Source organism: Pseudomonas sp. 2FE (assembly GCF_005503735.1).
Lineage (GTDB): Bacteria > Pseudomonadota > Gammaproteobacteria > Pseudomonadales > Pseudomonadaceae > Aquipseudomonas.
Genome location: NZ_SCMO01000011.1, coordinates 57,672 through 112,271, shown reverse-complemented (window position 1 = coordinate 112,271; position 54,600 = coordinate 57,672). Strand labels below are relative to the sequence as shown.

General features: G+C 61.3%; 58 protein-coding genes and 3 pseudogenes (2 of these 61 running past the window's edge). 44 read left to right on the top strand and 17 right to left on the bottom strand.

The features are described 5' to 3' along the window. The 5 genes from FFS12_RS15985 to FFS12_RS15965 all read right to left on the bottom strand — a co-directional run. A protein-coding gene (locus FFS12_RS15985) for a Spy/CpxP family protein refolding chaperone (RefSeq protein WP_137888184.1) crosses the window boundary here: on the bottom strand, positions 1–68 show its 5' portion. 343 nt of this gene lie to the left of the window's left edge; the window shows 68 of its 411 coding nt (coding positions 1–68); its start codon is at positions 66–68; the stop codon falls past the left edge of the window. 116 nt (positions 69–184) lie between these two features. Then, positions 185–862, bottom strand: a complete 678-nt coding sequence (locus FFS12_RS15980) for a response regulator transcription factor (RefSeq protein WP_137888182.1) — start codon at positions 860–862, stop codon at positions 185–187. Positions 863–870: 8 nt separating this feature from the next. Further along, on the bottom strand, positions 871–1,290 hold the full coding sequence (locus FFS12_RS15975) for a translation initiation factor 2 (protein ID WP_137888180.1): 420 nt from the start codon (positions 1,288–1,290) through the stop codon (positions 871–873). Positions 1,291–1,338: 48 nt separating this feature from the next. Then, positions 1,339–1,638 carry a YciI family protein gene (locus FFS12_RS15970; RefSeq protein ID WP_137888178.1) on the bottom strand — a complete coding sequence of 100 codons (300 nt, stop codon included), beginning with the start codon at positions 1,636–1,638 and terminating at the stop codon, positions 1,339–1,341. Position 1,639: 1 nt separating this feature from the next. Further along, positions 1,640–2,242 (bottom strand): septation protein A, encoded by a 603-nt coding sequence (locus FFS12_RS15965; RefSeq protein WP_137888176.1) that lies wholly within the window; start codon positions 2,240–2,242, stop codon positions 1,640–1,642. A 102-nt stretch (positions 2,243–2,344) separates the two neighbouring features. On the opposite strand from FFS12_RS15965, the gene FFS12_RS15960 reads away from it, so the two are divergent. Genes FFS12_RS15960 through FFS12_RS15950 form a run of 3 tightly spaced genes read left to right on the top strand, consistent with a single transcriptional unit; the run spans position 2,345 to position 5,113 of the window. Then, positions 2,345–3,208, top strand: a complete 864-nt coding sequence (locus FFS12_RS15960; RefSeq protein WP_137888174.1) for a PHP domain-containing protein — start codon at positions 2,345–2,347, stop codon at positions 3,206–3,208. Positions 3,209–3,221: 13 nt separating this feature from the next. Continuing rightward, complete coding sequence (locus FFS12_RS15955) at positions 3,222–3,851, top strand: L-threonylcarbamoyladenylate synthase (RefSeq protein ID WP_137888172.1); 630 nt, start codon at positions 3,222–3,224, stop codon at positions 3,849–3,851. A gap of 47 nt (positions 3,852–3,898) precedes the next feature. Beyond that, entirely contained in the window at positions 3,899–5,113 is a 1,215-nt protein-coding gene (locus FFS12_RS15950) for a tryptophan--tRNA ligase (protein ID WP_137888170.1), read from the top strand. 66 nt (positions 5,114–5,179) lie between these two features. Here FFS12_RS15950 and FFS12_RS15945 read toward each other — a convergent pair whose 3' ends face one another. After that, positions 5,180–5,536 (bottom strand): PA2779 family protein, encoded by a 357-nt coding sequence (locus tag FFS12_RS15945; protein ID WP_137888168.1) that lies wholly within the window; start codon positions 5,534–5,536, stop codon positions 5,180–5,182. A 267-nt stretch (positions 5,537–5,803) separates the two neighbouring features. On the opposite strand from FFS12_RS15945, the gene FFS12_RS15940 reads away from it, so the two are divergent. The 3 genes from FFS12_RS15940 to rluB all read left to right on the top strand — a co-directional run bounded on the left by FFS12_RS15940 (position 5,804) and on the right by rluB (position 8,864). Further along, entirely contained in the window at positions 5,804–6,502 is a 699-nt protein-coding gene (locus FFS12_RS15940; protein WP_171011904.1) for a ScpA family protein, read from the top strand. Positions 6,503–6,513: 11 nt separating this feature from the next. After that, positions 6,514–7,299 carry an SMC-Scp complex subunit ScpB gene (gene scpB, locus FFS12_RS15935; RefSeq protein ID WP_137888164.1) on the top strand — a complete coding sequence of 262 codons (786 nt, stop codon included), beginning with the start codon at positions 6,514–6,516 and terminating at the stop codon, positions 7,297–7,299. A gap of 203 nt (positions 7,300–7,502) precedes the next feature. Further along, the gene (rluB, locus tag FFS12_RS15930; protein WP_137888162.1) at positions 7,503–8,864 is read left to right on the top strand and encodes a 23S rRNA pseudouridine(2605) synthase RluB; all 1,362 of its coding nucleotides are present in this window, start codon (positions 7,503–7,505) and stop codon (positions 8,862–8,864) included. 38 nt (positions 8,865–8,902) lie between these two features. Here the strand turns inward: rluB and FFS12_RS19965 are convergent. The 5 genes and pseudogenes from FFS12_RS19965 to FFS12_RS15910 all read right to left on the bottom strand — a co-directional run. Further along, positions 8,903–9,094, bottom strand: a pseudogene (locus FFS12_RS19965) (hypothetical protein); the annotation flags it as partial. Positions 9,095–9,160: 66 nt separating this feature from the next. Next, a complete protein-coding gene (locus FFS12_RS15925) occupies positions 9,161–9,901 on the bottom strand; it encodes a YciK family oxidoreductase (protein ID WP_137888160.1) in 741 nt (246 codons plus the stop codon). A 135-nt stretch (positions 9,902–10,036) separates the two neighbouring features. Beyond that, positions 10,037–10,708 (bottom strand): N-acetylmuramic acid 6-phosphate phosphatase MupP, encoded by a 672-nt coding sequence (gene mupP / locus FFS12_RS15920; protein WP_137888158.1) that lies wholly within the window; start codon positions 10,706–10,708, stop codon positions 10,037–10,039. After that, positions 10,708–11,406, bottom strand: coding sequence for a bifunctional 2-polyprenyl-6-hydroxyphenol methylase/3-demethylubiquinol 3-O-methyltransferase UbiG (gene ubiG, locus FFS12_RS15915; protein ID WP_137888153.1), 699 nt, complete (start codon positions 11,404–11,406; stop codon positions 10,708–10,710). Before ubiG ends, mupP begins: the two co-directional genes overlap by 1 nt. Before the next feature lie 103 nt (positions 11,407–11,509). Next, positions 11,510–12,841 carry a TRZ/ATZ family hydrolase gene (locus FFS12_RS15910; protein WP_137888151.1) on the bottom strand — a complete coding sequence of 444 codons (1,332 nt, stop codon included), beginning with the start codon at positions 12,839–12,841 and terminating at the stop codon, positions 11,510–11,512. Positions 12,842–12,948: 107 nt separating this feature from the next. Here FFS12_RS15910 and mtnA point away from each other — a divergent pair, with 107 nt between their 5' ends. From mtnA to ihfB, 9 genes are all read left to right on the top strand, one after another. Then, positions 12,949–14,025, top strand: coding sequence for an S-methyl-5-thioribose-1-phosphate isomerase (mtnA, locus tag FFS12_RS15905; RefSeq protein ID WP_137888149.1), 1,077 nt, complete (start codon positions 12,949–12,951; stop codon positions 14,023–14,025). A gap of 246 nt (positions 14,026–14,271) precedes the next feature. Beyond that, entirely contained in the window at positions 14,272–16,881 is a 2,610-nt protein-coding gene (gene gyrA / locus FFS12_RS15900) for a DNA gyrase subunit A (protein ID WP_137888146.1), read from the top strand. A gap of 138 nt (positions 16,882–17,019) precedes the next feature. Beyond that, positions 17,020–18,105 (top strand): 3-phosphoserine/phosphohydroxythreonine transaminase, encoded by a 1,086-nt coding sequence (serC, locus tag FFS12_RS15895; protein WP_137888144.1) that lies wholly within the window; start codon positions 17,020–17,022, stop codon positions 18,103–18,105. After that, positions 18,105–19,199: a prephenate dehydratase gene (gene pheA, locus FFS12_RS15890; protein WP_137817992.1), complete on the top strand. Its 1,095-nt coding sequence runs from the start codon at positions 18,105–18,107 to the stop codon at positions 19,197–19,199. Before serC ends, pheA begins: the two co-directional genes overlap by 1 nt. Before the next feature lie 27 nt (positions 19,200–19,226). Beyond that, the gene (gene hisC / locus FFS12_RS15885) at positions 19,227–20,339 is read left to right on the top strand and encodes a histidinol-phosphate transaminase (protein ID WP_137888142.1); all 1,113 of its coding nucleotides are present in this window, start codon (positions 19,227–19,229) and stop codon (positions 20,337–20,339) included. A gap of 28 nt (positions 20,340–20,367) precedes the next feature. Further along, positions 20,368–22,575 carry a bifunctional prephenate dehydrogenase/3-phosphoshikimate 1-carboxyvinyltransferase gene (locus FFS12_RS15880; protein ID WP_256657400.1) on the top strand — a complete coding sequence of 736 codons (2,208 nt, stop codon included), beginning with the start codon at positions 20,368–20,370 and terminating at the stop codon, positions 22,573–22,575. After that, positions 22,572–23,261 carry a (d)CMP kinase gene (gene cmk / locus FFS12_RS15875; protein WP_137888138.1) on the top strand — a complete coding sequence of 230 codons (690 nt, stop codon included), beginning with the start codon at positions 22,572–22,574 and terminating at the stop codon, positions 23,259–23,261. Before FFS12_RS15880 ends, cmk begins: the two co-directional genes overlap by 4 nt. Before the next feature lie 122 nt (positions 23,262–23,383). Next, a complete protein-coding gene (gene rpsA, locus FFS12_RS15870; protein WP_137888135.1) occupies positions 23,384–25,063 on the top strand; it encodes a 30S ribosomal protein S1 in 1,680 nt (559 codons plus the stop codon). Between the two features lie 152 nt (positions 25,064–25,215). Further along, the gene (ihfB, locus tag FFS12_RS15865; protein WP_137817988.1) at positions 25,216–25,500 is read left to right on the top strand and encodes an integration host factor subunit beta; all 285 of its coding nucleotides are present in this window, start codon (positions 25,216–25,218) and stop codon (positions 25,498–25,500) included. Between the two features lie 264 nt (positions 25,501–25,764). Here the strand turns inward: ihfB and FFS12_RS15860 are convergent, their stop codons facing one another. Beyond that, complete coding sequence (locus FFS12_RS15860) at positions 25,765–25,974, bottom strand: hypothetical protein (RefSeq protein WP_256657402.1); 210 nt, start codon at positions 25,972–25,974, stop codon at positions 25,765–25,767. A gap of 361 nt (positions 25,975–26,335) precedes the next feature. Here FFS12_RS15860 and rfbB point away from each other — a divergent pair, with 361 nt between their 5' ends. The 5 genes from rfbB (at position 26,336) to FFS12_RS15835 (ending at position 30,416) form a co-directional block, all read left to right on the top strand. Continuing rightward, complete coding sequence (gene rfbB / locus FFS12_RS15855; protein ID WP_137888133.1) at positions 26,336–27,412, top strand: dTDP-glucose 4,6-dehydratase; 1,077 nt, start codon at positions 26,336–26,338, stop codon at positions 27,410–27,412. Further along, positions 27,409–28,287 (top strand): glucose-1-phosphate thymidylyltransferase RfbA, encoded by an 879-nt coding sequence (rfbA, locus tag FFS12_RS15850; RefSeq protein WP_137888131.1) that lies wholly within the window; start codon positions 27,409–27,411, stop codon positions 28,285–28,287. Before rfbB ends, rfbA begins: the two co-directional genes overlap by 4 nt. Continuing rightward, positions 28,284–28,826: a dTDP-4-dehydrorhamnose 3,5-epimerase gene (gene rfbC, locus FFS12_RS15845; protein ID WP_137888129.1), complete on the top strand. Its 543-nt coding sequence runs from the start codon at positions 28,284–28,286 to the stop codon at positions 28,824–28,826. Before rfbA ends, rfbC begins: the two co-directional genes overlap by 4 nt. 2 nt (positions 28,827–28,828) lie before the next feature. Next, the gene (gene rfbD, locus FFS12_RS15840; RefSeq protein WP_137888127.1) at positions 28,829–29,704 is read left to right on the top strand and encodes a dTDP-4-dehydrorhamnose reductase; all 876 of its coding nucleotides are present in this window, start codon (positions 28,829–28,831) and stop codon (positions 29,702–29,704) included. 379 nt (positions 29,705–30,083) lie between these two features. Further along, on the top strand, positions 30,084–30,416 hold the full coding sequence (locus FFS12_RS15835; protein ID WP_137888125.1) for a helix-hairpin-helix domain-containing protein: 333 nt from the start codon (positions 30,084–30,086) through the stop codon (positions 30,414–30,416). A 64-nt stretch (positions 30,417–30,480) separates the two neighbouring features. Here the strand turns inward: FFS12_RS15835 and FFS12_RS15830 are convergent, their stop codons facing one another. Together FFS12_RS15830 and FFS12_RS15825 are read right to left on the bottom strand one after the other, a co-directional pair. After that, a complete protein-coding gene (locus tag FFS12_RS15830) occupies positions 30,481–31,005 on the bottom strand; it encodes a hypothetical protein (protein WP_137888123.1) in 525 nt (174 codons plus the stop codon). A gap of 23 nt (positions 31,006–31,028) precedes the next feature. Then, the gene (locus FFS12_RS15825) at positions 31,029–31,448 is read right to left on the bottom strand and encodes a transposase domain-containing protein (protein ID WP_137888121.1); all 420 of its coding nucleotides are present in this window, start codon (positions 31,446–31,448) and stop codon (positions 31,029–31,031) included. Between the two features lie 77 nt (positions 31,449–31,525). Between FFS12_RS15825 and FFS12_RS15820 the strand changes: the two genes are divergently transcribed. Both FFS12_RS15820 and FFS12_RS15815 read left to right on the top strand, forming a co-directional pair. Further along, a complete protein-coding gene (locus tag FFS12_RS15820; RefSeq protein ID WP_137888119.1) occupies positions 31,526–31,924 on the top strand; it encodes a PA2779 family protein in 399 nt (132 codons plus the stop codon). Further along, on the top strand, positions 31,909–32,877 hold the full coding sequence (locus tag FFS12_RS15815; RefSeq protein WP_137888117.1) for a PA2778 family cysteine peptidase: 969 nt from the start codon (positions 31,909–31,911) through the stop codon (positions 32,875–32,877). The genes FFS12_RS15820 and FFS12_RS15815 overlap by 16 nt, the downstream gene beginning before the upstream one ends. A gap of 106 nt (positions 32,878–32,983) precedes the next feature. Here FFS12_RS15815 and FFS12_RS20285 read toward each other — a convergent pair whose 3' ends face one another. After that, on the bottom strand, positions 32,984–33,118 hold the full coding sequence (locus FFS12_RS20285; protein WP_256657399.1) for a hypothetical protein: 135 nt from the start codon (positions 33,116–33,118) through the stop codon (positions 32,984–32,986). A gap of 185 nt (positions 33,119–33,303) precedes the next feature. Here FFS12_RS20285 and FFS12_RS15810 point away from each other — a divergent pair, with 185 nt between their 5' ends. The 20 genes and pseudogenes from FFS12_RS15810 to FFS12_RS15720 all read left to right on the top strand — a co-directional run bounded on the left by FFS12_RS15810 (position 33,304) and on the right by FFS12_RS15720 (position 51,212). Next, the gene (locus FFS12_RS15810; RefSeq protein ID WP_171011903.1) at positions 33,304–34,545 is read left to right on the top strand and encodes a glutamine synthetase family protein; all 1,242 of its coding nucleotides are present in this window, start codon (positions 33,304–33,306) and stop codon (positions 34,543–34,545) included. Between the two features lie 71 nt (positions 34,546–34,616). Then, positions 34,617–35,933 (top strand): MFS transporter, encoded by a 1,317-nt coding sequence (locus FFS12_RS15805; RefSeq protein ID WP_137888112.1) that lies wholly within the window; start codon positions 34,617–34,619, stop codon positions 35,931–35,933. Further along, on the top strand, positions 35,930–36,625 hold the full coding sequence (locus FFS12_RS15800; protein WP_137888110.1) for a TIGR04283 family arsenosugar biosynthesis glycosyltransferase: 696 nt from the start codon (positions 35,930–35,932) through the stop codon (positions 36,623–36,625). The genes FFS12_RS15805 and FFS12_RS15800 overlap by 4 nt, the downstream gene beginning before the upstream one ends. Next, on the top strand, positions 36,622–37,242 hold the full coding sequence (locus tag FFS12_RS15795; RefSeq protein ID WP_137888108.1) for a TIGR04282 family arsenosugar biosynthesis glycosyltransferase: 621 nt from the start codon (positions 36,622–36,624) through the stop codon (positions 37,240–37,242). The genes FFS12_RS15800 and FFS12_RS15795 overlap by 4 nt, the downstream gene beginning before the upstream one ends. A 293-nt stretch (positions 37,243–37,535) precedes the next feature. Then, entirely contained in the window at positions 37,536–39,011 is a 1,476-nt protein-coding gene (locus FFS12_RS15790) for a sigma-54 dependent transcriptional regulator (RefSeq protein WP_137888106.1), read from the top strand. A 413-nt stretch (positions 39,012–39,424) separates the two neighbouring features. Further along, entirely contained in the window at positions 39,425–39,730 is a 306-nt protein-coding gene (locus FFS12_RS15785) for an STAS domain-containing protein (protein ID WP_137888104.1), read from the top strand. Positions 39,731–39,741: 11 nt separating this feature from the next. Beyond that, on the top strand, positions 39,742–41,439 hold the full coding sequence (locus FFS12_RS15780; protein ID WP_137888102.1) for a fused response regulator/phosphatase: 1,698 nt from the start codon (positions 39,742–39,744) through the stop codon (positions 41,437–41,439). A gap of 30 nt (positions 41,440–41,469) precedes the next feature. Next, positions 41,470–41,832 carry an Hpt domain-containing protein gene (locus FFS12_RS15775; protein ID WP_137888100.1) on the top strand — a complete coding sequence of 121 codons (363 nt, stop codon included), beginning with the start codon at positions 41,470–41,472 and terminating at the stop codon, positions 41,830–41,832. Positions 41,833–41,934: 102 nt separating this feature from the next. Further along, a pseudogene (locus tag FFS12_RS20280) lies at positions 41,935–42,427 on the top strand (FHIPEP family type III secretion protein); the annotation flags it as partial. Positions 42,428–42,592: 165 nt separating this feature from the next. Beyond that, a complete protein-coding gene (gene fleN / locus FFS12_RS15770) occupies positions 42,593–43,423 on the top strand; it encodes a flagellar synthesis regulator FleN (RefSeq protein ID WP_171011899.1) in 831 nt (276 codons plus the stop codon). Between the two features lie 404 nt (positions 43,424–43,827). Further along, complete coding sequence (gene ccmA, locus FFS12_RS15765) at positions 43,828–44,463, top strand: cytochrome c biogenesis heme-transporting ATPase CcmA (RefSeq protein ID WP_137888098.1); 636 nt, start codon at positions 43,828–43,830, stop codon at positions 44,461–44,463. Next, the gene (gene ccmB, locus FFS12_RS15760; RefSeq protein WP_137888096.1) at positions 44,460–45,131 is read left to right on the top strand and encodes a heme exporter protein CcmB; all 672 of its coding nucleotides are present in this window, start codon (positions 44,460–44,462) and stop codon (positions 45,129–45,131) included. Before ccmA ends, ccmB begins: the two co-directional genes overlap by 4 nt. 16 nt (positions 45,132–45,147) lie before the next feature. Beyond that, positions 45,148–45,912, top strand: coding sequence for a heme ABC transporter permease (locus tag FFS12_RS15755; protein WP_171011898.1), 765 nt, complete (start codon positions 45,148–45,150; stop codon positions 45,910–45,912). Beyond that, positions 45,909–46,085 carry a heme exporter protein CcmD gene (gene ccmD / locus FFS12_RS15750; protein ID WP_137888092.1) on the top strand — a complete coding sequence of 59 codons (177 nt, stop codon included), beginning with the start codon at positions 45,909–45,911 and terminating at the stop codon, positions 46,083–46,085. Before FFS12_RS15755 ends, ccmD begins: the two co-directional genes overlap by 4 nt. Next, the gene (gene ccmE / locus FFS12_RS15745; protein WP_137888090.1) at positions 46,082–46,558 is read left to right on the top strand and encodes a cytochrome c maturation protein CcmE; all 477 of its coding nucleotides are present in this window, start codon (positions 46,082–46,084) and stop codon (positions 46,556–46,558) included. Before ccmD ends, ccmE begins: the two co-directional genes overlap by 4 nt. Positions 46,559–46,581: 23 nt before the next feature. Continuing rightward, on the top strand, positions 46,582–48,555 hold the full coding sequence (locus FFS12_RS15740; protein ID WP_171011902.1) for a heme lyase CcmF/NrfE family subunit: 1,974 nt from the start codon (positions 46,582–46,584) through the stop codon (positions 48,553–48,555). Further along, complete coding sequence (locus FFS12_RS15735; protein WP_137888088.1) at positions 48,552–49,088, top strand: DsbE family thiol:disulfide interchange protein; 537 nt, start codon at positions 48,552–48,554, stop codon at positions 49,086–49,088. The genes FFS12_RS15740 and FFS12_RS15735 overlap by 4 nt, the downstream gene beginning before the upstream one ends. Continuing rightward, positions 49,085–49,582, top strand: coding sequence for a cytochrome c-type biogenesis protein (locus FFS12_RS15730; RefSeq protein ID WP_137888086.1), 498 nt, complete (start codon positions 49,085–49,087; stop codon positions 49,580–49,582). The genes FFS12_RS15735 and FFS12_RS15730 overlap by 4 nt, the downstream gene beginning before the upstream one ends. Then, a complete protein-coding gene (gene ccmI / locus FFS12_RS15725) occupies positions 49,579–50,787 on the top strand; it encodes a c-type cytochrome biogenesis protein CcmI (RefSeq protein WP_137888084.1) in 1,209 nt (402 codons plus the stop codon). Before FFS12_RS15730 ends, ccmI begins: the two co-directional genes overlap by 4 nt. Then, a complete protein-coding gene (locus FFS12_RS15720; protein ID WP_137888082.1) occupies positions 50,784–51,212 on the top strand; it encodes a hypothetical protein in 429 nt (142 codons plus the stop codon). The genes ccmI and FFS12_RS15720 overlap by 4 nt, the downstream gene beginning before the upstream one ends. A gap of 194 nt (positions 51,213–51,406) precedes the next feature. Here FFS12_RS15720 and FFS12_RS19960 read toward each other — a convergent pair whose 3' ends face one another. After that, entirely contained in the window at positions 51,407–51,550 is a 144-nt protein-coding gene (locus FFS12_RS19960; protein ID WP_171011894.1) for a hypothetical protein, read from the bottom strand. A gap of 29 nt (positions 51,551–51,579) precedes the next feature. Further along, positions 51,580–51,639: pseudogene (locus FFS12_RS20500) on the bottom strand (hypothetical protein); the annotation flags it as partial. A gap of 535 nt (positions 51,640–52,174) precedes the next feature. Between FFS12_RS20500 and FFS12_RS15710 the strand changes: the two are divergent. Together FFS12_RS15710 and FFS12_RS15705 are read left to right on the top strand one after the other, a co-directional pair. Beyond that, entirely contained in the window at positions 52,175–53,704 is a 1,530-nt protein-coding gene (locus FFS12_RS15710) for a glycosyltransferase (protein ID WP_137888079.1), read from the top strand. Next, positions 53,701–54,600 carry the 5' portion of a glycosyltransferase gene (locus FFS12_RS15705; RefSeq protein ID WP_137888077.1) on the top strand. Its footprint extends 666 nt past the window's final position, so the window shows 900 of its 1,566 coding nt (coding positions 1–900); the start codon lies at positions 53,701–53,703; its stop codon lies beyond the right edge, outside the window. Before FFS12_RS15710 ends, FFS12_RS15705 begins: the two co-directional genes overlap by 4 nt.

Genomic DNA, 54,600 nt, shown 5'->3' with positions numbered 1-54,600 from the left:
TCGGGCATGGCCATGGCGAATGTCGGCAGGGCTGCGGCGAACAGGACGGCGATGAGGGTCTTACGCATGAGGTGTCTCCTTGTCTCGATTCCGGCCAGTTGCCGGATGTGCCCAGTCTAGGGACGGCAAGGTCAAGGGCGGTCAGGCAAGGGTAAAGCTTAGGTAAAGGCTGGGGGCGCTGGGTTCAGGCGCTGTAGTAGTAGCCGCGGCTGCGCAGCGCGAGGATGCGCGGTCGGCCATCGAAGTGTGGGCCGATTTTTTTTCGCAGGTTGCTGACGTGCATGTCCAGGCTGCGGTCGTACAGGGTCAGTTTACGACCGAGGGCCAGTTGCGCCAGTTCTTGCTTATCCACCGGCTCGCCGGGTTGGTGCAGCAGGGCTTCGAGCAGGCGGCTTTCGGAGACGGTGAGGATGACCTCATGGCCGCCAATGTTGACCACGCCGCGGGCCGGGCTGAAGCACAAGTCGTCCAGCTCCAACTGGCTGGACACGGCCACTGGCAGGCTACGGCGCAGAACGGCGCGTAGACGGGCCGTCAGTTCGCGAGGATCACAAGGTTTGGCCAGGTAGTCGTCGGCGCCGAGTTCCAGGCCGAGGATGCGATCCAAGGGTTCGCCACGGGCCGAGAGCATCAGTACCGGCAGTTCGGGGTGGTCGCTGCGCAGCTGCTTGAGCAGCTCCAGACCGCTGCCGTCGGGCAGCATGACATCCAGCACGACGGCGGCGGGCGCCTGTGCGGCCAGTGCCGCACGGGCACTATGGCCGTCATGACAGGCGCTGACTTGAAAGCCTTCCTGGCTCAGCCAGTTGGCGAGCAGTTCGCACAGTTCACGGTCGTCGTCGATCAGCAGTAAGGTGGGCATGGCGGCGCTTAGTTGATCCATTCGCGGCGGGTTCTGCGGCGGCCACGCAGCATGGCGCCGCAGAGCAGGGCGACCAGTGCCACGCCCGCGCCAACCACAAACCACAGCTGTTGTTCGCTCAGCAGGCGTGCCGGCTGTTCGGCCTGGGCTTGCTTGAGTTGCAGCTTGAGCCGCTGGTTGTCCTGGCGCAGCCGCGTCAATTGAGCGTTCTCGCGCTCACCGTCAGTGCTTTGTAGTTGCGCGGCCAGTTCGGCGCGCCGCTGTTCACTTTCGGCCAGGCGCTGCTCCAGTGCGTCAATTTGCGTTTGCGTCGCAGTGGCGGCGGCCAACGGTGGGTTGCTGTCAGGTGCAGCCGATAGTTCCTCGGCGTGCAGTTGGCCAGTCACCAGCAACGCAGCGAACAGCAGGGACAGCGGACCTTGGCGCATCGGAACTCCTATTTCCTGGTTGTTAGCGGCCTGCGGTTTCGGTGGTTCTTAGGGGAGCACGAGCTTGAAGGGTTTCACCAGCACGCTGGCATAGACCCCGGCAGCCCGGTAGGGATCGGCGTCGGCCCAACTCTGGGCGGCGCTAAGGGATTCAAACTCGGCGACGATCAGGCTGCCGCTGAAGCCGGCGGCGCCAGGGTCATTGCTATCGACTGCCGGGTGCGGGCCGGCGAGCACCAGGCGGCCTTCATTTTTCAGCTGTTCCAGCCGAGCCAGGTGGGCGGGGCGGGCGGCCATGCGGTTTTCCAGCGAGTTGGCTAGATCGGTGGCAATGATCGCGTAGAGCATGTCAGTCCTTGGTTTTAGTAGCAGAAGGGGCGGGTTCGACGTCATGGATATGGCGAGCGAGGAACAGGCCTTGGCCGATCAAGAACAGCAGGGTCATGCCCAGGCTGCCGAATACCTTGAAGTCGACCCAGATGCTTTGGAAGGTGAACGCAACGAACAGGTTGGCGGCGCCACTGACGAGAAAGAACCCAATCCAGGCAATATTCAGACGGTTCCAGATCGGCTGGGGCAGGCTGATGGCATGGCCCATGATGCGTTGGATCAGCGGCTGTTCACCGATAAAGTGGCTGCCGGCAAAACCCAAGGCGAACAGCCAGCTGACCACTGGCGCCTTCCATTTGAGGAAGGTCTCACTGTGGAAGGCCAGCGTCAGGCTACCGAATACCAAGCAGGCGATCAGGGTCAACCACTGGCTTTTCTCCAGCTTGCGCTGCAACAGGAAAAAGATGCCGTAGACCACCACCGAACTGACGATCAACATCGCGGTGGCACTGAAAATACCGCCTAGCATGTAAGTATTGCCGGCTAGCTCAACCGCACGGGGTTCGAGCTTATAAACGATGAAGAACAGGATAAGCGGGATGAAGTCGATGAATTGTTTCACAGTGGCAGCCAGAAGCAGGATGTGCCGGCATAATAACAAACCAAACCAGTAGGGAAACTCCGAACGCGTCAGAGTTTCCTGCGGTAGAGAGAGAAACACCGAATGAACGTCGATCTGCACTGCCACAGCACAGCCTCCGATGGCGCTCTAGCGCCTGCCGTGGTTGTCGCGCGCGCCCATGAACGGGGGGTGCGCATGCTGGCGCTGACCGACCATGACACTTTGGAAGGCCTCGACGAGGCCCGTGTCGCCGCCACTGCGCTGGATATGCAGCTGATCAACGGCGTGGAACTGTCCTGTACCTGGGGTGGTGCGACCATTCATGTACTCGGCTACGGCTTTGCGGCCACTGCGCCGGCGCTGCTGCAGGCGATTGCCGAGTTGCGCGATGGCCGCTGGTTGCGCGCCGAAGAAATCGACAAACGCCTGGAAGCCAAGGGCATGCCTGGCGCACTCGAAGGCGCGCGGGCCATCCAGCAAGAGTTGGGGGATAGCGGTAATGCGCCGGCGCGGCCGCACTTTGCCGAGTTCCTGGTGCGAGCCGGGCATGTGCGTGACCGCGCCGAGGCGTTTCGCAAATGGTTGGGCTCCGGCAAGCTGGGCGATGTCAAGCAGCACTGGCCGACCCTCGAACAGGCGGTCGGTACCCTGCGCGAGGCGGGCGCCTGGGTCAGCCTGGCGCATGCCTGGCAGTACGACTTCACCCGCAGCAAGCGGCGTAAGTTGATCGCCGACTTCATCCAGGCCGGCGGTCATGCGCTGGAAGTGGTCAATGGCATGCAGCCGGCGGAGCAAGTCGGCAGCCTGGCCATTCTGGCCCGCGAATTTGGTCTGCTGGCGAGCGTCGGCAGTGATTTTCACGCCCCGGGAGACTGGTCCGAGCTGGGCATGTACCGCCCGTTGCCCGATGATCTTCCGCCGCTCTGGTTGCGTTTCGAGCATGTCCAGCAGCCTGCTGCCCTCTGAACAGGGAGTTCCCATGAGTCAATTCTTCCAGGTGCACCCGGAAAATCCGCAGGCGCGCCTGATTAAGCAGGCGGTGGAAATCATCAAGGCCGGCGGGGTGATCGTCTACCCGACGGATTCTTCCTACGCGCTGGGCTGTCATATCGGCGACAAGAGCGCGGTGGAGCGGATTCGCCGTCTGCGCCAGCTGGACGATAAGCACAACTTCACCCTGGTCTGCCGCGATTTGTCGCAATTGGGGCTGTTCGCCAAGGTCGATACCGGCGCGTTTCGTCTGCTCAAAGCTCATACGCCGGGGCCTTACACCTTCATTCTGAGTGCCACCCGCGAAGTGCCGCGCATGCTGCTGCATCCCAAACGCCGGACCATCGGCCTGCGAGTGCCAAGCCACCCGATCGCCCAGGCGCTGCTGGCGGAGCTCGGCGAGCCGCTGATGAGCGTCAGCCTGATTCTGCCTGGCGAGGATGTGCCGATGAGCGACCCTTACGAGATGCGCCAGATGCTGGAGCATCAGGTCGACCTGATCCTGGATGGCGGTTTTGGCGGCCTGGAAGCCTCGACCGTGATCAGCCTGGTCGACGATGAAGCCGAAATTATCCGTGTCGGTTGCGGTGATCCGTCGCCATTTGCGGGCGGCGGCTAGGTGCTGGCTATAATCGGCTTTCTGTCTGTTCGCTAAAGGAACTCTGCTTGAGCCTCGTTGACTCCCAGCGGCGCGTGCTTTCGGGCATGCGCCCCAGTGGCCGTTTGCACCTCGGTCATTATCACGGTGCGCTGAAGAACTGGGTCAAGCTGCAGCACGAATACGAGTGCTTCTTCTGCATCGTCGACTGGCATGCGCTGACCACCGATTACGACGAAGTCGGGCAGATCCCCCAGCACGTCATGGACATGGCGGTGGACTGGCTGGCCGCGGGCGTCAGCCCCAGTTCGGCGACCCTGTTCATCCAGTCGCAGGTGCCGGAACACGCCGAACTGCACCTGCTGTTGTCGATGATCTGCCCGCTCAGCTGGCTGGAACGGGTACCTTCCTATAAAGAGCAGCAGGATCAACTGCATCACAAAGACCTCAGCACCTATGGTTTTCTCGGCTACCCCTTGCTGCAGACGGCCGACATCCTGTTGTATCGCGCCGGCCTGGTGCCGGTCGGTTCCGACCAGGTGCAGCACATCGAGTTTGCCCGCGACGTCGCGCGGCGCTTCAACCATCTGTACGGCCGCGAACCGGGCTTCGAGGACAAGGCCGAAGCGGCGATCCTCAAACTCGGCAAGAAAACCGCCAAGCTCTACAACGGCCTGCGCAAAGCCTTTCAGGAACAGGGCGATGTCGAGGCGCTGGAGACCGCACGCGCGCTGCTCAAGGAGCTGCAGAGCGTCACCCTCGGGGATAAGGAGCGCTTGTTCGGCTATCTGGAGGGCGGCGGTAAGGTCTTGCTGCCGGAGCCGCAGGCGTTGCTCGGTGACGCGCCGAAGATGGCCGGGCTGGACGGCCGCAAGATGTCCAAGTCCAATGGCAATGCCATCTACCTGCGCGATACCACCGAGCAGGTGGAGGACAAGCTAAAACGCATGCCGACCGACCCCGCGCGGGTACATCGCGCCGATCCGGGTGATCCGGCGCGCTGCCCGGTGTGGCAGTGGCATGAGGTTTACTCCAATAACGAGACTCGGGCGTGGGTGCAGCAGGGCTGCAAAAGCGCCGGCATTGGCTGCCTGGACTGCAAGGCGCCGCTGATCGAGGCGGTTCAGGCTGAACTGAAACCCTTGCAGGCGCGCGCCATCGATTACCAGGACAGCCCGGAACTGGTGCGCAGCATTCTCGCTGAGGGTGCTGAGCGGGCCCGTGATGAAGCGCGAGAAACCCTCACCGAGGTTCGTTTGGCCTTGGGTTTGAATTACCGATAACTCGACTGAGTAAGCCGGGGGGATTAGGCGCCCCGGCTTATTTGCTTGGCTGTCATGACACCTAGGTCAGAGGGCTATCGCCACCAGAATGGCGACCAATAGGATGATCACAAAATCGGTACCACTCAGGGCGCCGCCGGCGGGAAGGGCATCGATCCGTTGCGCCAGCAGGGTGACTTCCTGCACCGTCAAGGCATCGACACGCTCTTTGGCAAAGGCCGCCTGGACGCCCAGAGCCTGCATTTTTTCCTGCACACTGGCGCGGCTCAGAAAGTCGCGGACTTTGTCGCGGTCGGCCTGAGCCTGTTGTGCGGCTACGACCTCTTGCGTCGAGAGCATCCCGGCTTGCACTGCAGAGGTTTGGACGAAAGCCAGGCATGCGAACAGCAAAACAACACCGAATGCCATCGTTAATGTTTTCATAGTGCACCTCCCAAGGGTCCTGTTAGAACCCATTGAAGTGAACGTTCCGAACTCATTAAGTTTGGCACAGCGTGTGGACGCGGCAACTTTCCGGCCTTGGCCGAGATTGCGCGACTTATGCCCGATCCAGAGGAATATATGCAGGACATACCGCCAATAGCGCCTTCAGACAGCCAAGCCGGCGCGCAGCAGGAGCTGCCGTTCGCCCTGGTGTACGGCAAGGCCGTCACCGAGCTGCCGCTGGATTTGTATATTCCGCCGGATGCGCTGGAGGTGTTCCTCGAAGCCTTCGAAGGCCCGCTCGACCTGCTGCTCTACCTGATCCGCAAACAGAACATCGACGTGCTGGATATCCCGGTGGCGGAAATTACCCGGCAGTACATGGGCTATGTCGAGTTGATGCAGTCCGTGCGCCTGGAGTTGGCCGCCGAGTATCTGGTGATGGCGGCGATGCTCGCCGAGATCAAGTCGCGCATGCTGCTGCCGCGCTCCAGCGCGGTGGAGAACGAGGAAGATGACCCGCGCGCCGAACTGATCCGGCGGTTGCAGGAGTACGAACGCTATAAGGCCGCAGCGGAAGGCATCGATCAACTGCCGCGGGTTGGCCGCGATCACACGGTGCCGTGCCTGGATGCGCCGCAAGCGCGGGCGCGCAAGTTGTTGCCCGACGTAAGCCTGGAAGAGCTGCTGCTGTCGATGGCCGAGGTGCTGCGCCGGGCCGATATGTTCGAGAGCCACCAGGTCACGCGGGAGGCACTGTCGACCCGCGAGCGGATGAGCGAGGTGCTAGAGCGCCTCAAGGGCGGGGCGTTTGTGCCGTTCGTGGCCTTGTTCCGCGCCGAGGAGGGCCGCCTCGGCGTGGTGGTGACCTTTATGGCGGTGCTCGAATTGATCAAGGAATCCCTGGTCGAGCTGGTGCAAAATGAGGCCTTTGGGCCTATCCATGTGCGTGCGCGAGCCGAATAAAGAGTCGAAAGATGAACCTGAGCGACCCCCGCGAGCTGGCCTCGCTACTCGAAGCTTTCCTCCTGGCGTCCGGCAAACCGCAGTCGCTTGAGCGCTTTTTTGAGCTGTTCGAAGAGGCCGAGCGGCCCGAACCGGCCGTGTTTAAAAAGGCCTTGGCGCTGCTGGGTAAGTCCTGTGAAGGGCGGGCCTTCGAGCTGAAGGAAGTCGCTACGGGTTACCGTCTGCAGGTGCGCGAGCAGTACGCGCCTTGGGTTGGCCGGCTCTGGGAGGAGCGGCCGCAGCGCTATTCCCGCGCCATGCTGGAAACTCTGGCGCTGATTGCCTATCGCCAGCCGATTACGCGCGGCGAGATCGAGGATATTCGCGGCGTGGCGGTGAACAGCCATATCGTCAAGACCTTGCTCGAACGTGAGTGGATTCGCGTCGTCGGTTATCGCGATGTGCCGGGCAAACCGGCGATGTTCGCCACCACCAAGCTGTTTCTCGATCACTTCAACCTGAAGAGTCTCGATGAGCTGCCGCCGCTGGCCGCGCTGCGCGAGTTGGAGCCGGAACCGCTGTTGGCCTTCGACGACGAGCTGCCGGTGCCGGATGACTTGCAGGCCCGCGCCGACTTGGCCGATTTGGCCGAGGAAGCGGTGGAGCCGCGGAATGAAACCAGCTTCAGCAGCCTGTTGGCGGAGTTGGATTCGATGGAGCAGGGCCTGAAAACCGATTTCGATGACCTGGCCGATGCCGAGCAAGACGACAAGCGCGCAGAAGCCTTGCCGGACGAGGCGGAGGCTACTCGCGATTGAGCTGAATCTGGGGTGTCTGGCTCGGTCACTGTGAGGGAGCGAATGGCCTAAGGAAGCCTGATCGTTTATCGGTTGCTGGCAAAGTATCGCCAGCTAAGGCCGGCAGATGCGCTAGGCTTGGTTGGCTGCGCAGCGTATGATGCGCGCCCTTCGGCGAGTCCTCGCCGCAGGTGACCAGATTGCTACACCGGGAGGTGCCCAGAATGAGTGAGTCCGAAGAATACAGTCCCGCCGGGGAAAAACTGCAGAAAGTCCTGGCTCGCATGGGTCTAGGCTCGCGCCGCGACGTGGAAGCCTGGATCGGCGAAGGTCGGGTCAAGGTCAACGGCAAGGCGGCCACCCTTGGCCAGCGTGTCGATCTGCATGACGCCATCGCCATCGATGGTCGCCTGCTCAAGCGCGAAGAGGCCGCCGAAGAGACGCGCCGCGTGCTGATCTACAACAAGCCCGACGGTGAAATCTGCACCCGCGACGATCCCGAAGGGCGCCCCACCGTATTCGATCGCCTGCCACGGCCGAAAGAGGGGCGTTGGATCAATATCGGCCGCCTCGACATCAACACCACCGGTCTGCTGATGTTCACCACCGACGGTGAGCTGGCCAACCGCTTGATGCACCCCTCTTATCAGATGGATCGCGAATACGCCGTGCGGGTGCGTGGCGAAGTCGATGAAGACATGCTCGCGCGCTTGAAAAACGGTGTGCTGTTGGAAGACGGCCCGGCGCGCTTTACCGATATCAAGGAAGCGCCCGGCGGTGAAGGCTTCAACCATTGGTACCACTGCGTGGTGATGGAGGGTCGTAACCGTGAGGTGCGGCGCCTGTGGGAATCTCAGGGCTTGGTGGTCAGCCGGCTGAAGCGCGTGCGTTTCGGTCCGGTGTTCCTGACTTCCGATCTGACCATGGGCCGCTGGCGCGAAATGAGTCAGGGGGAAGTGGATATCCTCAGTGCCGAAGTGGGTCTGACGCCTATTGTCCAGCAGGGGATGAAGGCCAAGACCCGCGAGAAGCTCGACCGCATGCAGCGTAAATCGGCTAAACCTGTGGGCCGTGGCGAGCGCCCGGTGAGAACCCTGCGCCCGGCCCATGGTGGCCCTGTCGCGAGCGGTGAAGGTGGCGAGCGCCCTGTTCGGACCCCGCGTGGCGAGGGTAATGAACGTCCACAGCGTAGTGGCGAGCGCCCGGCGCGTAGCCCGCGTCCTGAAGGCGGCGAGCGTCCTCAGCGTAGCGGCCCGCGTTCCGACTCGAGCGAGCGTCGCAGCCCGCGCCCCGAGGGTGAGCGTGTGCAGCGCAGTGGCCCGCGTTCTGAGTCCGCTGAGCGTGGTTCGCGTACGCCGCGGCCCGCCGCCGGGCGTGCTGAGCAGAACCGCGGCACGCCAGTGGCCGAGCGCCCGAGCGAGATGAACAAAAAGCGTCCGAGCGCCGGTAAGTCGGGGCGGCCAGGCATTGAGCTGGCTGATCGGCCGGCGCGTAAACCTGCCGGTGCACCGGCCAAGCGCCGTGGCCCGCCGGCTGGCGAAGGTCAGCGCCCGGGTTTCGGTCGCGGTCGTAAGCCGGAGAAATAATCCTGGCTAATAAAAAAGGGGCTCATTGAGCCCCTTTTTTATTGTGTGCTGTCCGCGCGGCGTAGCAGGCTGTCTACCGATTCCCCAGGCAGTAGACTGGCGCAGCGTTCAATCGACTGCCCTTGGGGCAGGCGTTGCAGCTCCTGCACCGCGTGGCTCAGACGTTTTCCGATCATGGCGACCGCTTCCCGGCCGGTGTCGGAGGGCAGAATCAGAAACGCTTCGCCGCCGGTGCAGTGGTCGTAGTGGCCGATGACTGTCGACGGCTTTGGCGCGAGAGGGGGCGCAGAGCTGGGTTATTGCGCGTCGAAGGCCTGGCCGTTAACTCCGAGGCTGTCCGGACCCATCAGGTAGAGGTAGACCGGCATGATCTCTTCAGGCAACGGGTTATTCGTCGGCTTCTCGCCAGGGTAGGCCTGGGCGCGCATGTCGGTGCGGGTGGGGCCCGGGTTGATGCTGTTGGCACGTGCGCCGCTGGTGCCCTCGAGTTCGTCGGCGAGGGTCTGCATCAGGCCTTCGGTGGCGAACTTGGAGATGCCGTAGGCGCCCCAATAAGCGCGGCCCTTGCGGCCGACGCTGCTGGAGGTGAACAGCACTGAGGCATCTGGCGAGAGTTTCAGCAGCGGCAGCATGGTGCTGGTCAGCATAAACATGGCGTTCACGTTGACGTGCATGACGCGCATGAAGTTATCGCCGGAGAGCTGCTCGAGTGGGGTGCGCGGGCCGATGATCGAGGCGTTGTGCAGCAGGCCATCCAGGCGCCCGAACTCGTTCTCGACCATGGCGGCCAACTCGTCGTACTGATGCGCCAGGGCGGTTTCCAGGTTGAACGGGATGATCGCTGGCTGCGGGTGGCCGGCCGCCTCGATCTCGTCATACACCTGGGTCAGATTGGCTTCGGTCTTGCCCAGCAGTAGCACGGTCGCGCCGTGGGCGGCGAAGGTCTTGGCGGCAGCGGCGCCAATGCCGCGGCCGGCGCCGGTGACGAGGATCACGCGGTCTTTCAGCAGATCGGGGCGGGCAGAATATTCAAACATCGTAAAGTCTCTCTCATTCGTAGGGTGGATTAGCCGCAAAGCGGCGTAATCCACCATCGGCACCGCAAGGTGCCGCCTATGGCGGCAGTGGTGGATTACGTTTCGCTAATCCACCCTGTGTCTGTCGTCGGCCGTTCAGCAGCTGCACAGCGCCCGGTCGAGTACGGCGCGCAGCTCCAGCGGGTGATCGACCACCACGTCGGCGCCCCAGTGCGTCGGGTTATCGTCCGGGTGGATATAGCCGTAAGTGACTGCGGCGGTCTTGGTGCCGGCCGCACGACCAGATTCGATATCGCGCAGGTCATCACCGACAAACAGCACGTTGGCCGGGTCCAGCCCGAGCTGGGTGCAGGCGAGGAGCAACGGCTCCGGGTCCGGCTTGCTGTTTTTCACATGGTCCGGGCAGATCAGCACGGCCGAGCGTTCCGCCAGGCCGAGCTGTTGCATGATCGGCGCGGCGTAGCGCACGGGTTTATTGGTCACCACGCCCCAGATCAACTTGGCCTGCTCGATGTCGGTCAGGAGTTCGAGGATGCCGTCGAAGGGCCGGGTCAGGACGGCGCAGTGATCCTGATAGCGTTCGAGGAACTCCAGGCGTAGCGCCTCGAACTCGGCCGATTGCGGATCTGCGGCGAAGGCGGTTGCGACCATGGCGCGGGCGCCACCTGAGACCTGGTCGCGGATCAGTTTCTCAGCCAGGGGCGGTAAGCCATGGGCGACGCGCATGGCCTGGGTGATGGCAATGAAGTCCGGCGCGCTGTCGAGCAGGGTGCCATCCATGTCGAAAAGAACCGCTCGCAGGCGCATCAGGCTTCCTTCAAGGTCTGGATCATATAGTTGACGTCCACGTCGGCGGCCAGCTTGTAGTGCTTGGTCAGCGGATTGTAGGTCAGACCGATGATGTCCTTGACCTCGAGCCCGGCCGCCCGGCTCCAGGCGCCCAGCTCCGAGGGGCGGATGAACTTCTTGAAGTCGTGGGTGCCGCGCGGCAGCAGGCGCATCAGGTATTCCGCGCCGATGATGGCGAACAGGTAGGCCTTGGGGTTGCGGTTGATGGTGGAGAGGAACACCTGGCCGCCCGGCTTGACCATGGCGAAACAGGCGCGGATGACCGAGGCGGGATCGGGCACGTGCTCGAGCATCTCCAGGCAGGTGATCGCGTCGAACTGCTCGGGCATTTCCTCGGCCAGCGCTTCGGCGGTGATCTGCCGGTATTCCACCGAGACGCCGGACTCCAGCTGATGCAGTTGGGCCACGGCCAGCGGGGCTTCACCCATGTCGATGCCGGTGACGATGGCGCCGCGCTGGGCCATCGCCTCGCTCAAGATGCCGCCGCCGCAGCCGATGTCCAGCACTGTCTTGCCGGCCAGGTTGACGCGCTCATCGATCCAGTTGACCCGCAGCGGGTTGATGTCGTGCAGCGGCTTGAACTCGCTCTCGCGATCCCACCAGCGGTGGGCCAGGGCGGCGAATTTGGCGATTTCGGCGTGGTCGACGTTGCTCATGGTGTTTTCCTCAAATCACATTCAGCTCGTAGGATGGATGGTGCTTTATCCATCCAGCATTGCGCCCGGGGTGGTGGGAAAATCGCGTGGCGATACTTCCACCCTACAACCGGCTTGCGGCGATCTTTTTCCCCCACTCCTGCGCCCTGGCGATCACTCTTTCCTCGTCCAGGCGCGTCAGCCGGCGGTCGTCGAGCAGTTGCTTGCCGCCAACCCAGACGTGCCTGACGCAGTCCCGGTTGCTGGCATAAATCAATTGCGACACCGGGTCATAAATCGGCTGCTGGGCCAGGCCGGACAGGTCGAAGGCCACCACGTCGGCGGATTTGCCGACTTCCAGTGAGCCGATTTGCTCGTCTAGGCCGAGGGCGCGGGCACCGTTCAGCGTGGCCATGCGCAACGCACGGTGCACATCCAGGGCCATGGCCGAGCCGGCAACGGCTTTGGCCAGCAGCGCGGCGGTGCGGGTTTCGCCGAGCAGATCCAGATCATTATTGCTGGCGGCGCCGTCGGTGCCGATCGCCACGTTCACCCCGGCCTGCCACAGGCGCTCCACCGGGCAGAAGCCACTGGCCAGCTTGAGGTTGGACTCCGGGCAATGGATGACGTTGCAGTTGCTCTCGACCAGCAGTTGCAGGTCGTCATCGCTGACCTGGGTCATGTGCACGGCCTGGAAGCGTGGGCCGAGCAAGCCCAGGCGCGCGAGGCGGGCCAGCGGGCGTTCGCCGCGCTGTTCCAGGCTCTGCTGCACCTCGAAGGCGGTTTCCTGCACATGCATATGAATGCCGGCGTCCAGCTCCTCGGCCAACATGCGGATGTTTTCCAGCTTGTCGTCGCTCACCGTGTAAGGGGCGTGGGGGCCGAAGGCGACCTTGATCCGTGGGTGCAGTTTAAGGTCGTCGAACAAGGCCAGACCCTTGCGCAGCGCCTCGTCGGCGTCACGGGCGCCGGGAATCGGGAAATCCAGCACCGGAATGCAGATCTGCGCGCGGATGCCGCTCTTGTGCATCAGTTCGCTGGCTACTTCCGGGAAGAAGTACATGTCGGAGAAGCAGGTGATGCCGCCTTTCAGCTGTTCGGCGATGGCCAGCTCGGTGCCGTCGCGGATGAACGTCTCATCGACCCATTTGGCTTCCGCCGGCCAGATGTGTTGTTCCAGCCAGCTCATCAGCGGCAGGTCATCGGCCAGGCCGCGGAACAGCGTCATCGCGGCATGGCCGTGGGCGTTGACCAGGCCGGGGGTAAGCAGCATGCCCGGCAGTTCGCGTACTTCGCGGGTGGGCTGTTGGAGGGCTTCGGCGCGAGGTGCGATCAGGGCGATACGGCCATCACGGATGCCCAGGCCATGCTCGTGCAACACCACGCCGGCGGGCTCGACAGGCACCAGCCAGGTCGGCAGGAGCAGCAGGTCGAGCGGGGCAACGTGGTCGGGCATGATCGGCTTCCAAGGGCGTATCCTGAGGTCGCCGAAGTATACCCGAGCGCCTTGGCAGGGGGCTCGCTATAATCCGCGGCTTTTCGTTTCTGAGTACGGGGTTGGTCATGCGCGAGCAATTGTTGGCGGCGGAGAAGGTTAAGGCCATCGATTGGCGGGATGGCGCGCTGTATCTGCTCGATCAGCGGCTGCTGCCGTTCGAGGAAACCTGGTTGCGCTATGACTCCGCGGTCGCGGTGGCCGAGGCGATTCGAGCGATGGTGGTGCGCGGCGCGCCGGCCATTGGCATCACAGCGGCCTATGGCCTGGTGCTGGGTGCGCGGGCGCGCTTGGCCGCAGGCGGCGATTGGAAGGTTGCGCTGGAGGAAGATTTCCGGGTGCTGGCCGACTCGCGGCCGACGGCGGTTAACCTGTTCTGGGCGCTCAACCGGATGCGTGAGCGCTTGGCGCGTCTAAAGGAGACGGAGAGCCCCCTCGTGGCCCTGGAAGCGGAGGCGGTGGCTATCCACCTGAGCGATCGCGAAGCCAACCTGACCATGGCGCAGCTCGGCGTCGAGCTGATTCGCAAACACCAAGGCAATCTGCAGACCCTGCTGACCCACTGCAACACCGGTGCGTTGGCGACTGGCGGTTTCGGCACGGCTTTGGGGGTGATTCGGGCGGCCTATCTGGATGGGCTGGTCGAGCGGGTCTACGCCGATGAAACCCGCCCCTGGCTGCAGGGCTCGCGGCTGACTGCCTGGGAGCTGGCCAATGAGGGCATTCCGGTCAGCCTGAATGCCGACTCGGCGGCGGCGCATCTGATGAAAACCAAGGGCATCACCTGGGTGATCGTTGGTGCCGACCGCATTACGGCCAATGGCGATGTGGCCAATAAGATCGGCACTTACCAGTTGGCGGTCAACGCCATGCACCATGGTGTGCGTTTCATGGTGGTGGCGCCGAGTTCGACTATCGATATGACCCTGGAGAGTGGTGACGACATCCCGATCGAAGAGCGCGACGGTCGTGAGCTGTTGGAGTTGGCGGGGCGGCGGGTGGCGGCGGATGTGGAGGCGGTCAATCCGGTGTTCGATGTCACGCCGGCCGATCTGATCGACTTCATCGTCACCGAAAAGGGCATAGTCGAGCGCCCGGATGCGGCCAAAATGGCGCAATTGATGTGCCGCAAACGCCTGCATTGATAGTGGTGTTTGTGTGACGCGGCGACCTGTTTGTCTGCTGGCTGGGGATAGGTGCAGGGCGCTGATTGTGGTACTCTCCGTCAGTTTTCAAGGGGGTCGACAAGGGGCGCCTTCACAGCGCAGATCCATGTCATAACTCGTTGATTTGTCGTGAGTCGTTGCTGGGCCTAAGCCCGCGACGGCGAGCTTCGTCCCGTTCAGGATGGATGTGGCGGAGCTTCACCAGAAAAAGGAACCAGGCTTCTCATGGGCGAACTGGCCAAAGAAATTCTACCGGTCAATATCGAAGACGAGCTGAAGCAGTCCTACCTCGACTACGCGATGAGCGTGATCGTCGGGCGTGCCTTGCCGGATGCGCGCGATGGCCTCAAGCCCGTGCACCGTCGAGTGCTGTTCGCGATGAGCGAGCTGGGTAACGACTGGAATAAGGCGTACAAGAAATCCGCCCGTGTGGTCGGTGACGTGATCGGTAAGTATCACCCGCACGGTGATACGGCGGTGTACGACACCATCGTGCGCATGGCGCAACCGTTCTCGCTGCGCTATCTGCTGGTCGATGGTCAGGGCAACTTCGGTTCGGTGGACGGCGATAACGCCGCCGCCATGCGTTACACCGAAGTGCGCATGACCAAGCTGGCCCATGAGCTGCTGGCGGACCTGGACAAGGAAACCGTCGACTGGGTGCCCAACTATGACGGCACCGAGATCATCCCGGCAGTCATGCCGACCAAGATCCCCAACCTGCTGGTCAACGGGTCCAGCGGTATCGCCGTGGGCATGGCGACCAACATCCCGCCGCACAACCTTGGCGAAGTCATCGACGCTTGCCTGGCACTGATCGACAACCCGGAGCTGACGATCGACGACCTGATGCAGTACATCCCGGGCCCAGACTTCCCAACCGGCGCGATCATCAATGGTCGCGCCGGTATCATCGAGGCGTATCGCACCGGTCGCGGGCGGATTCAGATCCGCGCCCGTGCCGAGATCGAAGACATCGACAAGGTCGGTGGGCGCCAGCAGATCGTCATCACCGAGCTGCCGTATCAGTTGAACAAGGCGCGGCTGATCGAGAAGATCGCCGAGCTGGTGAAAGAGAAGAAGCTCGAAGGCATCACCGAGCTGCGCGACGAGTCCGACAAGGACGGTATGCGCGTGGTGATCGAGTTGCGGCGCGGCGAAGTGCCGGAGGTGATCCTCAACAACCTCTATGCCCAGACCCAACTGCAGAGTGTGTTCGGCATCAACGTGGTGGCGCTGATCGACGGCCAGCCGAAGATCCTCAACCTCAAGGATCTGCTCGAGGCCTTCATCCTTCACCGTCGTGAAGTGGTGACCCGCCGTACCGTTTATCTGCTGCGCAAGGCGCGTGAGCGTGGGCACATCCTCGAAGGGCAGGCGGTCGCGCTGTCCAACATCGATCCGGTGATCGCGCTGATCAAGGCCTCGCCGACCCCCGCCGAAGCCAAAGAGGCTTTGGTCTCCACGCCCTGGGAATCCACGGCGGTGCAGGCCATGGTCGAGCGCGCCGGCGCCGATTCCTGCCGCCCGGATGATCTCGACCCGCAGTACGGCCTGCGTGAAGGCAAATACTTCCTCTCGCCAGAACAGGCGCAAGCCATTCTCGAACTGCGCCTGCACCGTCTGACCGGTCTGGAGCACGAGAAGCTGCTGGCCGAGTACCAGGAAATCCTGACCCAGATCGGCGAGTTGATCCGCATCCTCACCAGTGCCACGCGCCTGATGGAAGTCATTCGCGAAGAGCTGGAAGGCGTCAAGGCCGAGTTCGGTGATGTTCGTCGCACCGAAATTCTCGATGCCCGCCTCGATCTGACTTTGGGTGACCTGATCACCGAGGAAGATCGTGTGGTGACCATCTCCCACGGTGGCTATGCCAAATCCCAGCCGCTGACGGCCTATCAGGCGCAGCGTCGTGGCGGTAAAGGCAAGTCCGCGACCGGGGTGAAGGACGAGGACTACATCGAGCATCTGTTGGTCGCCAACAGTCACACCACGCTGCTGCTGTTCTCCAGCAAGGGCAAGGTGTATTGGCTGAAGACTTACGAAATTCCCGAAGCCTCGCGGGCTGCGCGGGGTCGGCCGCTGGTCAACCTGCTGCCGCTGAGTGAAGGCGAGAGCATTACCACCATGTTGCCGGTGGAGGAGTACACCGAAGGTCACTTCATCTTTATGGCCACCGCTGGCGGCACCGTGAAGAAGACTCCGCTGGAGCAGTTCAGCCGTCAGCGCAGCGTCGGTCTGATCGCGCTGGAGCTGGACGAGGACGACATCCTGATCTCCGCCGCCATCACCGATGGTTCCCGTGAGGTCATGCTGTTCTCCGATGGCGGCAAGGTCACTCGCTTCAAGGAAACCGACGTGCGAGCCATGGGCCGTACCGCCCGTGGCGTGCGGGGCATGCGTCTGCCGGAAGGGCAGAAGCTGATTTCCATGCTGATTCCGGAAGAGGGCAGTCAGATCTTGACCGCGTCTGCCCGTGGCTACGGCAAGCGCACCGCCATCTCCGAGTTCCCCGACTACAAGCGTGGCGGTCAGGGTGTGATCGCCATGGTCAGCAACGAGCGCAACGGCAAGCTGGTTGGCGCCGTGCAGGTGCTGGACGGTGAGGAAATCATGCTGATTTCCGATCAGGGCACCCTGGTCCGTACCCGGGTCGACGAAGTCTCCAGCCTGTCGCGTAACACTCAGGGCGTAACGCTGATCAAACTGGCCAGCGACGAAACGCTGGTGGGCTTGGAGCGCGTGCAGGAGCCATCGGCTCTTGACGAGGAAGCGGGCGAAGGCGAAGAGGGCGCAGAAGCCCCGGCCGCCGAAGCAGAAGCCAGCGAAGAGTAAGCGCGTAGGGCGTACTCGCGTAGCAGTACGCCGCAGGCTGTGGATGGGACATCCGGCGTACTGCCTGCGGCGAGTACGCCCTACACGAAAGCGCACCGTCGCCCGGGCGACGGTGTTGGTGAACTGAGAGAGACTGACGTGAGCAAGCGAGCCTTTAACTTCTGCGCCGGCCCGGCCGCGCTTCCTGAAGCTGTACTGCAACGCGCCCAGGCGGAACTCCTCGATTGGCAGGGTAAAGGCCTGTCCGTGATGGAGATGAGCCATCGCAGCGACGAGTACGTTGCGATCGCCGAAAAAGCCGAGCAAGACCTGCGTGACCTACTCGCCATCCCCTCGAACTATAAAGTGCTGTTCCTGCAGGGCGGCGCCAGCCAGCAGTTCGCCGAGATTCCGCTGAACCTGCTGCCGGAAGAGGGCGTTGCGGATTATATCGACACCGGCATCTGGTCGAAGAAAAGCCTCGAAGAGGCGCGCCGCTATGGCAACGTCAACGTGGCTGCCAGCGCCAAGGCTTACGATTACTTTGCGATTCCTGGGCAGAACGAGTGGCAACTGAGCAAAGATGCCGCCTATCTGCATTACGCCTCCAACGAGACTATCGGTGGTCTGGAATTCGACTGGATCCCTGAGGTTGGTGATGTGCCGCTGGTGGTGGATATGTCCTCGGACATCCTCTCGCGTGCCATCGACGTGTCGAAATTCGGCCTGATCTATGCAGGTGCGCAGAAGAACATCGGCCCGTCCGGCCTGGTGGTCGTCATCGTCCGCGAAGACCTGCTCGGGCGTGCCCGTTCCAGTTGCCCGACCATGCTCAACTACAAGGTCGCCGCGGATAACGGCTCCATGTACAACACCCCGGCGACCTTCTCCTGGTATCTCTCGGGCCTGGTGTTCGAGTGGCTGAAGGAGCAGGGCGGGGTCGAGGCGATGGAGCGGCGTAACCGCGCCAAGAAAGACCGGCTTTACGGCGTCATCGATGCCAGTGAGCTGTACAGCAACCCGATCGCGAAAAACGCCCGTTCCTGGATGAACGTGCCGTTTCGCCTGGCAGACGAGCGACTGGACCAGCCATTCCTGGTTGGCGCCGATGCCCGTGGCCTGCTCAACCTGAAAGGTCACCGTTCGGTGGGCGGCATGCGTGCCTCTATTTATAACGCCGTGGGTCTCGATGCCGTGGAGGCTTTGGTGGCTTACATGGCGGAGTTCGAGAAGGAGCACGGCTGATGTCTGAGCAAGAGCTGAAAGCCCTGCGGGTGCGCATTGACAGTCTCGATGAGAAGATTCTCGACCTGATCAGTGATCGCGCCAGCTGCGCCCAGGAAGTGGCGCGGGTGAAGATGCTAGCGTTGCCGGAAGGCGAGAAGCCGGTGTTCTATCGTCCCGAGCGTGAAGCCTGGGTGCTCAAGCACATCATGGATCGCAACAAGGGGCCGCTGGACAACGAGGAAGTGGCGCGCTTGTTCCGCGAAATCATGTCCTCCTGCCTGGCCTTGGAGCAGCCGCTCAAGGTTGCCTATCTTGGGCCTGAAGGCACCTTCACCCAGGCGGCCGCGCTGAAGCATTTCGGCCATGCGGTGATCAGTGTGCCAATGGCGGCGATCGACGAAGTGTTCCGTGAAGTGGCCGCTGGTGCGGTCAATTTTGGCGTGGTGCCCGTGGAGAACTCCACCGAAGGTGCGGTCAACAACACGTTGGACAGCTTCCTCGAGCACGACATGGTGATCTGTGGCGAAGTCGAGCTGCGTATTCACCATCACCTGTTGGTTGGCGATACCACCAAGACCGACCGCATTACTCGCATCTATTCCCATGCCCAGTCCCTGGCGCAGTGTCGCAAGTGGCTGGACGCCCATTACCCGAATGTCGAGCGCGTGGCGGTTTCCAGCAATGCCGATGCGGCCAAGCGGGTGAAGAGCGAGTGGAATTCGGCGGCGATTGCCGGCGATATGGCGGCGAGCCTGTATGGCCTGACCAAGCTGGCCGAGAAGATCGAAGACCGTCCGGATAACTCCACGCGCTTTTTGATCATCGGCAGCCAGGAAGTGCCACCTACCGGCGACGACAAGACCTCGATCATTGCGTCCATGCGCAACAAGCCGGGTGCGCTGCATGAGCTACTGGTGCCGTTCCATGCCAATGGCATCGACCTGACCCGCATCGAGACTCGCCCGTCGCGCAGCGGCAAGTGGACCTATGTGTTCTTCATCGACTTCGCCGGCCACCACCGTGATCCGCTGATCAAGGATGTGCTGGAGAAGATCAGTCAGGAAGCTGTAGCGCTGAAGGTGCTGGGTTCCTACCCGAAAGCCGTTCTTTGACCCCAAGCGATTCTCTGAGGAGAGCCCATGAGCAGCGACTTCCTCGCCCTGGCCCAGCCTGGCGTGCAGAAACTCTCGCCTTACGTCCCGGGAAAGCCGGTTGACGAGTTGGCGCGTGAGCTGGATCTCGATCCAGCCACTATCGTCAAGTTGGCCAGCAACGAAAATCCGCTGGGGCCCAGCCCGAAAGCCTTGGCGGCAATTCGCGAGGCTGTGGCCGAGCTGACCCGTTACCCGGACGGCAATGGTTTTTCGCTGAAAAGCCTGCTCGCCGTACGCTGTGGCGTGCAGGTCAGTCAAGTCACCTTGGGCAATGGCTCCAACGACATCCTCGAACTGGTCGCCCGTGCCTATCTGGCCCCGGGTTTGAATGCCGTGTTCAGCGAGCACGCCTTTGCCGTGTATCCCATCGCCACCCAAGCAGTGGGTGCGGAGGGCCGCGTGGTGCCGGCCAAGGATTGGGGGCATGACCTCGAAGCCATGCTGGCGGCGATCGATGCCAATACCCGCGTAGTCTTCATCGCCAACCCGAATAACCCCACTGGTACCTGGTTCGGCCCGGCTGCGCTGACCGATTTCCTGGCTCGCGTGCCTGGGCATGTGCTGGTGGTGTTGGACGAGGCCTATATCGAATACGCCGAAGGCGGTGAGCTGCCGGATGGTCTCGATTATCTGGCTGGCCATCCCAATCTGCTGATTTCCCGCACCTTCTCCAAGGCTTACGGCTTGGCGGCGTTGCGGGTTGGCTATGGCTTGTCATCGGTGGCGATTGCCGACGTGCTTAACCGCGTGCGCCAGCCCTTCAACGTCAATAGCCTGGCTCTGGCCGCTGCCTGCGCGGCACTGGAGGACGCGGACTACCTGGCGCAAAGCCGGCAGCTCAATGATGCCGGCATGGCCCAGCTGGAAGAGGGTTTCCGTCGGTTGGGGCTGAGCTGGATTCCGTCCAAGGGCAACTTTATTGCCGTCGATCTCGGTCGTGAATCTGCGCCGCTATTTCAGGCCTTGCTCCGGGAGGGTGTGATTGTGCGTCCGGTGGCGAACTACGGTATGCCGACCTACCTGCGTGTTTCCATCGGTCTGCCGGCGGAAAATGCCCGCTTCCTCGACGCGCTGAACAAGGTTCTGGCTAGTGTCTGATGTCATGCCTGCGCAACAGAGCGAACCTATGATCGGCCGCCTGGTAGTAGTGGGGCTTGGCTTGATCGGCGGCTCCTTTGCCAAGGGTTTGCGCGAGCGTGGGCTCTGTCGCGAGGTGGTGGGTGTCGATCTTGATCCAGAGTCGCGCCGTCTGGCAGTCGAACTGGGTGTGGTCGACCGCTGCGAAGAGCAGCTCGCCGCCGCTTGTCAGGGCGCAGAGGTGATCCAGCTGGCGGTGCCTATCCTGGCCATGGAGAAGCTGCTGGTCGAGCTGGCCAAGCTCGACCTGGGTGACGCGGTGCTGACAGATGTCGGTAGCGCCAAGGGCAATGTGGTGCGCGCCGCGCGTCTGGCCTTTGGCGGTTTGCCGTCGCGCTTTGTCCCTGGCCACCCGATTGCGGGCTCTGAAGAGAGCGGGGTGGAGGCCTCCAATGCGGAGCTGTTCCGTCGCCATAAGGTGATCCTGACGCCGCTGGAACAGACCGATGCCACGGCGCTGGCGCTGGTTGATCGACTCTGGCGCGAGTTGGGTGCGGACGTCGAGCATATGGCGGTCGAGCATCATGATGAGGTGCTTGCCGCCACCAGCCACCTGCCGCACTTGCTGGCGTTTGGCCTGGTGGATTCGCTGGCCAAGCGCAGTGAAAACTTGGAGATTTTTCGATATGCCGCGGGCGGTTTCCGTGATTTCACGCGGATCGCCGGCAGCGACCCGGTGATGTGGCATGACATCTTCCTCGCCAATCGAGAGGCGGTATTGCGCACTCTGGATGCATTTCGCAGCGACCTCGACGCCTTGCGCGACGCGGTCGACGCAGGGGACGGGCACCAACTCTTGGGCGTATTTACCCGCGCCCGGGTGGCCCGCGAGCATTTCAGCAAAATTCTGGCCCGTCGGGCCTATATGGACGCTATGAACACCAACGACCTGATTTTCCTAGCCAATCCTGGTGGTCGCCTGTCCGGGCGGATTCGTGTACCGGGTGACAAATCCATCTCTCACCGCTCGATCATGCTTGGCTCTCTGGCCGAAGGCACGACCGAGGTGGAAGGTTTCCTCGAGGGTGAGGACGCGCTGGCAACCTTGCAGGCGTTTCGCGACATGGGCGTGGTCATCGAAGGCCCGCATCATGGTCGTGTGACCATTCATGGTGTCGGTCTGCATGGTTTGAAGGCGCCGCCTGGCCCGATCTATCTGGGCAACTCTGGCACCTCGATGCGCTTGCTCTCCGGCCTGCTGGCTGCGCAGCCCTTCGATACCACCCTGACTGGCGATGCCTCGCTGTCCAAGCGGCCGATGAACCGCGTGGCCAAACCGCTGCGTGAGATGGGTGCGGTGATCGAAACCGCCGCGGAAGGCCGTCCGCCCATGACCATTCGCGGCGGTCAGCGCCTGTCCGGAATGAATTACGCGATGCCGATGGCCAGCGCCCAGGTTAAATCCTGTCTGCTGCTGGCGGGCCTCTATGCTGCCGGTGAAACCGCCGTCACCGAGCCGGCGCCAACCCGCGATCATACCGAGCGGATGTTGCGTGGCTTCGGTTACCCGGTTTCGGTCGATGGCAGCACGGCTACCCTAGAGTCTGGCCACAAGTTGACCGCGACCCATATCGAAGTGCCGGCTGATATCTCCTCGGCAGCCTTCTTCCTGGTCGCCGGCAGCATTGCCGAAGAGTCCGAGCTGGTTCTGGAGCACGTCGGCATCAACCCGACTCGTACCGGTGTGATCGACATCCTGCGTTTGATGGGGGCGGATATCAGTCTCGAGAATCAGCGTGAGGTTGGTGGTGAGCCGGTTGCGGATCTGCGCGTACGTTCGGCCAAGCTGAAGGGAATCGACATCCCGGAAGATCTGGTGCCCTTGGCTATTGATGAATTCCCAGTATTGTTCGTTGCCGCGGCCTGCGCCGAGGGCCGTACCGTGCTACGCGGTGCAGAAGAGCTGCGGGTGAAAGAGTCCGATCGTATCCAGGTCATGGCCGATGGTCTCCTGGCGCTGGGCGTCAAAGTCGAGCCGACAGCAGATGGCATCATCATCGATGGCGGCACCATCGGCGGCGGTGAAGTACACAGCCATGGCGACCACCGTATCGCCATGTCTTTCAGTGTCGCCTCGCTGCGCGCGACGGCTCCCATCCGCATCCACGATTGCGCCAACGTCGCGACCTCTTTCCCGAACTTCCTCGGCTTGGCCGCACAAGTCGGTATTCGTGTGAGTGAAGAGGCTAAGTCATGAGTGCCCAGGCTCCGGTAATTGCGATTGACGGTCCGAGCGGTTCAGGCAAGGGTACGGTGGCGGGCCTGCTGGCGAAAAAACTGGGTTGGAGTCTGCTGGATTCTGGCGCGCTCTATCGTTTGCTGGCCTTCGCTGCGCGTAACCATGGGGTCGATCTGACCAACGAAGAAGCGATGAAGGTGCTTGCCGCTCATCTGGATGTGCAATTCATTGCGGCGACCAATGGTCAGCCGCAGCGCATCATTCTCGAGGGTGAAGAGGTGACTGACGCCATCCGCAATGAGCAGGTGGGTGCCGGTGCTTCGCAAGTCGCAGCCCTGCCGGCGGTCCGTGATGCCCTGCTTCAGCGCCAGCGTGCTTTTCTCGAGGCGCCGGGTCTGGTGGCTGACGGGCGCGATATGGGGACCGTGGTTTTCCCCGAGGCGCCGCTGAAAATCTTCCTGACCGCCAGTGCCGAGGAGCGTGCCCGTCGCCGCTACTTGCAGTTGAAGGCTAAGGGGGATGATGTTAATCTTACGAGTCTGCTAGACGAGATTCGTGCGCGCGATGAGCGTGACACCCAGCGAGCGGTAGCGCCGCTCAAGCCGGCGCCTGACGCCATTCAGCTGGACTCCACGGAGCTCTCGATCGAGCAGGTGTTGGAACGCATTCTGAGTGAAGTCGCCAATCGCGACCTCGCCGGATGACCAAGTAGGCATGTGGGAAACCAGTCTTAGTCCCGCAGTCTGCTTTTAAATAAACGAAACCCACATTGTCTGGAATGTGGAAGCTGGGCGTATTTTTCGCCCTAGATCAATCAGGAATCAACATGAGCGAAAGCTTTGCGGAACTCTTTGAAGAAAGCCTAAAAACCCTCGACATGCAGCCGGGTGCCATCATCACCGGTATCGTGGTCGACATCGACGGTGACTGGGTCACTGTCCATGCCGGTCTGAAGTCCGAGGGTGTCATCCCGCTCGAGCAGTTCTATAACGATGCTGGCGAGCTGACCATCAAGGTCGGTGACGAAGTGCACGTTGCGCTGGACGCGGTAGAAGATGGCTTTGGCGAAACCAAGCTGTCCCGTGAAAAAGCCAAGCGCGCCGAGTGCTGGATCGTTCTGGAAGCGGCTTTCGCAGCTGAGGAAGTGGTTAAGGGCGTTATCAACGGTAAGGTTAAAGGCGGCTTCACGGTCGACGTTAACGGCATCCGTGCGTTCCTGCCAGGTTCTTTGGTTGACGTTCGTCCGGTGCGCGATACTACGCACCTGGAAGGCAAAGAGCTCGAATTCAAAGTTATCAAGCTTGACCAGAAGCGCAACAACGTTGTCGTTTCCCGTCGCAGTGTATTGGAAGCCGAGAACAGCGCCGAGCGCGAAGCTCTGCTGGAATCCCTGCAGGAAGGTCAGCAAGTCAAGGGTATCGTCAAGAACCTCACGGATTACGGCGCATTCGTCGATCTGGGTGGCGTCGATGGCCTGCTGCACATCACCGACATGGCTTGGAAGCGCATCAAGCATCCGTCCGAAATCGTCAACGTTGGCGATGAGATCGATGTGAAAGTGCTGAAGTACGACCGCGAGCGCAATCGCGTCTCCCTGGGTCTGAAGCAACTGGGCGAAGACCCATGGGTTGCTATCAAGGCTCGTTACCCAGAAAGCACTCGCGTTACCGCGCGTGTAACCAACCTGACCGACTACGGCTGCTTCGCAGAGCTGGAAGAAGGCGTGGAAGGCCTGGTGCACGTGTCCGAGATGGATTGGACCAACAAAAACATCCACCCGTCCAAAGTCGTACAAGTTGGCGACGAAGTGGAAGTCATGGTTCTGGATATCGACGAAGAGCGTCGTCGTATCTCCCTCGGCATCAAGCAGTGCAAAACTAACCCGTGGGAAGATTTCTCCGGTCAGTTCAACAAGGGCGACAAAATCTCCGGCACCATCAAGTCGATCACCGATTTCGGTATCTTCATTGGTCTGGATGGCGGCATCGACGGCCTGGTTCACCTGTCCGACATCTCCTGGAACGAAGTGGGCGAAGAAGCCGTACGTCGTTTCAAGAAGGGCGACGAGCTGGACACCGTGATTCTGTCGGTTGATCCGGAGCGCGAGCGTATCTCCCTGGGTATCAAGCAGCTGGAAGACGATCCGTTCTCCAACTACGTGTCTGTTAACGATAAAGGCACCATCGTGCGCGGTATCGTTAAAGAAGTTGACGCCAAAGGCGCTGTAATCACTCTGGCCGAAGGCATCGAAGCTGTGCTGAAAGCCTCCGAAATCAGCCGTGACCGCGTTGAGGATGCGCGCAACGTGCTGAAAGAAGGCGAAGAGGTCGAAGCTAAGATCATCAGCGTCGACCGTAAGAGCCGCGTAATCAGCTTGTCGGTTAAGTCGAAAGACGTAGACGACGAGAAAGAAGCGATCAAGGAAATGCGTAAGCAGGAACCCGAGAGCGCTGGTCCGACCACTATTGGCGACCTGATTCGTGCGCAAATGGGGAATCAGGGCTAATCCCTGATCCATCCCAAAAAGGGCGACTTCGGTCGCCCTTTTTTGTTTTTAGATCAATGGCCTGGAGATGGTTTAGGGGCTGTTCAAAGCTCTTTGGTCATGCTAAAACCTTCTTAGAGCTGATCTAGCCGCTTGAAAACGAAGGGAAAACCATGACCAAGTCGGAGTTGATCGAACGAATCGTCACCCATCAGGGGCTCCTTTCATCCAAGGATGTAGAGCTGGCGATCAAGACCATGCTGGAACAAATGTCCCAGGCCTTGGCGACGGGCGATCGCATAGAGATACGTGGCTTTGGCAGCTTTTCCCTGCATTTCCGTGCGCCTCGCGTTGGCCGCAACCCGAAGACGGGGCAGTCGGTGCGTTTGGATGGCAAGTTCGTGCCTCATTTCAAGCCTGGGAAAGAGTTGCGTGACCGAGTTAATGAAGATGATTAGCTCGGTTGGGTGTGTTCTGATTGCAGTCCCCCAGGCCGACGGCCGAGCAAACACATGTCCTGTGAGTTCGCAGGCTGCTCAAGCGTAAAATTCAAAGTCTTGCCACTGAGTTGATCGTGCGCCTCATGCTTGTGGCATTAATTGCGTGTTCCAGGTTTGAAAAGCCAGCAACGGGCAGCTGGTTTGCTTTGGGCTGGCGGCTTCTCAACCTTCCTCGGCGATTGCCGGGGGTGCTGCACTTCTGTCGCCTTACTGATGGCTGGTCTAGCAGTAGTCGTACGGTATCCCAGTGCAGACACAGCTCCGCCCGGGTCGGCAAGCGGATGTGCCACTGAGCACCGCTTCCGCCAAGTGTCGGGTCGGGCGAGCATAGCGATCCAGCCAACTGACGAGCTCCTTCCTTTGGCCGCAGGTTCTGCAGGCGACGCGCCTGAGCGCAACGCTCAATTGCACCGTGCGCCCGAGGATCGGCAGGTCGCGGATTTGCCGCGTACAGTACTCATGAACAAATGAGCAGGGCTGCTGGCAGCCACTGCGTAGCGGGATGAGTTTTGGATGGCGATTAGTTCGATTTTGAGAAAATCAGCCTCAGGCTCAACAGAAACGACAGAAAACCCTCCCAGAATGGAAGGAAAACAGTAGCATTTGGCATCAGAACGGCGGTTTGGGTTTAGAGGTTTGGTCGCACAAACATCTTCACTCAAATTGCCGTTCTTTTTTGCGACCTCCACGGGATTCAGTGAAGAGCTTTTTTGGGCGGCACCTTCCCATTAAGGCTTAAGAAGCCAAGCATGCATAAGAGTTTTTGGGATAAAGATCATAAGGGGACAAATTAATGCGAATTCTCGTGACCGGCGGCGCCGGCTTTATCGGCTCTGCTGTGGTTCGCCACCTGATCCAGAACACCCAATATGAGGTCGCCAACCTCGACAAGCTCACCTATGCCGGTAATCTCGAATCGCTGATTTCAGTATCCGACTCGCCACGCTACCGTTTCCATCTGGTGGATATCTGCGACGGGAGTGCGCTCGATGCAGTGTTTGCCGCGTTCAAACCCACCGCAGTGATGCACTTGGCGGCCGAGTCCCATGTGGACCGATCCATCGACGGGCCGGCTGATTTTATCCAGACCAATATCATCGGTACCTACAACTTGCTCGAAGCGGTTCGTCGTTACTGGAATGCCTTGCTGGCAGACGAGAAGGGCTCGTTCCGCTTCCACCATATTTCCACCGACGAGGTGTATGGTGACCTGGACGGTACGGATGATCTATTCACCGAAACCACGCCCTATGCACCCAGCTCTCCGTATTCCGCCTCCAAGGCCGGTTCGGATCATCTGGTCCGCGCCTGGCAGCGTACCTATGGCTTGCCGGTGTTGGTGACCAACTGCTCGAACAACTATGGGCCGTTCCATTTTCCGGAAAAGCTGATCCCCCACATGATCCTCAATGCCGTTCATGGCAAGCCGTTGCCGGTGTATGGCGATGGTTCGCAGATTCGCGACTGGCTCTTTGTCGAGGATCATGCCCGGGCGCTGGTTGAGGTCGTGACCAAAGGCAAAGTAGGGGAGACCTACAACATCGGCGGGCATAACGAGAAGCGCAATCTCGAGGTGGTGGAGATCATCTGTGAGCTGTTGGATGAGTTCGTGCCCGTGACTGCAGAGGGTGATCGTGGGCAAACCTGCTCCTACAAAGAGCTCATTACCTTTGTGCAGGATAGGCCGGGGCATGATCGGCGTTACGCCATCGATGCGAGCAAGATCGAGCGTGAGCTGGGATGGAAACCGCAGGAAACCTTCGAGAGTGGTATCCGCAAGACCGTGCAGTGGTATCTGGATAACCGCGAGTGGTGGCAGCGTGTGTTGAGTGGCGATTACCGTCTGGGACGTTTGGGAGAACAGGTATGAAAGGTATTATCCTCGCCGGCGGCTCCGGCACCCGCCTGCATCCGATCACCCGTGGCGTGTCCAAGCAACTGCTGCCGATCTACGACAAACCAATGATCTATTACCCGCTATCGGTGCTGATGCTGGCTGGCATTCGTGAGGTGTTGATCATCTCCACCCCGGAAGATCTGCCCAACTTCCGCAAGCTGCTGGGGGATGGCTCCGACTTCGGTATTGAGCTGAGCTATGCCGAGCAGCCGTCTCCAGATGGGCTGGCTCAGGCCTTTTTGATTGGCGAGGAGTTCATTGGCGACAGCAGAGTCTGCCTGATCCTCGGCGACAACATTTTCTACGGTTATGGCTTCAGCGCCATGCTGCGCGAGGCGGCGCAACGGGAGCGTGGGGCTACGGTGTTCGGTTATCACGTCAATGATCCGGAGCGCTTCGGTGTGGTGGAGTTCGATGCGGCCGGCAAGGCGATTTCCATCGAGGAGAAGCCCAAGGCGCCAAAGTCTAACTATGCGGTGACCGGACTGTATTTCTATGACAACTCGGTGGTGGAGATTGCTAAGCAGGTGAAACCTTCTGCCCGTGGCGAGCTGGAAATCACCGATGTGAACAACGCCTACCTGCAACGCGGCGATTTGCATGTGAGCCTGCTCGGCCGTGGTTTCGCCTGGCTGGATACCGGTACTCACGACTCCCTGATGGAGGCCAGCCATTACGTGCAGACCATCGAGACCCGCCAGGGGCTGAAAGTGGCTTGCTTGGAAGAGATCGCCTATCACCAGGGTTGGTTGTCTGCAGAACGGTTGGCTGGTCAGGCAGAGGCGCTGAGCAAGACGGGGTATGGCCAATATTTGATGCGCCTGCTGAGCCAGGTGGTTGTGCGATGAAGGTAATCGAGACAGCACTGCCGGGCGTATTGATCATCGAGCCGAAGGTGTTTGGCGATCATCGTGGGTTTTTTCTTGAATCTTTCCAGGTCGAGCGTTATCGCGAGGCGGGGATCGATTTGCCGTTCGTGCAGGACAACCACTCGCGCTCGCAACGTGGCGTCCTGCGTGGGCTGCATTTTCAGCGCACCCGGCCACAGGGCAAGCTGGTCAGCGTCAGCCGTGGCGCGGTGTATGACGTGGCGGTGGACATTAATCCCGAGTCGCCGACCTGCGGCCAGTTCGTCGGCGTCGAACTGAGCGACGAGAACCATCGCCAGCTCTGGGTGCCGCCGGGCTATGCCCATGGATTCTGCGTGCTCAGCGAGGTTGCCGACTTCCAGTACAAGTGCACCGACTTGTACTTTCCCGAGGATGAAGGCGGACTGATGTGGAACGACCAGGATGTCAACATCCCGTGGCCGGTGGAGGCGCCGCAGTTGTCGACTAAGGATCAGCATAACCCAACCTTACGCCAGCTACTGGGCAAAAAGGACTGAACATGCGTGTACTGATTACCGGTGCCCGTGGCCAGGTTGGCCATGAGTTGCTTCGCCTAGCACCTGAAGGCTTCGACACCGTGGGCATGGGCTCGACCGAGCTGGATATTGCCGATGCCGCGCAAGTGGCCGCCGTCGTCGATGAGGTGCAGCCACAGTTAATCATCAACGCGGCAGCCTACACCGCTGTGGATAAGGCCGAGAGCGAACAGGAGCGCTCCTGGGCGGTGAACCGTGACGGTGCGGCTCACCTGGCGATTGCCACTGAGCGACTGGGCATTCCGCTGCTGCATATTTCCACCGACTATGTGTTCGCCGGTGACGCCCGCGAGCCGTATCGGGAAACCGACCCGACCGGCCCTACTGGCGTGTACGGAGCCAGCAAGCTGGGCGGCGAAGAGGTGCTGGCAACCAATTGCAGTCGGCACATCATCTTGCGTACCAGCTGGGTGTTCGGTGCGCATGGTAACAACTTCGTCAAAACCATGCTGCGCCTCGGGCGCGAGCGCGAAGAGCTGGGCGTGGTGGCCGATCAGCATGGCTGCCCGACTTCGGCTGCCAGCATTGCTTCGGTCCTCTGGAGTCTGGCCAGTCAGTACCGTGACCGCGGCGCGTTGCAATGGGGCACCTACCATTTCAGCGGTACGCCGGCTTGTACCTGGCATGAGTTCGCCCTGGAGATTTTCCGCCAGGCGCAAGAGCTAGAGCTGCTGGAGCGTCTGCCGCATGTGCGGGCCATTGCTACGGCAGACTATCTGACGCCTGCCAAACGACCTGCGTGGTCGGTGCTCGATTGCAATAAGCTAAGAAATGTATATCACATTGTTCAGGCTGACTGGCGAGTCGAGCTGGCCACAGTTTTGCGTGAGTTAGTTTAAGTTCTGCATGCACAGCAGTATTATTCAAGCCACTCTTGTGCGGACTTATCTTCTCTGCGCGGATCGTAAGGTCTACCTGATTGCTTACCCCGCCATGTCAGTTCAGTAGTTAGGCAGGAGCTGCACGAATACTGTAGGAGCAGGCCCGCCGCCGCGAAGGTTCTTGCAGGCAGCGCAACTACCTGACTCAAAAAGCTCGCGCCGAGGCGGGGGGCGTTGAGGTCGTCCTGGGTTTATAGGTGTTAGTCCATTGATTCATCAGCAGCGCCGAGTGGAGCTATAGTCGGGCGGGGATTTGACAAGCGCTAGGCAGGAGCTAAGTTGATGGGCGCGGCTCAAGGAAGTACCGCGTCAAAGTCTAAATAAATGGAGCTTCATTATGCTTAAAGGACAAGTCTCTTCCCTCTTGTTTGCTGTCCTCACCAGCCTTTCTGTTAGCGCTTTTGCAGCAGAGCCGCCTAAGGTTGACGCGGCTAAGCCGACGGTCACTCAAGCGGCTAAAGTGGCTGAGGTCGATAAGGTTAACCTCAATACTGCCGATGCGGCCACGCTGGAGCGTGAGTTGATTGGCATTGGTGAGGTTAAGGCGAAAGCCATCATCGATCATCGCGAAACTAACGGCCCATTTGCTTCGGTGGATGAGTTGCTGGAGGTGAAGGGGATTGGTGCGGCGACGCTGGAGAAAAATCGCGATAAGTTGAGCCTCAACTAAGTCGCGAAGCACAGTAGCTCGATGTGCAGTAACTAAGGCCGGTCATTGACCTAATGCCAGTCAGTTAAGCTGACTGGCATTTTTTCGTTGGATACTTGCTGCGGCGTGGTTCGCCTCCCCGTGGGTAGCTGCGCTCGCGTCTAGCGGGGAGCAGGAAGTGCTTGGCCTGTACTCTGGGTTCTGCAAGCCGCTGAGGAATAGGGCCCGGCGTTTGCCTAGGACAATGAGGTAGCGCACCGGCAATCGCCAAGGCCAGCCACTGAAAACTTAGTCGTTGCGGCGGCGCTTTCAGCGCCTCAGCCATTAAGCGCATCTCTTGGCGGATCAGGTTATAGGCGAGCAAGGTGCCCCAGAGTTCTTGGCGAATGAGTTCGGGTTGTTTGCTGCGTGGCAGTTCCCCTTTCAATAAGCCCTGCTCGATTCCGCCTTGCTCCCAGTCGAGCAGGAAAGCCGCCGAATAGTAGGCGCGATCAAAGATCGTCACGGAGTGATCACCGACCGCTGCACCCAGGTTTTTGCCGTAGCTCAGCTCACCCACGGCGAAGTCACCGAAGCTGGCTGCGCGGATCAAATGACTGTAGGTGTCCATCAGCACACCCCGCGCACTTGCGGTCAGGCGCCATCCCCCGACGGGCTGCGGCCACCAGCAAACGCTTGCCGATTTTCCGTAGTGTCCGGCATCGACCAGACGACCCCGTCGACCGCATAGCTACGCAATCCCTGGAAGCGTGCCGACTCAGGTGGTGCAGTGGCGCCCCAGACTTGAGCCAACTGCTCAAACAGCGCAGCCAAGGGAGCCTCGCCAAGACGCTGCCGGGCTTGAACCGTCACGCTGGGTGCTGGAACCGCGCCTTCGCCACAGGCCAAACCCAGTTGTTGCACGATGAGCCAGAGGGGTTCGTTCTTGAACAATGCCAGCCCTACCACCAGCCAAACAATACGTTCAGCGGGTAGGCGCCTACGACGAAGAGAAACCGTACCGGTCAGTGTCAGCGCCTGCTCAATCCAGGCTGGGTCAACTTCAGCAACGATCGATTGTCTATGCTTTGAAGGAGCCCAGCACTCAGGGCCTGTGTCGCAACCGAATGGTTAGCTGAGGAGACGCCACCATGTTTAAACCTTCATTCCTGCGTAGATTGGCTGCTGTTTTAGCGGTGTTTCACCTGCTGTTGATCGCTCAGGTGCCTGCGGCAAATGCAGCCATGCTGGGTACTGCCGAGGTCTTGGCCGAGCAGCAGCAACAGGTCGACCGTGAGCATCTGTTGGCGATGCTCGATGATCAGGGGGTACAAAAGAAGCTTGCCTCACTCGGAGTCGAGCGAACTCAGGTTGCCGATCGGATCAATAGTCTGACCAATGCCGAATTGGCGCAGTTCAACCAGCAGTTGAATGAGGCCCCGGCCGGCGGTTTCATCGGCATCATCGTGCTGTTTCTGGTGATTTTCATCATCACCGACCTGCTCTGCGCGACCGATATTTTCACCTTCGTCAAATGTATAAATCGTTGAAAGGCTGGCATGTTCTCCCGCTAGTCCTGCTTGCTTTACTGGCTGCATGCGCGCGCTCCCCGGTGCTACCACCGGAGAGCGCGTTGTTGCCGGAGCGGGTAGAGCTCACCGAAGTGCCATTTTTCGCACAGAGTGACTATCAGTGCGGGCCGGCGGCGTTGGCGACGATGCTCAGCCAGCGTGGTGTCGCCACCAGTCCTGGCCTGCTCAAGGATCGCGTCTATATTCCCGGCCGTGAAGGCAGTCTGCAGGTCGAGTTGGTGGCGGCAGCGCGTGCGCATGAGCTGCTCGTCTATCCACTGCAACCGCATTTGGCGGATCTGCTGAAGGAGGTGGCGGCGGGTAATCCGGTGCTGGTGCTGCAGAATCTGGCTTTCGACTGGTATCCGCGTTGGCATTTTGCGGTGTTGGTTGGCTACGACCGCCGCGATGGCAGCCTGATTCTTCGCTCGGGCACCACCCGCCGTTGGCTGACTGACTTTGCCAGCTTCGACACTACCTGGGCGCGCAGCGGACGCTGGGCTGTCGTGACGCTGCCGGGTGATCGATTGCCAGCAGGTGCGCAATTGCGGCCCTGGTTAAAGGCGGCCAGTGACCTGGAAGAAACTGGGCATAGCCAGGTGGCTCGGCAGGCCTATCTGACCGCAACCAAGCGTTGGCCGGCGGAGTCTCTGGGTTGGTTTGCCTTGGCCAACAGTCATTATGCGGCAGGCGATCGAGCGGGTGCCGAGGCGGCTCTGCGCGAAAGCATCGAGCATGCGCCGAGCTTCGCCGCCGGTTGGTTCAACCTGTCGCAAGTGCTGGCAGAGCGGGGCTGTGAGGCTGCGGCGGCGGAGGTCGGGGCCTGTGCTCGGCGTCTGGCCCCGGCGGATAAGCGTTTTTCCTCGGTGCAGGTTAAGTCTCATCAGGCAGCCGGGCAGTGCTCGCCACCGCCAGCCTGCCCCCAGCCCTGATGGCTTAAGCCGGCCTTCTTAGGGGGCATGGCATCCGCTCAAACAGACGCAAGTCGTCGCGCTGCTGCGGCGTCAGCCAGTAGATCAAACCCTCTATCCTATGCCTTCAGCCTGGACGATCAGGTTCCAGCCAGGCACAGGCTTGGCGATTGCTCAGTTCCCAGGCCGGAGAGCGTTGCAGCGACATCTCGCCCGTTATTACCGTCACCCCGGCCGTCCCGCGATTATCTTTGTTAGTCATGCTTGAAATTTTGAACGGCTGGTGCGTATTTTGTACATGTCGCCATTACAGTGCGGTATGGGCAATTACAAGGATGAGACGTGATGACCACTGACGGCCGCAGTTCGCTTGCTGAGCGATTGATCGGCATTGACGAAATCGAGTGCGTGACCCCTGACCTGAACGGGGTGCCGCGGGGCAAAGTGATGACTGCCGCGGGCTTCCTCGAAGGGCGGCGGTTGCAGCTGGCGCGTGGCGTGCTGCTGCAATGCATCATGGGTGGTTACCCGCCTGCGTCTTTTTACGGTAGCGACGATGGCGACCTGGCGTTGAACGCTGATCCGACGCAGATTCACCGTCTGCCCTGGAGCGAGACACCGCGTGCCCTGGCCATCTGCGATGCGGATGAGCTGGATGGCCGTAGCTCCGGCCTGTCTACCCGCAGCCTGCTCAAACGCGTGATCGCCAGCTATGCCGAGCGCGGTTTGGCGCCGGTGGTGGCGACCGAGTTGGAGTTCTTTATCTTCGCCCCGAATGCCGATGCGCAGCAGCCGTTCAAGCCGCCGGTCGGCCTGGACGGTCGGCGCGAGGACGGCTGCTCGGCGTTTAGCGTGTCCTCCAATAGCGGCCTGCGGCCGTTCTTCAATGAGGTCTATCGGTGCATGGCGGCGCTCGGTCTGCCACGCGACACCTTCATGCACGAGATGGGCATCAGTCAGTTCGAGATCAATTTGCTGCACGGCGATCCACTGCTGCTGGCCGATCAGACGTTCCTGTTCAAACACTTGCTCAAGGAAGTCGCCCTCAAGCACGGTTTGACCGTGGTGTGCATGGCCAAGCCGTTGGCGAAGACTCCCGGCAGCTCCATGCACATTCACCAAAGCGTGGTGGAGCAGGGTAGCGGGCGGAATATTTTCAGCGATGAGTCCGGCGTAGCCACACCGGCGTTCTACCACTTCATTGGCGGTCAGCAGGCGGCGTTGGCGGAGTTCACGCTGTTGTTCGCGCCGAACGTCAACTCCTATCAGCGCTTGTGCCATCCCTATGCTTCACCGAACAATGCCTGCTGGTCGTACGATAACCGCGCGGCGGGTCTGCGCATCCCGGCCAGTGCGCCGGTCGCGCGGCGGGTGGAGAATCGCCTGCCGGGCGCCGATGCCAACCCCTATCTGGCGCTTGCCGCGAGCTTGGCGGCCGGGCTGTATGGGCTTGAGCATGGGTTGCAACCGAGCGAGCCGATCCAGGGTGAGTTCGCGGTGCCGGAGACGCTGAGCCTGCCGTGTACCATGCGCGCGGCGATCGAACGCTTGAAACGTAGCGAATTGGCGCGGGAACTGTTCGGCAAGGAGTTCATCGAAGGCTACATTGCTACTAAGACGATGGAACTTACGAGTTTCTTCGACGAGATCACGCCTTGGGAGCGCCGCGTTCTAGCCGCCCAGGCTTAAGTTTTTGCCTCCCCGGGCCGCGTTGTCTCTCAGCGCCCCGGCCCCCATTCAAGGAGCCGCTCGGAAAGCCGATGCGTCGAATCTGGAAGTCTTTTCGAGCGCTGTATTTCGCCAGCCTGCTAATGCTGATTGGCTCTGGTCTGTTGAGCACCTACCTGGGGCTGCGTCTTGCCGCGGATAAGACCGATAGCCTGTGGGTCGGTGCGCTGATGGCGGCCAACTACTTTGGTTTGGTGTTGGGTGGCAAACTCGGCCACCGCTTGATCGCGCGGGTGGGGCATATCCGTGCCTATGTCACCTGCGCGGGCGTGGTGACCGCCGCTGTACTTGGCCACGGTTTGATCGACTGGCTGCCGGCCTGGATCGTGCTGCGGGCCATCGTCGGCCTGGGCATGATGTGTCAGTACATGGTGATCGAGAGCTGGCTCAACGAGCAGGCCGATGCAAGTCAGCGAGGCATGGTCTTTTCCGGCTATATGATCGCCTCCTACCTCGGTCTGGTGCTGGGCCAACTGGTGCTGGTACTGCACCCGGCACTCGGGCTTGAGTTGTTGATGCTGGTGGCGCTGTGCTTTGCCCTGTGCTTGGTGCCGGTGGCGGTGACGCGCAAGATTCACCCGGCACCGATGCACCCGGCGCCGTTGGAGCCGCGCTTTTTCATTAAGCGGGTACCGCAGTCGTTAACCACGACCTTGGTATCTGGGCTGGTGATTGGCGCGTTTTATGGCCTAGCACCGCTGTACGCCTCTCGCTTGGGGCTGAGCACTGAACAAGTCGGTTTGTTTATGGGCTGCTGCATCCTCGCCGGGCTGGTTGTGCAGTGGCCGCTGGGCTGGTTGTCCGATCGGCATGATCGCGCTCGCTTGATCCGTGGTTGCGCTTTCCTGCTGGTGCTGGCGGCCTTGCCGTTGGCCTTGATGCCTTCGGTGCCGCTGGAGCTGTTGTTCCCCATGGGCTTCGTGGTCAGCCTGTTGCAGTTCAGTCTCTATCCCTTGGCGGTAGCCTTCTCGAATGACCATGTCGAGGGCGAACACCGGGTGTCGCTGACCGCCATCTTGCTGGTCACCTTTGGCATTGGTGCCTGCTTGGGGCCGCTGGTGGCTGGGGTGTTGATGCGGCAGCTGGGCGCCCACATGCTCTTTGCCTTCGTCAGCTTCTGTGCCTTTACCCTGGTCTGGCGGATCCGCCCGGATGCGGTAAGCAAGCTGTATCAGGTCGAAGATGCACCGCTGCATCACGTTGCGATGCCGGACAATATGACCAGCTCACCGCTGGTGGCGGCGCTTGATCCTCGGGTCGATGAGCAGATCGTGCACGATCAGATGCAGAACCCGTCGGAGCCTCCGGTTGAATCACCCGCCGAGCCGGTTGACGAAGCGCTACGATGACGGCGCCGCTGCTCAGCGTGATCATTCCCGCGCTGAATGAGGCGCAGAATTTGCCGCGGCTGCTGGACGATCTGCAGAGCCTGCGCGCGGCAGGCGCCGAGCTGATTTTGGTCGATGGCGGCAGCCGTGACGGTAGCGCACAGCAGTCGGCTGCTGCCGTCGATCAAATCCTGACGACCGCTCCAGGGCGTGCGCGGCAGATGAATGCCGGCGCCAGCCTGGCGAGCGGGCGTTACCTGTGGTTCTTGCATGCCGACACGCGAGTACCGCCGCGGGCCTGGCAACGTTTGCTCGAGGTGCTTGCCGAACAGCCGGCCTGGGGCCGTTTCGATGTGCAGTTATCGGGTCCTGGTCCATCGCTACGGCTGATCGGCAACATGATCAGCCTGCGCTCGCGACTCACCGGTATAGCCAGCGGTGATCAAGGCATCTTCGTTGCACGCCGCGTGTTCGAGGCGTTGGGTGGTTACGCCGAACTGCCGCTGATGGAAGATCTGGAGCTGTCGCGACGCCTCAAACGCTTGGCCCGGCCGCGTTGTTTGTGGCCGCCACTGGTGACATCTAGCCGTCGTTGGGAGCAGCATGGTATCTGGCGTACAGTGCTACTGATGTGGCGCTTGCGCTTGGCCTACTACTGCGGTGCCAGCCCCGAAAAACTGGCGCGACAGTACGACGGAGGACCGCTGTTATGAGCCTGTCCATCTCCTTGCACCTGCTGGCGCGTACGCCTGAGCCAGGCCGCGTCAAAACCCGGCTGATTCCTGTTTTGGGCGAAGAGGGGGCCAGCGATTTGCAACGTTTGCTGCTTGAGCGCGCGCTGGCCCTGCCCGCGCAGGGGTTCACTGAGCGCTTCCTGTGGCTGGATGAGGACCCGGATGAGGAGCTGGAAGCCCTGGCCGAGGCGTTCGACTGGACGGTGATCGGACAGCCCGCGGGCGATCTTGGCGAACGGATGCGGCGTATCGCGACCCTCGGCTTGGCGGAGAGTGATGCGGTAGTCCTGATCGGCAATGACTGTCCGGCGCTGGATGGCGAGTATCTCGGCGCGGCCTGCCAAGCGTTGACGACGCAGGAGGCGGTGCTGGGGCCGGCGGAAGACGGTGGTTATGTGCTGCTCGGTTTGCGCCGGCTCGACCCGCTGCTGTTCGAGGCTATGCCCTGGGGCACCGACCAGATCTTGGCGCTGACCTGTGAACGTCTGCAGCAGTTGGGTTGGGGGCACAAGCTACTGTCGGTGCTATGGGATGTGGATCGCCCGGAAGATCTATCGCGCTTGGCTGAGCTGGGGATTCGTCTACGCGTGATCTAGAGGGGCGATCAAGACTCTTCGGTTGAGCGGATTGCCGCCTTATTGCCTGCGCTGCCCCTTAAGTCATGCCTGCGCTTTTCTGGGTGTTCTCTGCCAATTTGCCGGTTTATTACGGCACATTTCCTGGCTTTCCAAACAGCCGCTTAGACTTTTCGTCGGGAAAGCAGAAAAATCACGCCATAAAATTGACTCTTGTCGTGCTTTTAACTTTACTAGTGGCCACTTGCCGGTGTTTTCCGTAAATTTTGACGGCGACGCGGTCCTCTTCCAGCCCACGAGTTAGAAAAAATAAGATGTGGCGTGAAACCAAAATTTTGCTGATTGACGACAACAGTGAGCGCCGTCGGGATTTGGCGGTCATTCTGGATTTTCTCGGGGAAGAGCATCTCGTCTGTAGCAGCCGAGACTGGCGTGAGACTGTGAGCCAACTGGCCAGCAGCCGCGATGTGTTGAGCGTGCTGCTTGGCGAGGTTGAGTCCAAGGGCGGGGTGCTTGAGCTGCTCAAGCAACTGGCGAGCTGGGACGAGTTGGTGCCGCTACTGCTGATCGGCGAACCGGTGCCGGCCGATTGGTCGGAAGAGCTGCGGCGCCGAGTACTGACCAGTCTGGAAATGCCGCCAAGCTATAACAAGCTGCTCGACTCCCTGCATCGTGCCCAGGTCTACCGTGAGATGTATGACCAGGCCCGCGATCGTGGCCATCAGCGCGAACCCAATCTGTTTCGCAGCCTGGTCGGCACTAGTCGTGCGATTCAGCAGGTGCGGCAGATGATGCAGCAAGTCGCCGATACCGAGGCCAGCGTGCTGATCCTCGGCGAGTCGGGCACCGGTAAGGAGGTGGTTGCACGTAACCTGCATTACCACTCCAGGCGCCGTGATGCGCCCTTCGTGCCGGTCAACTGCGGGGCGATCCCGGCGGAGTTGCTGGAAAGCGAACTGTTTGGCCATGAGAAGGGCGCCTTTAGCGGCGCCATCACCAGCCGGGCTGGGCGTTTCGAGTTGGCCAATGGCGGTACGCTATTTCTCGACGAGATCGGCGACATGCCGTTACCCATGCAGGTCAAGCTGCTGCGGGTGTTGCAGGAGCGGACCTTCGAGCGGGTGGGTAGCAACAAGACGCAGAGCGCTGACGTGCGCATCATCGCGGCGACGCATAAGAATCTGGAGCAGATGATCGAGCAAGGCACCTTCCGCGAAGATCTCTACTACCGCTTGAATGTGTTCCCGATCGAGATGGCCCCACTGCGCGAGCGCGTCGAGGACATTCCGCTGTTGATGAACGAGCTGATCTCGCGCATGGAGTTCGAGAAGCGCGGTTCGATTCGCTTCAACTCCGCGGCCATCATGTCGCTCTGTCGGCATGACTGGGCAGGCAACGTGCGCGAGCTGGCCAACCTGGTCGAGCGCATGGCGATCATGCATCCCTACGGCGTGATCGGCGTGTTGGAGCTGCCGAAGAAGTTCCGCCAGGTCGACGACGAGCATGATCAACAGGCGACCAACCTGCGTGATGAGCTGGAGGAGCGGGTTGCGTTCAGTGCTGGCATACCGGGCTTGGATTCGTCAGCGATGCTGCCGCCGGAAGGCTTGGATCTCAAGGATTACTTGGGCAATCTCGAGCAGAGCCTGATCCAGCAAGCGCTGGATGATGCCGGCGGGGTGGTGGCGCGTGCGGCCGAACGCCTACGCATTCGCCGGACCACTCTAGTCGAGAAAATGCGCAAGTACGGCATGAGTCGTCGCGATGACGAGGACCAGCCGGAGGATTGAGGCGCCCTCCGGTGGATTTTTTTATCTGGTTGGAAAGTAAGCCTAATTTTTAGGTGCTGGCATGGCTCGTCCTCTCTCGATTGGCGGTCTTATGGTGGCTCGCTGCGTGCGTGGATCATGAACCCAACCGCCCGCCAGCTGGGCTGCGGTCAGACATTATCGAGTCAGGCCGAGGGCAGGCTGGGGGCGTTGCATCGCTACCTGGCTGATGAGCTAGCCGCGTTATCTTGACGAGGCGAATGCTGACGCGGATAAACGGGGGCAGAAGTTGCTCGATGAGTGGTCGCGCAGGCTGCTCGGAGGTGGGCACGGTTGACCGCGGTTGCGGTTGCTGTTGGTGAGGGGCGGTGCTACATCTTCAGTGTGCGCACCGCGCATAAAATTATGGATTTCTGCTGCATAGGGAGTGTTTCATGGCCATCACTTCGTTGCCCTCGGCCGATGGGCAAGAGCTAAACATTCGGATCCAGGGGCGTTTCGATTTTGGCGCGCACCAGGAGTTTCGCGACTCCTACGAGCGGGTGAATGTCAGCCCGAAGCGTTACGTCGTCGACCTCGAGGGCACCACCTACCTCGACAGTTCGGCCCTCGGCATGCTCCTGCTGCTGCGCGATCATGCGGGGGGCGACCATGCGCAGATCAGCCTGGTCAACTGCAATGCCGACGTGCGCAAGATTCTCGCCATCTCCAACTTCGAACAGTTGTTCAAAGTCGCATAGGACATCCACTGATGGCCGAGCGTCTGTCCATCCTAATTGCCGAGGACAACGCTGCCGATCGGATGCTGCTGTCGACCATCGTCAGTCGTCAGGGTCATCGGGTGCTGACTGCCAGCAATGGGTTGGAGGCGGTGGCGCTGTTCGAACTCGAACGGCCAGAGTTGGTACTGATGGACGCCTTGATGCCGGTGCTGGATGGCTTCGAGGCGGCGCGGCGGATCAAACAAGCAGCCGGCGAAGCGCTGGTGCCGATCATCTTCCTCACCTCGCTGAGCGAAGGCGAGGCTTTGGTCCGTTGCCTGGAGGCCGGTGGCGACGATTTTCTCGCCAAACCCTATAACCGGGTCATTCTCGACGCCAAGATCAAGGCCATGGATCGCCTGCGTCGCCTGCAAGCGACCGTGCTGCAGCAGCGTGACCTGATTGCCAGGCACAACGAGCATCTGCTGACCGAACAACGGGTGGCCAAGGCGGTATTCGACAAGGTGGCGCACTCCGGCTGCCTGAGCGCGTCGAATATCCGCTACCTGCAATCACCCTATGCCTTGTTCAATGGTGACCTGCTGCTGGCGGCGTTCAAGCCTTCGGGCGGCATGCATGTACTGCTCGGCGATTTTACCGGACATGGCTTGCCGGCAGCGATTGGTGCCATGCCGCTGGCCGAAGTGTTCTACGGCATGACCGCCAAGGGTTACTCCCTGGCGGAAATCCTCCGCGAGGTGAATGCCAAGCTCAAACATATCCTGCCGCTGGGGGTCTTCTGCTGCGCCACCCTGCTTAATCTGAGCTTTCAGCGGCGGGTGGTCGAGGTCTGGAATGGTGGCCTGCCGGATGGCTATCTGCACCGCATCGCTAGCGGCGAGCGGATTGCGTTGGTCTCGCGGCATTTGCCCTTGGGTGTGCTGGAGCCGGCGGCCTTTGATGACAGCTGTGAGATCTATCCTCTGGAGTTGGGTGACCGGCTGTTCTTGCTGTCCGACGGGGTGCTGGAAACCCGTAATAGCGCGGCCCAGTTGTTTGGCGAAGAACGCCTGCTGGCGGTGTTCGCGGCCAATCGCCAGCCTGACCTGCTGTTCGAAGAAATCCAGCAGGCGCTGAGCAGCTTCCGTGGTGAGGCGCAGGATGATGTCAGTATGGTCGAGGTCAGCCTGGTCGAAGCCGGCACCTTGCCGCGACCACCGCTGGCATTCGCCGACAGCGGGCAAAGCAGTCCGCTGGATTGGTCGGCGAGTTTTGAGTTTCGTGCGCAAACCCTCAAGCGCTTCAATCCGCTGCCGTTCCTGCTGCAATTGCTCCTCGAAGTGCAGGGTTTGCGCGTCCAGGGTGGGGCGCTGTACAGCGTGCTGGCCGAGCTCTACTCGAATGCGTTGGAACACGGTGTCCTGGGGCTGGATTCGGCGCTCAAATGCGACGTCACGGGTTTCGCCGACTACTACCGTGAGCGCAGCGCGCGCCTGGCCAGTCTGAGCGAGGGTTATGTGCGTTTTCACCTGGAGCTGCTGCCGGAACCTGGCGGTGGCCGGCTGATTGTGCGGGTCGAGGACAGCGGTCAGGGCTTTGATGTGCAGCGTGTGCTGGAGCAGCAGCAAGTGGCGGACAGCCTCTGTGGGCGCGGCTTGAGCTTGGTGCGCCAGCTGACCGAGCGCTGCGCTTGGCCGGATGATGGGCGGGGCGTCAGCGTGGAGTTTTCCTGGTCGGATCAGGCATAATCTTTAGCCCCTTGATCAAGGAGTGACCAAGTGTCCGCTGCTCATCTCGACAATACCGTACTGGCCGCCTTGCAGGACGTCATGGAGAACGAATATCCGTTGTTGTTGGATACCTTCCTGGCCGACTCAGAGGAGCGTCTGCGTTTGCTGCACGCGGCGCAGCAGGGCCGTGACGCGCAGAGCCTGCGGTTGACTGCGCACAGCTTCAAGGGCAGTTGCAGCAATATGGGTGCACCGCTCCTGGCCGGGTTGTGCAAACAGTTGGAAGAGACCAGCCGTCGCGAACTCCTGGCCGAGGCGCCGCAGCTGATCGAACAGATCGAGCGCGAGTTTGCCATCGTGCGCATCCTCTTCAAGTCCGAGCGGCAGCGTTACCCGATGCCGCGCACCTAGTGGCGCAGAGCGCTGTAATCCTGTTAAAAGCTTGGCCCAAGCCCTGTTGTAGTCCCGGCACGACCCTAACCGCAGGGCGAGTGCCCATGTCCGTTGCCCCGATCTGCTTTTCGAGTCTGCACCCGAGGTAAAGCCCAAAGCGTTCCGGATCGCGAACTGGCGATCAATCCGGGGCAGGTGTTCGGCTTCTTGAATAGCATCGGCGCCAAAGATCTGGCGTTCTGTCTGGGGCGGAGCGGATCGCCCCGACCCGACCCCATGCGATCAGGCGCAGTCCCTAGGTTGCCCCATCTACCAAGCGCTACCCAGGCATGTCCAGGAGCTGCTTGGGCATGAGGAAGTGCAGCAGTTGATGCGGTTGCCGGCGAAAAGCTCGCCGAAGCTGACGCAAGAGCGACTGCCGGTACGTGGCATCCGTTCGATTGCCGAGGCTGTCTCGAACCTCGTGTCGAAGAGTCAAGATTCCGTCGCGCTAGCTGTCGCGGTGCGGGCGACGTTGGCGTGCGCCATCGGGCCAAAGCATTGTGGGGCTAGGGCTGGAGCTGCCTGTGATCAGCCTGAGGTAGGGTTGGAACAGATATTGCTGAAGATGCTATGGCCGACCCGTTTGCCGGTCTTTGTTCGGCGTGATGCGCTGGCTAGGTGTGGTGGGCGGACGCAAGAATTTCTAGGCATAGGATGTGTTTTGTACCGTTCGGGATGATCCGAACGGAACCAGCCAAATGGCCCCAGTCGAAGTCAGACAAGGTGTGTAGATAACATGGGTATGCATCCCGTACAGGTGATCGCGGTGACCGGCGGCAAGGGTGGCGTCGGCAAAACCAATGTGGCGGTGAATCTGTCCCTGGCCCTAGCCGACCTCGGTCGGCGGGTGATGTTGATGGATGCCGATCTCGGCCTGGCAAACATCGATGTGCTGCTCGGCTTAACGGCGAAGCGCACCTTGGCCGATGTCATCAGTGGCGAGTGCGAACTGCGCGATGTCCTGCTGCAGGGGCCGGGCGGTATTCGCGTAGTGCCGTCGGCCTCGGGCACACAGAGCATGCTGCACCTCTCGCCGATGCAGCATGCCGGGCTGATCCAGGCGTTCAGCGAGATCAGTGACAACCTCGACGTGCTGGTGATCGATACCGCCGCCGGGATTGGCGAGGCGGTGATCAGCTTCGTGCGCGCCGCCCAGGAAGTCATAGTGGTAGTGGTCGATGAACCGACCTCGATCACCGACGCCTATGCGCTGATCAAACTGCTCAATCGCGACCACGGCATGAGCCGTTTCCGCGTGCTGGCCAACCTGGTGCATAGCCCGCAAGAGGGCCGCAACCTCTTCGCCAAGCTGACCAAGGTGACGGATCGGTTCCTCGACGTGGCGCTGCAGTACGCCGGCGCCGTGCCCTACGATGAGTCGGTCCGTAAGGCGGTGCAGAAACAGCGCGCGGTCTACGAAGCTTTCCCGCGCTCGAAGTGCGCGCTGGCGTTCAAGGCGATAGCTCAGAAGGTCGACACCTGGCCGTTGCCGGCCAACCCGCGCGGCCATCTGGAGTTTTTCGTCGAGCGTCTGGTTCGGCGGCCGACCGCTGATTCGGCCGCATGACAGCGGCCATTGGGCTGCGTATGCATAGCAAGGCTCAGGCGCTGGCTCTCGGCATCAGTTGATCGAGCGGCATGCGCCGTGGGTCATGCCTTGCAGGCTTTGAGCAGCCCCTCCAGCGAACCTTGGCGGTCTCGCCTTTAGCCAGTAAGCCTTCCAGCGGTTGCCGCAGCTTGAGCGCAAGGTCGGTTGTGGTCGCGCTCGGGCGCGCAGTTGGCGCGGGCTGCTGATTTCGCTCATTAACGGGTTACAAGCTGTCGAAAATGTCCACTGCGGGGGGCGGGGCATGGCATGTATAATGCCGCCCCGTCCGGGCCGGCCGTGTACTTAGCTTGCGTCAATAATAGCGGTCAAGCCTGCTCGGATTTGATAGCCAGAAGCTTGAATACCCGAAAGGTCGCCATGCCGTGATTAGCCCTTTACTCGAAGCTGTGGCGCTCGCCTGCGAGCGGGATTGGCGCATGCTCTTCGAGCGGCTCGACCTGCGCCTGGCTGCCGGTGAAATGTTGCAGGTGTCCGGCCCCAATGGCAGCGGCAAGACCAGCCTGTTGCGTTTGCTGGCCGGCTTGATGCAGCCCACCGCCGGTGAGGTGCGCCTGAATGGTCAGGTGCTGGCTCGGCAGCGTGATGAGCTGACCCGCAATCTGCTGTGGATTGGCCATGCCGCCGGGATCAAGGGCTTGCTGACCGCCGAGGAAAACCTCGCCTGGCTGTGCGCGCTGCATCGTCCCGCCGAGCGTGGCGCGATCTGGCAGGCGCTTGAAGCCGTCGGGCTGCGCGGGTTTGAGGATGTTCCCTGCCATACCTTATCGGCTGGCCAACAGCGCCGAGTCGCCCTGGCTCGACTGTATCTGGACGCACCGCCGCTGTGGATTCTCGATGAGCCATTCACCGCGCTCGACAAGCAAGGCGTGGCTCAACTGGAAAGCCATCTGGCTCGTCATTGCGAGCAAGGTGGCCTGGTGGTGTTGACCACCCACCACACGCTGGCGGTGAAGCCGGTTGGCTATCGCGATCTCGATTTGGGGCAGCGCAATCCATGAGCAATGTCTTTACCTTGCTCGTCGCCCGTGAGGCGCGCCTGCTGTTTCGCCGCCCGGCGGAGCTGGCCAATCCGCTGGTGTTTTTCGCCATAGTGATCGCCCTGTTCCCGCTCGCCGTCGGGCCGGAAACCCAGTTGCTGCAAACCCTGTCGCCCGGTTTGATCTGGGTGGCGGCGCTACTGGCGGTGCTGCTGTCGCTGGACGGCTTGTTTCGTAGCGATTTCGAAGATGGCTCGCTGGAGCAGTGGGTCCTTTCGTCGCACCCCTTGGCGCTTCTGGTGCTGGCTAAGGTGCTGGCACACTGGCTGTTTTCCGGTTTGGCATTGGTCTTGCTCGCACCCTTGCTGGCGTTGATGCTCGGCCTACCGTCGCGCTGCCTGCCGGTCTTGCTGCTGACGCTATTGCTGGGGACGCCGGTGTTGAGCCTGCTCGGCGCCGTGGGTGCGGCGTTGACCGTGGGCCTCAAGCGTGGCGGCCTGTTGCTGGCGCTGCTGATTCTGCCGTTGTACATCCCGGTGTTGATTCTCGGCAGCGGGTCGTTGCAGGCGGCCCTGCAAGGATTGCCGGTTGTCGGTTACTTACTGTGGATGGGCAGTCTCACTGCGTTAGCGGTCACACTGACTCCTTTTGCGACAGCCGCCGGCCTGTCTATCAGCGTCGGCGAATAACAATGAATTGGTTACCGTGATGAATTGGACTTGGTTTCACAAATGGGGCTCGCCCAAATGGTTCTACGACATCAGCGGTCGCTGGCTGCCCTGGCTGACGCTGGCCGCCGGGTTGCTGATCGGCGTGGGCCTGGTGTGGGGGCTGGCTTTTGCGCCGCCGGATTACCAGCAGGGCAATAGCTTCCGGATCATCTACATCCATGTGCCGGCGGCCATCCTCGCCCAGTCCTGTTACCTCATGCTGGCGGTGGCGGGCGTGGTGGGGCTGGTGTGGAAGATTAAGCTGGCGGATGTGGCGTTGCAGGCGGCCGCGCCTATCGGTGCCTGGATGACGGTTATCGCGCTGCTGACCGGTGCCATCTGGGGCAAACCGACCTGGGGTTCCTGGTGGGTCTGGGATGCGCGGTTGACCTCGATGTTGATCCTGCTGTTTCTGTATTTCGGCGTGATCGCCCTCGGTCATGCCATCAGCAATCGCGACAGCGCGGCCAAAGCGTGCGCCGTGCTGGCCATAGTCGGGGTGATCAACATCCCGATCATCAAATACTCGGTGGAGTGGTGGAACACCCTGCACCAGGGCGCCACCTTCACACTCACCGAGAAGCCGGCGATGCCGGCGGAGATGTGGCTGCCGCTGTTGCTCATGGCACTCGGTTTTTACTGTTTCTTCGGCGCCGTATTGCTGCTGCGCATGCGCCTGGAAGTGCTCAAGCGCGAGTCGCGCAGCAGTTGGGTCAAGGCCGAAGTGGTGAAACAAGTGGGGCTGGAGGGCGTACGATGAGCTTTACCTCCTTCGGCGATTTTCTCGCCATGGGCCAGCATGCCTTGTATGTCTGGTCGGCCTATGGCATTGGCCTGACAGTGCTGGTTATCAACGTCGCGCTGCCGATTCTGGCGCGTCGCCGTTACCTGCAAGAAGAGGCGCGTCGTTTGCGCCGGGAGCGTCAGAAGTGAATCCGCTGCGTAAGAAGCGTCTGTTGATCATCCTCGGCATTCTGGCCGGCGTCGGGGTCGCCGTCGCACTCGCGCTCAGCGCCCTGCAGCAGAACATCAATCTGTTTTACACCCCGACGCAGATCGCTAATGGCGAAGTACCGCATGACACCCGGATTCGCGCCGGCGGCATGGTCGAAAAGGGCTCCTTGAAGCGTTTCGGCGACTCGCTGGACGTGCAGTTCGTGGTCACCGACTTCGCCAAGCGAGTCACCATCCAATACCGCGGCATCCTGCCGGATCTGTTCCGTGAGGGGCAGGGCATAGTCGCTTTGGGCAAGCTGAATGCCGATGGCGTGCTGATCGCCGACGAAGTGCTGGCCAAGCACGACGAAAAGTACATGCCACCGGAAGTGACCAAGGCCCTCAAAGACAGCGGCCAGTATCAGTCCATGCAGTCGGACGCCATGCAATCGAAAGAGGGGGCGCAATGATGTCTGGCTTGATGCCTGGTTTGATAGTGCCCGAACTGGGTCATCTGTCGATGATTCTGGCCCTATGCCTGGCGCTGGTGCAGGCCACGCTGCCGATGATCGGCGCCTGGCGTGGCGATCACCAGTGGATGAGGCTGGCGCAGCCTGCGGCCTGGGGGCAGTTTGCCTTTCTGCTGTTTGCTTTTGCCTGCCTGACCTACGCCTTCATGGTCGACGACTTCTCGGTCGCCTATGTCGCCAACAATTCCAACAGCGCGTTGCCCTGGTACTACAAGTTCAGCGCCGTGTGGGGCGCCCACGAAGGCTCCTTGCTGCTGTGGGCATTGATCCTCGGTGGCTGGACCTTCGCGGTGTCGATCTTCTCCCGGCAGTTGCCGGATGTGATGCTGGCCCGCGTGCTGGGTGTGATGGGGATGATCAGTATCGGCTTCTTGCTGTTCCTGATCGTCACCTCCAACCCGTTCGAACGCCTCCTGCCGCAGAGCCCGGTGGACGGCCGCGACCTCAATCCGCTGCTGCAGGACATCGGCCTGATCGTCCATCCGCCCATGCTCTACATGGGCTATGTCGGCTTCTCGGTCGCCTTCTCCTTCGCCATCGCCGCCTTGCTCGGCGGTCGCCTGGATGCGGCTTGGGCGCGCTGGTCGCGGCCGTGGACCATTGTCGCCTGGGCCTTCCTCGGTATTGGCATCACCCTGGGCTCCTGGTGGGCCTACTACGAGTTGGGCTGGGGTGGCTGGTGGTTCTGGGACCCAGTGGAAAATGCCTCCTTCATGCCCTGGCTGGTCGGCACCGCGCTGATCCACTCGCTGGCGGTGACCGAGAAGCGTGGCGTGTTCAAAAGCTGGACCGTGCTGTTGGCGATTGCGGCGTTCTCGCTGAGCCTGCTCGGCACCTTCCTGGTGCGCTCGGGCGTGCTGACCTCGGTGCATGCCTTCGCCTCCGATCCCGAGCGCGGCGTATTTATTCTGGCCTTCCTGTTGCTGGTGGTCGGTGGCTCGCTGACGCTGTTCGCCCTGCGCGCGCCGGTGGTCAAGAGCCACGTGGGTTTCGCCCTGTGGTCGCGGGAGATGCTGTTACTGGGTAACAACCTGGTGCTGGTGGTCGCCGCCTCGATGATCCTGCTCGGCACCCTCTACCCCTTGGTCTTGGACGCCTTGACCGGCGCCAAGCTGTCGGTCGGCCCGCCGTACTTCAATGCGCTGTTCGTGCCGCTGATGAGCCTGCTCATGCTGGTGATGGCGCTGGGGGTGATAGTGCGCTGGAAGGACACCCCGCTGAAGTGGCTGCTCGGCATGCTCAGTCCGGTGCTGCTGGCTGGCGTGGTATTGGGCGGCGTCGCGTCCCTGCTGGTGGCGGATTTCCACTGGGCGGTGCTGGCGGCCTGCCTGCTGGCGGCCTGGGTGGTGTTGGCTGGCCTGCGCGATCTGCTCGACAAGACCCGCCACACCGGCCTGCTCAAGGGGATCCGCGGCATGACCCGCAGCTACTGGGGCATGCAGGTGGCGCATATCGGCATCGCCGTCTGCGCCCTCGGTGTGGTGCTCTCCAGCCAGAACAGCGCCGAGCGCGATCTGCGTCTGGAGCCGGGCGAGTCGATGGAGCTGGGTGGCTATAGCTTCCTCTTCGAGGGCGCGGAGCACTTCGAAGGCCCGAACTTCAGCTCGGATAAGGGCACGGTACGGGTGATCGAGGACGGCAAGGAAGTCACAGTGCTGCACCCGGAAAAGCGTCTCTACAGCGTGCAGAACTCGGTGATGACCGAAGCTGGCATCGACGCCGGTTTCACCCGCGACCTGTACGTCGCGCTCGGTGAGCCGCTGGAAAATGGCGCCTGGGCGGTGCGGGTCCACGTCAAACCCTATGTGCGCTGGATCTGGTTCGGTGGCCTGTTGACCGGTTTTGGCGGTTTGCTGGCGGCCTTCGATCGGCGCTACCGGGTGAAAGTGAAAACCCGCGTGCGTGAAGCCTTGGGTCTGACTGGAGCGCAAGCATGAAGCGGGCGATCTTGCTGTTGCCGCTCGCAGTCTTCCTGATTGGCGCGGTCTTTCTCTATCGTGGTCTGTTCCTCGATCCGTCCGAACTGCCTTCGGCCTTGATCGGTAAACCCGTGCCGGCGTTTTCCCTGCCGGCCGTGGAGGGCGAGCAGACCCTGACCCAGGCCGATCTGCTCGGCAAGCCGGCGTTACTCAACGTCTGGGCGACCTGGTGCGTGGCCTGCCGGGTCGAGCATCCGGTGCTGAACAAGCTGGCCGAGCGGGGCGTACGCATCTACGGCGTCAACTACAAGGACGACAACGCCGCCGCGCTGAAATGGCTGAAGGAATTCCACAACCCCTATCAACTGAATATCCGCGACGAGCAAGGCAGCCTGGGCCTGAACCTGGGCGTCTACGGCGCGCCTGAGACCTTCCTGATCGACAGCCAAGGCATCATCCGCCACAAATTCGTCGGCGTGATCGACGAGCGTGTCTGGCGCGAGCAGCTGGCGCCGCTCTATCAGGGCCTGGTCGACGAGGCGGGCCAATGAAGCGCTGGTTTGCCGCGGCCGCAGTCATAGCCGCACTGGGCCTGAGCCTGATCGGCGTCGCGCAGGCGGCTATCGATACCTACGAGTTCGCCGATGAGGCCGAGCGCGCACGCTTTCGCCAGCTGACCCAGGAACTGCGCTGCCCGAAATGCCAGAACCAGGACATCGCCGACTCCAACGCCCCGATTGCCACCGACCTGCGCCGGGAAATCGTTCGCATGCTCGGCGAGGGCAAGAGCAACGAGCAGATCGTCGAGTTCATGGTGGATCGCTACGGCGAATTCGTCCGCTACAAGCCGGCGCTGACTGCCCGTACCTGGCTGCTCTGGTATGGCCCGGTGGGCTTGCTGATCGGCGGCCTGCTGGTGATGGGCGTGCTCGTGCTGCGCCGTCGCAAGGAGGCCGCCGCGGGTGTCGCCACGCTTTCCGCCGAGGAGCGTGCGCGCCTCGACGCACTTTTAAACTCAGAGCATGCGGATAAAAAAGACCCATGATTGATTTCTGGCTCGCCGCCGGCCTGCTGTTGCTGGTGGCCTTGGCTTTTCTGCTGATCCCCGTGTTGCGTGGCCGCCGTGCCCAGGCCGAGGAAGACCGTACCGCCCTCAACGTGGCCCTCTATCAGGAGCGTCTGGCCGAACTGGAAGATGAGCAGCAGGCTGGCGTGCTCAGCACTGAGCAATTGGACGCAGGACGCACCGATGCGGCCCGTGAGTTGCTAGCCGATACCGAAGGCGCCGAGCAGGAGCGTAGCTCGCGCCTGGGTAAGTTGACCCCGTTATTGGCCGCCGTGCTGGTGCCGTTGATGGGGGTTGGTTTTTACCTGCACTGGGGCGCCAGCGACAAAGTCGAACTAGCTCGTGAGTTCGCCCAGCAGCCACGCACGGTCGAGGAGATGACCGCGCGCCTGGAGCAGGCCGTCAAGGCCCAGCCGGACTCCGCCGAGGCCTGGTATTTCCTCGGTCGTACCTATATGGCCCAGGAGCGCGCCGCCGACGCGGCGAGTGCGTTCGAGCGGGCCATCGGTCTGGCCGGACGTCAGCCCGAGTTGTTGGGCCAACTGGCCCAGGCGTTGTATTTCGCCAAGGGTAAAAAGTGGTCGGCGGAGCTGCAGGCGCTGACCGATGAAGCGTTGAAGGCCAATCCGCAGGAGGTCACCAGCCTTGGCCTGCTGGGTATTGCGGCGTTTGAGGACAAGCGCTTCAAGGATGCGGTTGGCTTCTGGGAGCGCTTGGCGGTTCTGCTGCCGGCCGGTGATGCGTCGCGCAGCGCGATTGAGGGGGGGATCGAGCGCGCCCGGGAACGGCTCGCGCCGGGCGAAACCCTGCCCGAGCCGGCTGCGGTGGCCACGGTTGCCGCGCTGAAAGTGCGGGTCGAACTGGCGCCGGCGCTGCAAGGCAAAGTCCAGCCCACCGACACGGTATTCGTCTTCGCCCGCGCCGCCTCCGGCCCGCCGATGCCGCTGGCGGTCAAGCGCCTGACCGTGGCCGACCTGCCGGCGGAAGTCAGCCTGTCGGATAGCGACGCGATGATGCCGCAGCTGAAACTCTCCAACTTCCCTCAGGTCTTACTGGTAGCCCGTGTGTCACGGGCGGGAAATGCCAAGGCGGGTGAGTGGATTGGTCGCAGTCAACCCTTGGCTAGCAGCACAGCGGATCAGCAACAGCTGACTATCGATACGGCGGATGGCCCGGCGCAATGAAAACTACTATTCGTCTCGGTTTAGCGGTGCTGCTGTTGGCGTTGGCCGGTTGTACGGTACCTGTGGTGCAGCAGCCGATCCCGCAACAACCGATTCCACAGCCTCCAGGCCGCAGCCAGCCGCCGCCCGGCCCGCCAGCGCGCAGTACCCAGCAACCGAAAAGCCAGCCGATCCCGGCGCAGCCACCCGCTGCCACGCGGATGAAGGCCCACCCGCACTTCGCCCCGCCGCCGGGTGCGAGCAGTTTCTGGGACAGCAAGCTGGGGGTCTACGTGCTCGAGGATGCTAAAGGCATCTACTACCGCGAGCGCACCTACTACCGCTGGAACAACGGCTGGAGTTGGGCCAGCAATCTGCAAGGGCCTTGGCTACCCACCGACAACAGCGGTGTGCCGCCGGGTTTGAGCCGGCAATATCCGCAGTAGGCACGCCTATGTACCCGTTAAATGTTGAGCAGGGCTGCAGCTCTTCGTGGGAGCAAGTGCTGTTCGCGAAAGGGATGTAGGCTGGGTAGAGCCGTTTTTCGGCGAAACCCAGCAACGGGTCGAGCTGGGTTTCGCTGCACTCTAGCCAGCCTACGGTTTTGCGCTTTCCCAATGAGCGCTCTGCAACAGCAGACTCAGACATAGCCAAACATTTTGCCTCGGTCGGAGCTGCCCATGTGCTGGGCCGCCAGCCATTCCTGGCGCAAGGTCGCGACCAATTGCGCGGCGGGCATCGCGCGTAGCCGTGGCAAGTCTTCGCCACCCAGAGCGACAGACATTCCGCATCCCCAGCTGCAGCGGCCGCCCGGCGGATATCACCGCTCAGGCTGTTTTGTGCCGGGTAGGGCGCTGGCAGCGAATTGGCCATCTTGCTGAGAAGCTCATTCACCAACCCACGCGCCGGGCGTCCAGAGAACGCATGAGCCAAGGCATAGACGCCGGACAGGCTTTTGAGGCTATCGGTCAGCCTCGGCAGAAACTCCGCATTGCGCCCGCCGCGTCGCTTGCCGCACACGGTGCGCGAACGATCATGTCATCCGAGGTGAAAGGCGAGGTCGAATCTGACGTGCTATCGACGATGGCATCGATGGGCCGCCGAAGTGGTGGTGGAGGCGGTGCGGGCTAAGGTCAGCGGGGCCGTGGAACACGTCAGGCGGATCGAAGTGAGCATGCGTTTATTCCTTGGCTGAGACAGACGGGTAGCCTGGTTATGTGGTCGTATCCAGACTGCTTGGTCGACTTGCAGCTCGAGAGCCAGCAGCCATGGGCTAGGCGCCAGCCAGGCACTCATTTGACGGCAATAGCCCTTGCCTTAAGGGGAATTTGCTGGTGCACTCCGCGTTTATTTAGCTTGCGGCACCCGGCACCCGAATCGGTTTTCGGTTGCATGTGACGGACAAAACATGATCATTCTTGTTGGTTCAAAAATCGACCAATCGACCATCCAGGCTTCTCTGGGCAAGCCTGAATACAGCTATTTTTTTCTGATGAAAGACTTTATGCCCGCGCTTGAGCGTATCGGTACGGTCATCCTGGTTAAAAGTCTGGTTGAAATCGAATCGCTTTATGCGCACTACCGCGCAGAAGGGCAGTCAATCATTTTTCTGAACTTCAGTCCGCCGCACCAAGTTCCGTTGGGTTTGGAATGTCCGACGGTTACTGTGTTCGCTTGGGAGTTCGATAGCCTGCCCTCCATGGCCTGGGACGAGGATCCCCGGAACGATTGGCGTCATGTGTTCGCCCATACCATTGGCGCGATCACTACCAGTCAGGAGACGGCCCTGCTGGTGGATAACGCAATGCAAGGAAGTTTTCCTGTTATTGCCCTACCTGCACCGATTTGGGATCGTTATGCCTGTCTTGCATCTCAGGATGGACTTTCTCCTGATCTAGGGGCTCGCCAGTTTCCATTTGCCGGCATCGTCATCGACAGCCCGGTTTTGGGACTCTCCGCGGATGGCCTGGTACGCAAGCCAGAACCTGCTGCGAAAGCGCCAGAGCCGGCTACGGAAGCGCCCGAGCCTGCAGCAGAGCCCGATCCTTCGTCTGCAACTCGCCGCGTCGAGGCCTGGCAGCTCAGTAAAGCGCTGCTGACGGGGTGGTGGCGCGAGATTCACCGGCCTCTTGAGCCCGTTGCGGCTATTTCTCAGTCGTCAAATGAGCCGCTCCTGGAACCGCAGGAGCCTGATGAGCCGCAACAACCAGAGGAGCCCGAAGCCAAACCTGAGCCACACCTCATCGGCGTCAATGGAGTCGTCTACACCACCGTGCTCAACCCGGCTGACGGGCGCAAGAACTGGGTCGATCTGATTACCGCATTTTGCTGGGCTTTCAAGGACACCGACGATGCCACGCTGATCGTGAAAATGACCCATCACGATCTGGAGCACTACCGCGTCGTTCTGATGACGCTGTTGTCGCGTCTAGCTCCTTTCCGTTGTCGTGTGGCGGTGCTGCACGGCTTCCTGGAGGACGAGCAATACCAGGCGCTTATCAGTGCCAGCAGTTACTACGTGAACGCCTCGTCCGGTGAAGGGCTGTGCTTGCCATTGATGGAGTTCCTCTCGAGTGGCAAGCCGGTAATTGCTCCGGACCACACGGCAATGGCGGATTATCTGAACGAGCAGGTAGCCTTCGTTCTCAAGTACTCGCTGGAGCCAACCTGCTGGCCGCACGACCCCACTGGCATGCTGTTCACGCACCGGCATCGACTCAATTGGCAATCATTGCTGGAAGCCTTCCAGAGCAGCTATCTGGTGGCACGTAACAACCCCGCGCACTATCAAAGCATGTCGAGCAATGCTTACCAGCAGATGCGCAGTTTTGCCGCGGTTGAGCGCGTCAGTGAAGCGCTCAAGGCATTCTTGCACAAGGTTCTGACTGCCGGGGCTGCGAAACCAGAAGTCTGGACGCCAAAGAGTCTGGACGTATGAAGTTCCTGGTCTATTCGGAAATCACTGCAGCGCGAATTGCGGTAAGCCTGGGTTTGCCAGAGTACAGCTATTACTTTGTCCTGCGCGACTTCATGCCGGTGCTGCAGGAGCTGGGGGATGTGCAAGTCATTGAGCGGCCCGAAGTGGAGGTCGATCGGTTATACGATGAGGCCTGCGCGGCTGGCGAGCGCTGCCTGTTTCTTTCATTCTCTCCACCGCAGAAAACGCCTCTCAACTTGCGTTGCCCGACGATCCCGGTCTTCGCCTGGGAATTCGACAGCATCCCGAATGAGCACTGGCTGGATGAGCTGAGCCAGGACTGGCGTTATGTGCTGGAAAAATGCGGTCGCGGTATTACCCATTCAGGCCTCACCGTCCAAGCGGTAAAAGCTGAAATGGGCGAGAGCTTCCCGGTGATTTCCATCCCTTCGCCGGTATGGGACAAGTACCAGTCACTGCGCGAACAGCCGGCGGTCCAGCCGCTGCAGCAGGGCATGCGGATCCGGGTGCGCTCGGGCGTGGTATTGGATACCCACGATGTTGCCCTCGAACCCTATATGCCTGGCCCCGACGCGGTGGCCAAGGCTGTCGCTGCTGCAAGAACTCGCGAGCAAACGGACAGCCCGCCTGCTGCCCAAACAGCAACGCAGGTAATTCAACCATCCCGCCAGCAATCACGGCTGCAGATTAGCCGTCGCTATCTTGGCGAATGGTATTTACGCGTCCTGCGCGAGCTCCTGCCCTGGTTGCCCGATCCCGCTCAGTTAGCCGCACCGACAGCAGTAGAGCTGGTGATAGAGTCTGACGACAAGCGACTCGAACCGCGTAATCCGGTTGAGCCTTCCTCACTGCCCAAGTCGGGAGTCAACCCACGGACACCGCAATGGGCATTGAAC

What these genes read in the sequence shown, in the direction of transcription:
- FFS12_RS15980 (WP_137888182.1), bottom strand. Translation starts at nt 862, where the DNA reads ATGCCCACCTTACTGCTGATCGACGACGACCGTGAACTGTGCGAACTG.
- FFS12_RS15975 (WP_137888180.1), bottom strand. Translation starts at nt 1,290, where the DNA reads ATGCGCCAAGGTCCGCTGTCCCTGCTGTTCGCTGCGTTGCTGGTGACT.
- FFS12_RS15970 (WP_137888178.1), bottom strand. Translation starts at nt 1,638, where the DNA reads ATGCTCTACGCGATCATTGCCACCGATCTAGCCAACTCGCTGGAAAAC.
- FFS12_RS15960 (WP_137888174.1), top strand. Translation starts at nt 2,345, where the DNA reads ATGAACGTCGATCTGCACTGCCACAGCACAGCCTCCGATGGCGCTCTA.
- FFS12_RS15955 (WP_137888172.1), top strand. Translation starts at nt 3,222, where the DNA reads ATGAGTCAATTCTTCCAGGTGCACCCGGAAAATCCGCAGGCGCGCCTG.
- FFS12_RS15945 (WP_137888168.1), bottom strand. Translation starts at nt 5,536, where the DNA reads ATGAAAACATTAACGATGGCATTCGGTGTTGTTTTGCTGTTCGCATGC.
- scpB (WP_137888164.1), top strand. Translation starts at nt 6,514, where the DNA reads ATGAACCTGAGCGACCCCCGCGAGCTGGCCTCGCTACTCGAAGCTTTC.
- rluB (WP_137888162.1), top strand. Translation starts at nt 7,503, where the DNA reads ATGAGTGAGTCCGAAGAATACAGTCCCGCCGGGGAAAAACTGCAGAAA.
- FFS12_RS15925 (WP_137888160.1), bottom strand. Translation starts at nt 9,901, where the DNA reads ATGTTTGAATATTCTGCCCGCCCCGATCTGCTGAAAGACCGCGTGATC.
- mupP (WP_137888158.1), bottom strand. Translation starts at nt 10,708, where the DNA reads ATGCGCCTGCGAGCGGTTCTTTTCGACATGGATGGCACCCTGCTCGAC.
- ubiG (WP_137888153.1), bottom strand. Translation starts at nt 11,406, where the DNA reads ATGAGCAACGTCGACCACGCCGAAATCGCCAAATTCGCCGCCCTGGCC.
- FFS12_RS15910 (WP_137888151.1), bottom strand. Translation starts at nt 12,841, where the DNA reads ATGCCCGACCACGTTGCCCCGCTCGACCTGCTGCTCCTGCCGACCTGG.
- mtnA (WP_137888149.1), top strand. Translation starts at nt 12,949, where the DNA reads ATGCGCGAGCAATTGTTGGCGGCGGAGAAGGTTAAGGCCATCGATTGG.
- gyrA (WP_137888146.1), top strand. Translation starts at nt 14,272, where the DNA reads ATGGGCGAACTGGCCAAAGAAATTCTACCGGTCAATATCGAAGACGAG.
- pheA (WP_137817992.1), top strand. Translation starts at nt 18,105, where the DNA reads ATGTCTGAGCAAGAGCTGAAAGCCCTGCGGGTGCGCATTGACAGTCTC.
- hisC (WP_137888142.1), top strand. Translation starts at nt 19,227, where the DNA reads ATGAGCAGCGACTTCCTCGCCCTGGCCCAGCCTGGCGTGCAGAAACTC.
- FFS12_RS15880 (WP_256657400.1), top strand. Translation starts at nt 20,368, where the DNA reads ATGATCGGCCGCCTGGTAGTAGTGGGGCTTGGCTTGATCGGCGGCTCC.
- cmk (WP_137888138.1), top strand. Translation starts at nt 22,572, where the DNA reads ATGAGTGCCCAGGCTCCGGTAATTGCGATTGACGGTCCGAGCGGTTCA.
- rpsA (WP_137888135.1), top strand. Translation starts at nt 23,384, where the DNA reads ATGAGCGAAAGCTTTGCGGAACTCTTTGAAGAAAGCCTAAAAACCCTC.
- ihfB (WP_137817988.1), top strand. Translation starts at nt 25,216, where the DNA reads ATGACCAAGTCGGAGTTGATCGAACGAATCGTCACCCATCAGGGGCTC.
- rfbB (WP_137888133.1), top strand. Translation starts at nt 26,336, where the DNA reads ATGCGAATTCTCGTGACCGGCGGCGCCGGCTTTATCGGCTCTGCTGTG.
- rfbA (WP_137888131.1), top strand. Translation starts at nt 27,409, where the DNA reads ATGAAAGGTATTATCCTCGCCGGCGGCTCCGGCACCCGCCTGCATCCG.
- rfbC (WP_137888129.1), top strand. Translation starts at nt 28,284, where the DNA reads ATGAAGGTAATCGAGACAGCACTGCCGGGCGTATTGATCATCGAGCCG.
- rfbD (WP_137888127.1), top strand. Translation starts at nt 28,829, where the DNA reads ATGCGTGTACTGATTACCGGTGCCCGTGGCCAGGTTGGCCATGAGTTG.
- FFS12_RS15835 (WP_137888125.1), top strand. Translation starts at nt 30,084, where the DNA reads ATGCTTAAAGGACAAGTCTCTTCCCTCTTGTTTGCTGTCCTCACCAGC.
- FFS12_RS15830 (WP_137888123.1), bottom strand. Translation starts at nt 31,005, where the DNA reads ATGGACACCTACAGTCATTTGATCCGCGCAGCCAGCTTCGGTGACTTC.
- FFS12_RS15820 (WP_137888119.1), top strand. Translation starts at nt 31,526, where the DNA reads ATGTTTAAACCTTCATTCCTGCGTAGATTGGCTGCTGTTTTAGCGGTG.
- FFS12_RS15815 (WP_137888117.1), top strand. Translation starts at nt 31,909, where the DNA reads ATGTATAAATCGTTGAAAGGCTGGCATGTTCTCCCGCTAGTCCTGCTT.
- FFS12_RS20285 (WP_256657399.1), bottom strand. Translation starts at nt 33,118, where the DNA reads ATGACTAACAAAGATAATCGCGGGACGGCCGGGGTGACGGTAATAACG.
- FFS12_RS15810 (WP_171011903.1), top strand. Translation starts at nt 33,304, where the DNA reads ATGACTGCCGCGGGCTTCCTCGAAGGGCGGCGGTTGCAGCTGGCGCGT.
- FFS12_RS15805 (WP_137888112.1), top strand. Translation starts at nt 34,617, where the DNA reads ATGCGTCGAATCTGGAAGTCTTTTCGAGCGCTGTATTTCGCCAGCCTG.
- FFS12_RS15800 (WP_137888110.1), top strand. Translation starts at nt 35,930, where the DNA reads ATGACGGCGCCGCTGCTCAGCGTGATCATTCCCGCGCTGAATGAGGCG.
- FFS12_RS15795 (WP_137888108.1), top strand. Translation starts at nt 36,622, where the DNA reads ATGAGCCTGTCCATCTCCTTGCACCTGCTGGCGCGTACGCCTGAGCCA.
- FFS12_RS15790 (WP_137888106.1), top strand. Translation starts at nt 37,536, where the DNA reads ATGTGGCGTGAAACCAAAATTTTGCTGATTGACGACAACAGTGAGCGC.
- FFS12_RS15785 (WP_137888104.1), top strand. Translation starts at nt 39,425, where the DNA reads ATGGCCATCACTTCGTTGCCCTCGGCCGATGGGCAAGAGCTAAACATT.
- FFS12_RS15780 (WP_137888102.1), top strand. Translation starts at nt 39,742, where the DNA reads ATGGCCGAGCGTCTGTCCATCCTAATTGCCGAGGACAACGCTGCCGAT.
- fleN (WP_171011899.1), top strand. Translation starts at nt 42,593, where the DNA reads ATGGGTATGCATCCCGTACAGGTGATCGCGGTGACCGGCGGCAAGGGT.
- ccmB (WP_137888096.1), top strand. Translation starts at nt 44,460, where the DNA reads ATGAGCAATGTCTTTACCTTGCTCGTCGCCCGTGAGGCGCGCCTGCTG.
- ccmD (WP_137888092.1), top strand. Translation starts at nt 45,909, where the DNA reads ATGAGCTTTACCTCCTTCGGCGATTTTCTCGCCATGGGCCAGCATGCC.
- FFS12_RS15735 (WP_137888088.1), top strand. Translation starts at nt 48,552, where the DNA reads ATGAAGCGGGCGATCTTGCTGTTGCCGCTCGCAGTCTTCCTGATTGGC.
- FFS12_RS15730 (WP_137888086.1), top strand. Translation starts at nt 49,085, where the DNA reads ATGAAGCGCTGGTTTGCCGCGGCCGCAGTCATAGCCGCACTGGGCCTG.
- ccmI (WP_137888084.1), top strand. Translation starts at nt 49,579, where the DNA reads ATGATTGATTTCTGGCTCGCCGCCGGCCTGCTGTTGCTGGTGGCCTTG.
- FFS12_RS15720 (WP_137888082.1), top strand. Translation starts at nt 50,784, where the DNA reads ATGAAAACTACTATTCGTCTCGGTTTAGCGGTGCTGCTGTTGGCGTTG.
- FFS12_RS19960 (WP_171011894.1), bottom strand. Translation starts at nt 51,550, where the DNA reads ATGTCTGTCGCTCTGGGTGGCGAAGACTTGCCACGGCTACGCGCGATG.
- FFS12_RS15710 (WP_137888079.1), top strand. Translation starts at nt 52,175, where the DNA reads ATGATCATTCTTGTTGGTTCAAAAATCGACCAATCGACCATCCAGGCT.